The 57,671-nt window shown below is 44.0% G+C and carries 49 protein-coding genes (2 of these 49 only partly in view); 24 read left to right on the top strand and 25 right to left on the bottom strand.

The window, feature by feature from the left end; genetic code table 11:
* On the bottom strand, positions 1-1,985 hold the 5' portion of the coding sequence (gene purL, locus ACT7WV_RS12090; protein ID WP_445103132.1) for a phosphoribosylformylglycinamidine synthase subunit PurL. The gene continues 409 nt to the left of window position 1, outside the view; the window shows 1,985 of its 2,394 coding nt (coding positions 1-1,985); it begins with the start codon at positions 1,983-1,985; the stop codon falls past the left edge of the window.
* Positions 1,986-2,150: 165 nt separating this feature from the next.
* On the opposite strand from purL, the gene ACT7WV_RS12085 reads away from it, so the two are divergent.
* Both ACT7WV_RS12085 and ACT7WV_RS12080 read left to right on the top strand, forming a co-directional pair.
* Entirely contained in the window at positions 2,151-3,320 is a 1,170-nt protein-coding gene (locus tag ACT7WV_RS12085) for a hypothetical protein (protein WP_445103131.1), read from the top strand.
* Complete coding sequence (locus tag ACT7WV_RS12080) at positions 3,320-4,186, top strand: mechanosensitive ion channel family protein (RefSeq protein ID WP_445103130.1); 867 nt, start codon at positions 3,320-3,322, stop codon at positions 4,184-4,186. Before ACT7WV_RS12085 ends, ACT7WV_RS12080 begins: the two co-directional genes overlap by 1 nt.
* Before the next feature lie 229 nt (positions 4,187-4,415).
* Here the strand turns inward: ACT7WV_RS12080 and ACT7WV_RS12075 are convergent, their stop codons facing one another.
* Entirely contained in the window at positions 4,416-4,658 is a 243-nt protein-coding gene (locus ACT7WV_RS12075; protein WP_445103129.1) for a hypothetical protein, read from the bottom strand.
* A 1,618-nt stretch (positions 4,659-6,276) separates the two neighbouring features.
* Entirely contained in the window at positions 6,277-6,570 is a 294-nt protein-coding gene (locus ACT7WV_RS12070) for a hypothetical protein (RefSeq protein ID WP_445103128.1), read from the bottom strand.
* Between the two features lie 174 nt (positions 6,571-6,744).
* Between ACT7WV_RS12070 and ACT7WV_RS12065 the strand changes: the two genes are divergently transcribed.
* The 3 genes from ACT7WV_RS12065 to ACT7WV_RS12055 all read left to right on the top strand — a co-directional run bounded on the left by ACT7WV_RS12065 (position 6,745) and on the right by ACT7WV_RS12055 (position 9,686).
* Positions 6,745-7,620, top strand: coding sequence for a polysaccharide deacetylase family protein (locus tag ACT7WV_RS12065; RefSeq protein WP_445103127.1), 876 nt, complete (start codon positions 6,745-6,747; stop codon positions 7,618-7,620).
* Positions 7,614-9,041: a DUF5009 domain-containing protein gene (locus ACT7WV_RS12060; protein ID WP_445103126.1), complete on the top strand. Its 1,428-nt coding sequence runs from the start codon at positions 7,614-7,616 to the stop codon at positions 9,039-9,041. Before ACT7WV_RS12065 ends, ACT7WV_RS12060 begins: the two co-directional genes overlap by 7 nt.
* 189 nt (positions 9,042-9,230) lie before the next feature.
* Complete coding sequence (locus tag ACT7WV_RS12055; RefSeq protein WP_445103125.1) at positions 9,231-9,686, top strand: peptidase; 456 nt, start codon at positions 9,231-9,233, stop codon at positions 9,684-9,686.
* 27 nt (positions 9,687-9,713) lie between these two features.
* Here ACT7WV_RS12055 and cobS read toward each other — a convergent pair whose 3' ends face one another.
* Positions 9,714-10,505 (bottom strand): adenosylcobinamide-GDP ribazoletransferase, encoded by a 792-nt coding sequence (gene cobS, locus ACT7WV_RS12050; protein WP_445103124.1) that lies wholly within the window; start codon positions 10,503-10,505, stop codon positions 9,714-9,716.
* 318 nt (positions 10,506-10,823) lie between these two features.
* Between cobS and ACT7WV_RS12045 the strand changes: the two genes are divergently transcribed.
* The 3 genes from ACT7WV_RS12045 to ACT7WV_RS12035 all read left to right on the top strand — a co-directional run bounded on the left by ACT7WV_RS12045 (position 10,824) and on the right by ACT7WV_RS12035 (position 12,802).
* Positions 10,824-11,276 (top strand): hypothetical protein, encoded by a 453-nt coding sequence (locus tag ACT7WV_RS12045; RefSeq protein ID WP_445103123.1) that lies wholly within the window; start codon positions 10,824-10,826, stop codon positions 11,274-11,276.
* A gap of 125 nt (positions 11,277-11,401) precedes the next feature.
* Positions 11,402-12,505 carry a tRNA guanosine(34) transglycosylase Tgt gene (gene tgt / locus ACT7WV_RS12040; protein WP_445103122.1) on the top strand — a complete coding sequence of 368 codons (1,104 nt, stop codon included), beginning with the start codon at positions 11,402-11,404 and terminating at the stop codon, positions 12,503-12,505.
* Positions 12,506-12,664: 159 nt separating this feature from the next.
* Positions 12,665-12,802 (top strand): photosystem II reaction center protein K, encoded by a 138-nt coding sequence (locus tag ACT7WV_RS12035; RefSeq protein ID WP_039728401.1) that lies wholly within the window; start codon positions 12,665-12,667, stop codon positions 12,800-12,802.
* An 85-nt stretch (positions 12,803-12,887) separates the two neighbouring features.
* Here the strand turns inward: ACT7WV_RS12035 and ACT7WV_RS12030 are convergent, their stop codons facing one another.
* Entirely contained in the window at positions 12,888-13,445 is a 558-nt protein-coding gene (locus ACT7WV_RS12030) for a glutathione S-transferase family protein (RefSeq protein WP_445103121.1), read from the bottom strand.
* A 15-nt stretch (positions 13,446-13,460) separates the two neighbouring features.
* The gene (locus tag ACT7WV_RS12025) at positions 13,461-13,925 is read right to left on the bottom strand and encodes a hypothetical protein (RefSeq protein ID WP_445103120.1); all 465 of its coding nucleotides are present in this window, start codon (positions 13,923-13,925) and stop codon (positions 13,461-13,463) included.
* Positions 13,926-14,556: 631 nt separating this feature from the next.
* Between ACT7WV_RS12025 and ACT7WV_RS12020 the strand changes: the two genes are divergently transcribed.
* Entirely contained in the window at positions 14,557-15,207 is a 651-nt protein-coding gene (locus ACT7WV_RS12020) for a tetratricopeptide repeat protein (protein WP_445103119.1), read from the top strand.
* 24 nt (positions 15,208-15,231) lie between these two features.
* On the opposite strand, the gene ACT7WV_RS12015 is transcribed toward ACT7WV_RS12020, so the two are convergent.
* Entirely contained in the window at positions 15,232-15,624 is a 393-nt protein-coding gene (locus tag ACT7WV_RS12015; protein WP_445103118.1) for a slr1601 family putative cell division protein, read from the bottom strand.
* A gap of 360 nt (positions 15,625-15,984) precedes the next feature.
* Positions 15,985-16,080 (bottom strand): photosystem I reaction center subunit XII, encoded by a 96-nt coding sequence (gene psaM, locus ACT7WV_RS12010; protein WP_445103117.1) that lies wholly within the window; start codon positions 16,078-16,080, stop codon positions 15,985-15,987.
* A 259-nt stretch (positions 16,081-16,339) separates the two neighbouring features.
* On the opposite strand from psaM, the gene ACT7WV_RS12005 reads away from it, so the two are divergent.
* Positions 16,340-17,047 (top strand): TerC family protein, encoded by a 708-nt coding sequence (locus ACT7WV_RS12005; RefSeq protein ID WP_445103116.1) that lies wholly within the window; start codon positions 16,340-16,342, stop codon positions 17,045-17,047.
* Positions 17,048-17,100: 53 nt separating this feature from the next.
* Here the strand turns inward: ACT7WV_RS12005 and ndk are convergent, their stop codons facing one another.
* From ndk to ACT7WV_RS11990, 3 genes are all read right to left on the bottom strand, one after another.
* The gene (gene ndk / locus ACT7WV_RS12000) at positions 17,101-17,550 is read right to left on the bottom strand and encodes a nucleoside-diphosphate kinase (protein ID WP_445103115.1); all 450 of its coding nucleotides are present in this window, start codon (positions 17,548-17,550) and stop codon (positions 17,101-17,103) included.
* 266 nt (positions 17,551-17,816) lie between these two features.
* On the bottom strand, positions 17,817-18,866 hold the full coding sequence (locus ACT7WV_RS11995; protein ID WP_445103114.1) for a D-alanine--D-alanine ligase family protein: 1,050 nt from the start codon (positions 18,864-18,866) through the stop codon (positions 17,817-17,819).
* A 68-nt stretch (positions 18,867-18,934) separates the two neighbouring features.
* Complete coding sequence (locus ACT7WV_RS11990; protein ID WP_445103113.1) at positions 18,935-20,179, bottom strand: MFS transporter; 1,245 nt, start codon at positions 20,177-20,179, stop codon at positions 18,935-18,937.
* 446 nt (positions 20,180-20,625) lie between these two features.
* On the opposite strand from ACT7WV_RS11990, the gene ACT7WV_RS11985 reads away from it, so the two are divergent.
* The 3 genes from ACT7WV_RS11985 (at position 20,626) to ACT7WV_RS11975 (ending at position 23,187) form a co-directional block, all read left to right on the top strand.
* Positions 20,626-21,381, top strand: a complete 756-nt coding sequence (locus ACT7WV_RS11985) for a sucrose-phosphate phosphatase (protein ID WP_445103112.1) — start codon at positions 20,626-20,628, stop codon at positions 21,379-21,381.
* A gap of 169 nt (positions 21,382-21,550) precedes the next feature.
* On the top strand, positions 21,551-22,183 hold the full coding sequence (gene ruvA, locus ACT7WV_RS11980) for a Holliday junction branch migration protein RuvA (protein ID WP_445103111.1): 633 nt from the start codon (positions 21,551-21,553) through the stop codon (positions 22,181-22,183).
* Positions 22,184-22,638: 455 nt separating this feature from the next.
* Positions 22,639-23,187, top strand: a complete 549-nt coding sequence (locus ACT7WV_RS11975; RefSeq protein ID WP_445103110.1) for a hypothetical protein — start codon at positions 22,639-22,641, stop codon at positions 23,185-23,187.
* A 156-nt stretch (positions 23,188-23,343) separates the two neighbouring features.
* Here the strand turns inward: ACT7WV_RS11975 and ACT7WV_RS11970 are convergent, their stop codons facing one another.
* The 4 genes from ACT7WV_RS11970 to ACT7WV_RS11955 form a co-directional block, all read right to left on the bottom strand.
* Positions 23,344-23,904, bottom strand: coding sequence for a shikimate kinase (locus ACT7WV_RS11970; RefSeq protein WP_445103109.1), 561 nt, complete (start codon positions 23,902-23,904; stop codon positions 23,344-23,346).
* 92 nt (positions 23,905-23,996) lie between these two features.
* Complete coding sequence (locus ACT7WV_RS11965) at positions 23,997-24,710, bottom strand: hypothetical protein (protein WP_445103108.1); 714 nt, start codon at positions 24,708-24,710, stop codon at positions 23,997-23,999.
* 67 nt (positions 24,711-24,777) lie between these two features.
* Positions 24,778-25,407, bottom strand: a complete 630-nt coding sequence (locus tag ACT7WV_RS11960) for a flavin prenyltransferase UbiX (RefSeq protein ID WP_445103107.1) — start codon at positions 25,405-25,407, stop codon at positions 24,778-24,780.
* Positions 25,408-25,469: 62 nt separating this feature from the next.
* Complete coding sequence (locus ACT7WV_RS11955; RefSeq protein WP_445103106.1) at positions 25,470-27,722, bottom strand: ribonuclease R family protein; 2,253 nt, start codon at positions 27,720-27,722, stop codon at positions 25,470-25,472.
* A 745-nt stretch (positions 27,723-28,467) separates the two neighbouring features.
* Here ACT7WV_RS11955 and ACT7WV_RS11950 point away from each other — a divergent pair.
* Positions 28,468-29,277, top strand: a complete 810-nt coding sequence (locus ACT7WV_RS11950) for a hypothetical protein (RefSeq protein WP_445103105.1) — start codon at positions 28,468-28,470, stop codon at positions 29,275-29,277.
* Between the two features lie 33 nt (positions 29,278-29,310).
* Here the strand turns inward: ACT7WV_RS11950 and clpP are convergent, their stop codons facing one another.
* From clpP to ACT7WV_RS11935, 3 genes are all read right to left on the bottom strand, one after another.
* Positions 29,311-29,919, bottom strand: a complete 609-nt coding sequence (clpP, locus tag ACT7WV_RS11945; protein ID WP_445103104.1) for an ATP-dependent Clp endopeptidase proteolytic subunit ClpP — start codon at positions 29,917-29,919, stop codon at positions 29,311-29,313.
* Between the two features lie 479 nt (positions 29,920-30,398).
* Entirely contained in the window at positions 30,399-30,527 is a 129-nt protein-coding gene (locus ACT7WV_RS11940) for a hypothetical protein (RefSeq protein ID WP_445103103.1), read from the bottom strand.
* A gap of 288 nt (positions 30,528-30,815) precedes the next feature.
* On the bottom strand, positions 30,816-32,204 hold the full coding sequence (locus ACT7WV_RS11935; protein WP_445103102.1) for a tetratricopeptide repeat protein: 1,389 nt from the start codon (positions 32,202-32,204) through the stop codon (positions 30,816-30,818).
* Between the two features lie 208 nt (positions 32,205-32,412).
* Here ACT7WV_RS11935 and ACT7WV_RS11930 point away from each other — a divergent pair, with 208 nt between their 5' ends.
* Complete coding sequence (locus ACT7WV_RS11930) at positions 32,413-33,813, top strand: carotenoid oxygenase family protein (RefSeq protein WP_445103101.1); 1,401 nt, start codon at positions 32,413-32,415, stop codon at positions 33,811-33,813.
* Positions 33,814-34,438: 625 nt separating this feature from the next.
* Positions 34,439-34,930 (top strand): gluconokinase, encoded by a 492-nt coding sequence (locus ACT7WV_RS11925; RefSeq protein WP_445103100.1) that lies wholly within the window; start codon positions 34,439-34,441, stop codon positions 34,928-34,930.
* Between the two features lie 34 nt (positions 34,931-34,964).
* Here the strand turns inward: ACT7WV_RS11925 and ACT7WV_RS11920 are convergent, their stop codons facing one another.
* The 3 genes from ACT7WV_RS11920 to ltrA all read right to left on the bottom strand — a co-directional run bounded on the left by ACT7WV_RS11920 (position 34,965) and on the right by ltrA (position 39,230).
* The gene (locus ACT7WV_RS11920; protein WP_445103099.1) at positions 34,965-35,909 is read right to left on the bottom strand and encodes an NAD(P)-dependent alcohol dehydrogenase; all 945 of its coding nucleotides are present in this window, start codon (positions 35,907-35,909) and stop codon (positions 34,965-34,967) included.
* A 132-nt stretch (positions 35,910-36,041) separates the two neighbouring features.
* Positions 36,042-37,328, bottom strand: a complete 1,287-nt coding sequence (gene iscB, locus ACT7WV_RS11915; protein WP_445103098.1) for an RNA-guided endonuclease IscB — start codon at positions 37,326-37,328, stop codon at positions 36,042-36,044.
* Positions 37,329-37,424: 96 nt separating this feature from the next.
* Positions 37,425-39,230, bottom strand: a complete 1,806-nt coding sequence (gene ltrA / locus ACT7WV_RS11910) for a group II intron reverse transcriptase/maturase (protein ID WP_445105584.1) — start codon at positions 39,228-39,230, stop codon at positions 37,425-37,427.
* A 353-nt stretch (positions 39,231-39,583) separates the two neighbouring features.
* On the opposite strand from ltrA, the gene ACT7WV_RS11905 reads away from it, so the two are divergent.
* On the top strand, positions 39,584-39,901 hold the full coding sequence (locus ACT7WV_RS11905; protein WP_445103097.1) for a hypothetical protein: 318 nt from the start codon (positions 39,584-39,586) through the stop codon (positions 39,899-39,901).
* A gap of 116 nt (positions 39,902-40,017) precedes the next feature.
* Here ACT7WV_RS11905 and ACT7WV_RS11900 read toward each other — a convergent pair whose 3' ends face one another.
* Complete coding sequence (locus tag ACT7WV_RS11900; RefSeq protein ID WP_445103096.1) at positions 40,018-40,581, bottom strand: HEAT repeat domain-containing protein; 564 nt, start codon at positions 40,579-40,581, stop codon at positions 40,018-40,020.
* A 605-nt stretch (positions 40,582-41,186) separates the two neighbouring features.
* On the opposite strand from ACT7WV_RS11900, the gene ACT7WV_RS11895 reads away from it, so the two are divergent.
* Entirely contained in the window at positions 41,187-41,279 is a 93-nt protein-coding gene (locus ACT7WV_RS11895; protein WP_445103095.1) for a transposase-like zinc-binding domain-containing protein, read from the top strand.
* Between the two features lie 350 nt (positions 41,280-41,629).
* Here ACT7WV_RS11895 and miaB read toward each other — a convergent pair whose 3' ends face one another.
* Positions 41,630-42,991, bottom strand: a complete 1,362-nt coding sequence (gene miaB / locus ACT7WV_RS11890; RefSeq protein ID WP_445103094.1) for a tRNA (N6-isopentenyl adenosine(37)-C2)-methylthiotransferase MiaB — start codon at positions 42,989-42,991, stop codon at positions 41,630-41,632.
* A gap of 225 nt (positions 42,992-43,216) precedes the next feature.
* Between miaB and ACT7WV_RS11885 the strand changes: the two genes are divergently transcribed.
* Both ACT7WV_RS11885 and ACT7WV_RS11880 read left to right on the top strand, forming a co-directional pair.
* Positions 43,217-43,360 (top strand): hypothetical protein, encoded by a 144-nt coding sequence (locus ACT7WV_RS11885; RefSeq protein WP_445103093.1) that lies wholly within the window; start codon positions 43,217-43,219, stop codon positions 43,358-43,360.
* 526 nt (positions 43,361-43,886) lie between these two features.
* Positions 43,887-44,081, top strand: a complete 195-nt coding sequence (locus ACT7WV_RS11880; RefSeq protein WP_445103092.1) for a hypothetical protein — start codon at positions 43,887-43,889, stop codon at positions 44,079-44,081.
* 14 nt (positions 44,082-44,095) lie between these two features.
* Here the strand turns inward: ACT7WV_RS11880 and ACT7WV_RS11875 are convergent, their stop codons facing one another.
* Entirely contained in the window at positions 44,096-45,529 is a 1,434-nt protein-coding gene (locus tag ACT7WV_RS11875; protein ID WP_445103091.1) for a carotenoid oxygenase family protein, read from the bottom strand.
* A 248-nt stretch (positions 45,530-45,777) separates the two neighbouring features.
* Between ACT7WV_RS11875 and ACT7WV_RS11870 the strand changes: the two genes are divergently transcribed.
* Both ACT7WV_RS11870 and argB read left to right on the top strand, forming a co-directional pair.
* Positions 45,778-51,240: a CHAT domain-containing protein gene (locus ACT7WV_RS11870; protein WP_445103090.1), complete on the top strand. Its 5,463-nt coding sequence runs from the start codon at positions 45,778-45,780 to the stop codon at positions 51,238-51,240.
* A gap of 353 nt (positions 51,241-51,593) precedes the next feature.
* Entirely contained in the window at positions 51,594-52,487 is an 894-nt protein-coding gene (argB, locus tag ACT7WV_RS11865; RefSeq protein WP_445105632.1) for an acetylglutamate kinase, read from the top strand.
* Here the strand turns inward: argB and ACT7WV_RS11860 are convergent.
* Positions 52,477-54,468: a S8 family peptidase gene (locus ACT7WV_RS11860; RefSeq protein ID WP_445103089.1), complete on the bottom strand. Its 1,992-nt coding sequence runs from the start codon at positions 54,466-54,468 to the stop codon at positions 52,477-52,479. The genes argB and ACT7WV_RS11860 overlap by 11 nt on opposite strands.
* Positions 54,469-55,176: 708 nt before the next feature.
* Between ACT7WV_RS11860 and ureC the strand changes: the two genes are divergently transcribed.
* Both ureC and ACT7WV_RS11850 read left to right on the top strand, forming a co-directional pair.
* Positions 55,177-56,886 carry an urease subunit alpha gene (ureC, locus tag ACT7WV_RS11855; protein ID WP_445103088.1) on the top strand — a complete coding sequence of 570 codons (1,710 nt, stop codon included), beginning with the start codon at positions 55,177-55,179 and terminating at the stop codon, positions 56,884-56,886.
* Between the two features lie 256 nt (positions 56,887-57,142).
* On the top strand, positions 57,143-57,671 hold the 5' portion of the coding sequence (locus ACT7WV_RS11850) for a hypothetical protein (protein ID WP_445103087.1). Its footprint extends 287 nt past the window's final position; the window shows 529 of its 816 coding nt (coding positions 1-529); it begins with the start codon at positions 57,143-57,145; its stop codon lies off the right edge, out of view.

Genomic DNA, 57,671 nt, shown 5'->3' with positions numbered 1-57,671 from the left:
CCCTCACGGGTTACCTCTTGTAAGCGACGCTCTAAGTCAAAATCTACTACTGGTGGTTTACCAGCAACTAAACCGTGAATTGTCGCTAGGTATTCAGAACCGCCCAAAGAAACATGTGGTGTAACTTGAGCTAGAGGTAATCCCAGGAAATAAATTAGATCTCCTGGAGTTTGCCAACCTTGACCACAAATCTTCGTCAGATCAGGAATCAAGCCAATCATGCCAATCACTGGTGTTGGATAAATGGCTTGAGGAACTCCTTGAGCGTCGAGAGTTTCGTTATAGAGAGAGACATTACCCCCAGTTACCGGAGTTTCCAGGTGTTGACAAGCCTCTGCTATGCCCTGACAAGCCAAAGATAGTTGCCAGTAACCTACTGGTTTTTCTGGAGAACCGAAATTGAGATTATCTGTAACAGCCAAAGGTTGGGCACCCACGCAGCTCAGATTACGGGCAGCTTCTGCCACTACTGCCTTAGCTCCTTCATAGGGATCAAGATAAACATAACGAGAATTACAATCTACTGTAGCAGCAACACCTTTTTGAGGGTTATTTGGGGTTGAACGTGCCTGCTGCGCTAACAAACCTTCAACTGGGCGCAATCTAACCACCGCAGCATCAGCACCGCCAGGGAGGCTCATGGTGTTGTTCTGGACTTGATGGTCGTATTGGTGATAAACCCAGCGTTTTGAGGCAATAGTTGGGGTGTCGAGCAGTTGCAGGAGGATGTCATTCCAGGTTTTTTGGTTGCCTTGAATGGTAATCCCAGCAGATGTGCAGGGAGGGAGAGCCTTAACCGTCCATTCTCTGGCTTTAACAACATAATCTGGTGGTTCTGTCAATAATTCTCGGTGATAAATTGGCGTATTATCGGCTAAGGCAGTTGCGGGAATTTCGGCGGCTACTTCCCCTTGGAAGAGAATACGCACAATTGGTTCTTCAATGACGGTGCCTGCGACAACAGCCTGGAGTCCCCAGCGGTGGAAAATATCAATTAACTCCTGTTCTCGACCCGGATAAGCCACAAAGAGCATGCGTTCCTGGGATTCTGAGAGCAAGTATTCATAAGGCACCATGCCGACTTCTCGCACTGGAATCAGGTCTAAATCCAGCTCAATTCCAACACCACCTTTGGCTGCCATTTCTGCGGTGGAACAGGTAATACCTGCTGCACCCATGTCCTGGGCGGCCACTACAGCACCTGTTTTGAAAGCCTCTAGGCAAGCTTCAATGAGACACTTTTCTAAAAAGGGATCGCCTACTTGTACCGCAGGACGGTCATCCATCGATTTGTCTGTGAGTTCCGCACTGGCAAAACTTGCTCCCCCCATACCATCTCTACCTGTAGTAGAACCAACGTACAGCACAGGATTGCCAATGCCTGCTGCCCCAGACTTAACAATTTCTGGGGTTTCCATGATGCCAATCGCCATCACATTTACTAAAGGATTGCCAGTATAGGCGGGGTCAAAGTAGACTTCGCCGCCGACGGTGGGTACACCAACACAATTGCCGTAGTGGGAGATTCCTTCAACCACACCACTGAACAGTCGGCGGGTTTTGGCATCTTCTAGGGAACCGAAGCGCAGGGAATTCAAAACTGCGACTGGGCGAGCTCCCATAGTAAAAATATCACGCAGAATACCCCCAACACCTGTGGCGGCACCTTGAAAAGGTTCGATGGCTGAGGGGTGGTTGTGGGATTCAATTTTGAAAGCAACGTGCAGTCCGTCTCCTAAGTCTACGACTCCGGCGTTTTCTCCTGGGCCAACTAAAATGCGATCGCCTTGGGTGGGAAATTGCTTAAGCAAGGGCCGTGAGTTTTTATAACAGCAGTGTTCTGACCACATGACACCGAACATTCCCAGTTCAGCCTTGTTGGGGTGACGCCCTAGCCGTTGCACAATTTCTTCGTATTCGTCAGGTTTTAGACCTTCAGCAGCAATTTCTTCGGGTGAAAAGGAGGCAGAATAGATGCTGGACATAGGAAGTTTGCAAAGTGCTACAGAGCCATAATTTTATCGGCATTTTTGGTTTATTGACCGCTAAAAAGGGAAAATGACTTTGGAAGAGGGAAAATTGAAAAAGGAAAATAGAAAATTGGAAATTGAAAGGATAAGTCAGATTCTGGGTGGCGACAAAGCTAGCTGATGCTTAATCTCTTCAATAAATTGAAATCTGGGTATATTCAGAGTTTGCGTCTCTTCTCTAGTTGGCTTTCTATTGAACACAAGGAGGCAATACCTCAAGAAAAACCCCACGGAGAATTACCTGATGACATTGCTCAAAGGTTAAGGAATTCTCTTCAGAGTTTGCCAAGCCACTTAGCTGAAATAGAAGCAGTTCGAGAGGCAGTTAACTCAGCTTTACAGCAGTGGAGTGAACAGCCATCAGTTTATCCTAACTCTCTGGTAATTTTGAGTAGTACTACTGAGCCAGGAGCAGACTTACTCAGGGAAAGTTTAGCCACTTGGCAAGAACAAAACCAGATCCCTGTTCAGTTTTTACCGTGGGAGCAAAGACCAATTGATCCAGCAATAATTAAGACTAAATTAGTAACACAATTAGGTCGAGGAGCATTGACGGCAGAGTTAAGAAAGCCAGAAATTGTTGTGATTCCCTACTTGAGTCGGTGTTTTTTGCGGTGCGTTGAAGGTTTAGATGGCATTGAATACTTGCGGGATATGATGCTTCAAGATCCATCCCGGTTTTGGTTAGTTGGCTGTGGAAAGGTTAGCTGGGAATATCTCCATCATGTCTGTAAACTTAAGGCTTATTTTTCACAAACTCTGCCTTTGCCAAGCCTTAATGCTGAACAATTACAAGAGTGGCTATCACCAATTGTCTCAGAGTTCGGCATTGATTTTAGTCAACTTTCCTCAACATCAGAGTCTTCAGGAGAGGAAGAGAGTACTCAGGCAAAATATTTTGCACGGCTAGCTGCTGTCTCTGATGGTCTTAGCGGTGTGGCAGTAGAATTATTTTGGCGATCACTTTACTATGAAGCGCCCGAAGAAAATGATCAACACAGGCAAGGAACTATAAAAGTTGAAAAACCCCATCTGCCAGATTTGCCGTTTTTAACATCAGACGATCATTATCTTTTGTACTCTTTGCTAGTGCACTCACAGCTAAGTTTACCCCATCTTGCTGCTAGTTTGGGTGATGAAGAAAGCATCGTGCAAAATCTGCTTCAAGTTTTGCATCAGGCTGGTATTATTGAGCGACAAGCTCAATTGTTGATGGTTAGTCCTGTTCACTATCCTATACTCAAAGCAGAACTAGACGGTAATAACTTTCTGATTGTTGAGGATGAATAATGCTGAGATTGGTTTCCTCTATTTTTTTTGCTCAGTCGGCATCAGGTACTGCGGAAGAAACTGCTGATCAAGCAAAAAGACTGATAGCCGAAATTAACATTTGGAAAATTACTCAAGCACTAATTATTTTATTAGTTGCCTACTTAGCAATTCTCTTCTTAGAAAGGGTAATCAGTTGGCTATCGGAACGAGTCAACAGAGAGTGGCGCTTGGGAATCAAACAATCTTTACCATTTTTTCGCACGGTGGTGTTGACGACTTCTGGCATAACTTTGTTGAATTTGTTTGTCAACCTATCACGTAGCAATGTTTTGGCTCTTACCGGTACGGTTGCGGTTGCCTTGGGATTTGCTTTTAAAGATTATGCTAGTTCTGTGATTGCTGGACTCGTTGGTCTATTTGAAGTACCCTACCGAGTAGGCGATCGCATCCAAATTGGGGAGCATTATGGTGAGGTTACTAGTTACGGCTTAAGAGGTCTTCGCCTACAGACTCCTGATGATAATATAGTAACGATTCCCCACAACAAAATTTGGACAGAGGCTGTTTCTAATGCTAATTCGGGTGAGTTAGAAGCTCAGGTAGTAACCAATTTTTACTTAGCTCATCAAGTAGATTCCCAGTTAGTAATTAAGATTTTGTATCGGGTTGCTTTAACCAGTAAGTATACCCAACTAAAACTCCCTGTAGTTGTCTTTTTGGAAGAAAAGCCTTGGGGAACTTTGTTTCGCCTCAAAAGCTACCCGATGGATGCGCGGGACGAGTTTGATTACCAAACTGACTTAATTAAACGAGCTAAAAGAGTATTTGCTAAATATGGCATTGCCTATCCCAGAGTGAGTGTTGCACCCTCAGGGGAGGAATAGGGGACAAGGGGGGAGAAATTGCCTAAAATTCTATGTTTGCAAAGATGCGACTTCCTAGAATATCGAATCAAGAATATAAGTCAGAATAATAGGACTTACGTACTGTCGCGCCATTTAAAGGGTTTGAGATTCCAGCTTCTGTGAAGCCGCTAGGCTAACGCTATCGCTCAGAATGAATTCATCTAGTACTCAGTACCTAAGTCCTGAATAATTTAGTAGCTGTGCAACGCTAAACTAGAGTGCCGATGGTATAGGGGCAAGGCAGTTCATGATTTAATCGAGGGTAATGAGGGGGAACTACAACTGTTAGTTGAGGATTAGTTGTAGCAATTATTACCTCTGGGTCGAAGACGAATTCACCATAGTCGGCTAGATCATCGAGTCCAAGTAAGTTTAAGATGATCTCGGTTACTAACCAAGTGGTCAGCTTAAAACATACATTTTTCCATCTTGTCTTTGTATTCGTCTTCATTTGCTTTTGCCTCCTTAGCAGGGCAGGGTAGCATTAGGTAGTGTTTGCCAATTGTGAAATCTCTACTTCAGAGGTGTTTGTTATATACTTTTCTGGGTTAAACCCTATATTTTATGCCTGGCTTTCGTCTTTTGTAACAAATTTTAACAAAGTTAGATCAGCACAAAAAAACCAGCCATTATTGTTAAACAAAGCCTTCGGTGCTTTCGCTTTGAGCCGTCCCCTTGCTTTGTCAGTCAAAATTCTTATTTATTACTTCAGTGCTTTAGGTCGAGATTCTGGAAGGGTTTAAAAATTTTTTTTCTTCAAAGTAATAACGCTCCTCCTTGTTAAAATCAACCTTAGTCTAACTAATAATCGGTAAAGAACTTGGTATTAGATGCCACCATTAGTATGAAGTTTTTATGAAGCTCATTACTTCGCTTTAAAACACCTCCATACCGAAGCTACACTGCAAAAGTGAAATTCTCGATAAGGAAGGGGTGATTAATCGGGTAGAGCCTTCATTTGCTAGTGATCCCCATCTTTGAAAGTTGAGCAAATTCCCTGGTAGTGCTGTTTTGGAGTTTAACAGTTTGCCTTAATTTCCATAGAGTCAAACTCTGTCTAGTTAGTATTGAGTCTCTTTCTAATGACAGTAGTGACTAGCCAGATATTTAGATCACAATTAGGGGCATGAGTGAGCTAGAGTCCCAGTTTTCCGGGACACTGTCTAACTATCTTGCTTAATAGATAGTCATCTATGTACTCATTTTGGCAACTATCAGAAGGGATGGCATTACCCTTTGAGGGTACTTATATTTCTTACCTAGGACTGTTGCGGAAATTTTTTTTTGCTATCTAGAAGACATTAGGAGTAAATGAAGAGTATCTGAGGAATTCTGAAGAGGTATTGCAAGTTACAGATATAGCTAGATAAACACAGATCAGGATTTTCGCTGGTTAATAAAAAGTTTTTCTGTATTGTATAAGACAGGATTATTTGATCTATTTTTAATTGAGTTATCCTACTACCAAATCCCAGAGGGCATTAATGGCACTGCCGAGGTATTCTGTATCTTGGTGCTGTTCTGTTCTATCCATTGGATGAGCGTGGGGAGGAAGTTAGGGGATTTTTTGCCTAAAATAGATAATAATTGTTTAACTTTCAATCGTAAGAAGTCTCCCACCTACCCATAAGGGAGGTGGCGTTAGCGTAGCGGGGCGTTAGCCCGATGAATTGCGAACCAGTTTTGTGGTAAATTCTTTATGTCGGTGTAATTCAATTAAACGCAGAAGTGCAGCCTACAAAATAAAGACAGCCTTTGCTATGAATCAAAGACCGTGGGATGCACGGCTTAAAAGCTCAGTCAATGTCTTCAAAGAAGAGTCGCTCAGAAGCCTATACTTATTCGCAGAGAGCAGTGTAGGTACGTCACTAGACACCAGTTCTTAGTATCCAGAGGATGCCATTGACAACCGGGCAGTGGTCATGATTCTGCTTACCCGTTTTCTGCTTCTGAGGTGTAAGTAGCGCTTAAAACCGCTCCCACTGTTGGCTACTTAAGTCTCCTCTATTCATCAATACACCTATTGGCGATCAGATTTTTACTAGGATATACGAGTTTGAAAACACGCCCTAACCCAGTGGTGGTTGTTGGCCTGGCGGTTGTTCAGAGCTGATAGACTCTGATGTGTAGTAGTACACATGAGGTTGATAGGTATACCAGGTGCTGAAGTTTTTGATGGGTTGAACTAAATCAATTTTGTAGTGTTCGTCGTAGGCTTCTTCTGGAGCACGAAGCAGCTCAACTATTGTCCCTGTTTTTTGATAAGCTCTCTCTGGTTCGGGAAGCTCTGTTGCTTGTTTATCGGGGGTTTGCTTAAAATAGGATCCTTCCCTGTAGGTTACCTGTATAAAATGTCTTGGCATGGGTAAAATTAACGATTTTATTATTCGACTTCTTAATTTTAACCAAAAGCGGGCAAGCTAAACTGAGCGGTGGCATATTTGAAGACTAAATTTACGTTTAGTGGGGAATTCTCACTAGCTCCCTCTATTCTTATTAATCTTACTAAAAAATTGTTAGTACTTTTTCATCGTTCTATGGTTGTCCCCAAAAAAGGTATTATTAGCTTATTTATCGTTGCACTTTTTACTGTCTCCATCAATAACCTTTTTGTTGCTACCAATGATTTTTTCTTAGAGGCTGTTACTCACGAATTTGCTATTTTTGGCTTCCATGATATTATCGACAGTGAAAATTCCAACGAAAACCCTCCAAAGCGCAGTGAAGTTAGTGGAGACTACACCAAACAAGACTTAGAAAAAATTTTAGATTACTTAATAACTCAAGAATATTGGTTCTTATCTGCCCAAGAACTTTATGATTATTTTTTAGCTAAAAACCAACCAATACCCTTTGAGCATTGGGGACAGAATAAGGTAATAATTACTGTGGATGATGGTTATAAAAGCGCTCACAATAATTTAATTTCTATTTTAGAGAAACTAGAAAAAAAGCATAATAAAAAAGTCAAAGTAGTTTTGTTTGTCAATTCTTCCTTTTTGGGAATTAACGGCACTTCTTTAAAACATGCTAGTTGCGAGAACTTAAGAGAAGGCTTCCAAAAAGGTTATTATGACATTCAATCTCATGGAGCAACTCACAAAAATCTAACAAAACTTAAGGATAGTGATTTAGAGTTGGAACTCTCAGAGTCTCAAAAGATTTTAAGAAAATGTATGCAAGATTTAGACCCAAATCAAACAGTTGCTTCTCATATAGCTTATCCCTTTGGTGCTGTGAATGAGCAAGTTGAAGAGTATGCTCAGCGCTACTATCTATCAGGCTACGTATACAATAATGAGATTGCCAAGCTAGGAAGAAAAACTAATAAATATCGCATTTCACGCTTTCCTGTTAATAAAGAAACTTCCGTTAAACAAATGATTAAACTAGCCTCATCTGGCTGGTGGTAAAATCAACCACCGCTCCCCCAAGACGCGCTGATGCCTTGGATGCACTGCGTGGGTTTGCTGTTTTGGCTATGGTGTTATCGGGTGTTATACCCCGTCAAGTATTGCCTGCTTGGATGTACCATGCCCAGGTGCCACCACCTATCCACACATTCAATCCTGATTTGCCCGGATTAACTTGGGTTGATTTAGTTTTTCCTTTATTCTTATTTTCAATGGGAGCCGCTATCCCACTGGCACTGTCTCGTCGTCTGGCAAAAGGATGGGGCAAAATAAAAATTATTTTATCTATTTTGAAAAGAGGATTTCTGTTAGGAGTCTTTGCTATATTCCTACAGCATATTAGACCGTTTTCTTTAAGTCAAAAACCAACACCGCAGACTTGGACAGTTGCTTTGTTGGGATTCTTTATTCTATTTTTGATGTTCGTACGTTGGTCTAAATCTTGGGTTCCTTGGCTACGCAGAGTAATGACTCTTGGTGGCTGGGTGGTAGGCGTTATTTTTCTGTGGCAATTGTCAAATAGTGATGTAATTGAGTTTTCTTGGGAACGCAGTGACATTATTTTAATTGTTCTGACTAATATTGCTGTTTTCAGCTCAATAATTTGGTTGTTTTCTCAGTCAAACTGGTGGTTACGTCTGGGATTACTAGGTTGTTTATTAGCTTTGAGGTTATCTTCTAATAGTGAGGGATGGATTGCACAACTTTGGTCAACCTCTCCCGTCCCCTGGATTTTTAGATTTGATTATTTAAAGTATTTGTTTATTGCTATTCCTGGAACTATTGCCGGTGATTTAATTAATTCCTGGCTAAAATCAATTTACTTGGAGGAAATTGAGAAAAATTCTTGGAAAAACTATCGTTTTTTCAGCATTTTTATTTTGACAATAACCATTTTGCTCACATTGCTGACTGGATTGCAAGCCAGATGGATTTGGGAAACTACATTGATCAGCTTAGCCCTTTGTTTGGGAGGTTTGTTTTTACTTAAAAATCCCTCAAGTGCCACAGAAAAATTAATACATTATCTTTACAAGTTTGGTATTTACTGGATAATTATCGGTTTATTATTTGAGCCTTATGAAGGAGGTATAAAAAAAGACCCTTCTACTGTTAGTTACTATTTTATCTCCACTGGATTGGCTATTTTATTATTAATAAATTTTACGATAATTATCAATGTTTTTCAAAAAAAATCTTGGCTACAGTTATTAATCGACAATGGGATGAACCCGATGATTGCCTACACTGGATTCGCCAATTTAGTTTGGCCAATTCTAGCTTTAAGCAATTTAGATCAGGTAATTGAAGAGATGACCTCAACTCCCATTAAGGGATTTTTTAGAGGGTTAGCATACACCTTGGTTGTGGCATTTATTGTAAGTTTTTTAACAAAGAAAAAGATTTTTTGGAGAACTTAAAGCCGTGCATCTCACTACCATAGCAATCCGAAATGAGATGCAAACACCTCCCTCCTGTCGCCCTTGTCTCGCTCGTCTAAAAATCAAAGAGGATTGCTATAGTGGCAACCTAGTCTAAAGCACTCTTCAAGCACTTTCAGACCTAGGGGTGTCATAATTGAGCCGTTCTAGCTTGAATGAGAGTTTTATATGACTAACGCTTTTGCCGTTCGGTTTAGCTTTGCTCTGCTTGTCCCTGCAACTTTGTTAGCAGTAAGCTTAACGGCGGCAGCGGCAAGAGGGGAAAACTTACTGTATAGTCCCATCCCTGTTCCTGAGAGTAACGAAATCTCTGACAGACTCACAGAAAATGATATTCCCACAGGAGAAGGCGGCTTTGCCCGCGATTATGTAGTCAACTTCAATGACGGTGATCAAGTTGCCATTGATTTAGTATCGGAAAACTTTGATACCATTATCACTCTGATGGCAGCCGATGGTTCCACCATAGCAGAAAATGATGATGGTCCTGATGGCAGCACCAACTCTCTTTTATTCGCCCGAATTACTGAAACCAGTAAATATATTGTTCGAGTCCGGGCTTTTGGAGAAACCGGCGGTGGTGAATTTAGACTTAAGGTAACGCGGCTGCGACCAGTTGATTGAATATCAGTGGTATTGAAAAATAACTAATTAACCCCAGATGGTGGTGAGGAAGCAGAGAAACAAAGCTTCTGTCCATTCCACCACGGCTCCGTAAGTGTCGCCAGTGTGTCCACCTAGCTGTCGGTGAAACCAGGCACCGACAGCAATCGCCAAACTACATCCCACGACTACCATTGCCAAAGATGACCACCAGTCTCCATCCAGCCACCAAGGTAATCCGCCTAGACCCAATAACAGGATAAACCCCCCTAAAATGTCCTGGGGCAGCTGAATCGCTTCTTTGTGAAACGCTCCCTTACCAGTAGGCTTGAGATAAGGATAGAAGCCGATTGCCACCACTTGCCCCCAACGTCCCCAGGCGGCTGCTGTAATCAAAGCTAGCCAGCGGTAAGTCTCTATATCTGTCAGAGCAGTAGTTTTTAAGAGTAATAACGCTGTAGCTGCCATTGCCCCAAAGGCACCTGTAGCACTATCTGTCATTACCTCTAAACGTCGGTGTTCGTCTTGGACTGCTAAACCATCTGCTGTATCCATTACCCCATCTAGGTGTAACCCTCCAGTCACAGCAACCCAGCTAACCACAACCAGAGCAGTGCAAGTTAGTATCGGCATCCCTAATTGTTGCAGAGCAGCGTCTACAACAGCAAGTATTCCTCCAATTAGCAGTCCAACGGTTGGTGCCCAACGAGCAATCCCCCGAAAATTGAGAGGCCAACTCACTGGTATCGGTATGCAAGTATAAAACGTCACAGCGCCTAGAAAGGAAAACCAGCATTTACCTCCCCGTTGTGCCAATCTTAGTAATAGCAATCGCTTCATGGAAACTCTCAAGAATTGAGTGGATTGACCGATGAGCAGGGGAGAAATCTTGGGATAATATTGTCTGATACCCTACTTTAATACTTTGATGCTAGGTGAGTTAGCTGTACAACCCAGGTATTCAGGCGAGAAACCCGCTCTCCTTGAGCTGTGCATCCATCTGGATTGTTCCCTGTTATACAGTTAATAGCCTCCATTGACCTTTACAAAAGCTATAACTAAACAATTAGTTTCCCCCGTAGGGTTCGTTGAACCAAATAGTTAAATAATCTGTTGACCAGGCAAAACCAGCCACTATTGGATAATAAACTTTTACTTATGAGCCATAATCAACCTCCGCCCCAGCTCCCCGCTCCCTGTATAGTTGACACTGGAATCATTGTCAATAAACAAGATATGGGGCGCTTACTTAGTGCTTTGGGTCGTGTTCGCTACATCCATACTCTCGATAGCAAGCTGCAAAACGAGGGTGAAGGGTGTGTGATGGAAGTTTTTGCTGACTCCAGCTGCGCTACCTTGATTGCCAACTATGCACTGTATCTTAATGTGCAGAGTTTTGATTATTTGCAGTTGAATCAATCCCCAGAAAAAGAAGCTTGCTTTGACTTAATCCAAGATCACCGTCAGTTAAGGCTTATTCCACTATCTAACCCTTTGCAGGAGCAGTCTGCTCAGCAACTCAATGCTGAAGCTCTCGAAGCAATGGTTACCCAAGTTCTCAGTGCTAAGTGGGATGTACAAATTGAAGATGATGGTGAGTGTCCTTTTTAAAGGTTGCAAGTTGTTCGTGGAGTGTTCCCCGGAGGGATAGGTTAAAAGGTTGAAAATTTGTCAGGCTGAACCGACGCGCCGAGAATTTCCCTGCCTTGAAACAGCGATAGTAGAGTAGGGAGTATATGCAGTTTTCCTTTCAATGTCAGGCTTCTTGTAGCCAGACTAAGGCGCGTGCTGGTGTTTTTGTAACGCCCCATGGTGTGGTGGAAACACCTCGGTTTATGCCAGTAGGCACCCTAGCCACAGTCAAAACTCTAACACCAGCACAGTTAGAAGCAGCCGGGGCGCAAATGGTATTGGCCAATACCTATCACCTTCATCTGCAACCAGGGGAAGGAATTGTCGAGCAAGCTGGGGGACTGCACCAATTTATGGGCTGGCACGGTCCTATTCTGACAGATTCTGGTGGTTTCCAGGTTTTTAGTTTGAGCAAACTGCGCACCATTACCGAAGAAGGAGTAACTTTTCGCTCCCCTCGTGATGGCAGGCTAATCAATCTCACACCAGAGCGCTCAATTGAGATTCAGAATGCCTTGGGGGCTGACGTAATTATGGCATTTGATGAGTGTCCCCCTTACCCAGCTGAACGCCAAGAAGTTGAGGCAGCGACAGAACGTACTTATAGATGGCTCAAACGTTGTCTAGACGCCCACCAACGCCGTAGTGATCAAGCACTGTTTGGTATCATTCAGGGTGGTGTTTACCTAGACTTGCGTGGCGCAGCAGCCAAGTCTCTGGTGTCTTTAGATTTGCCCGGTTATGCCATTGGCGGTGTCAGTGTCGGCGAACCAATTGAATTAGTTCACAAAATTGTCGAAGCTACGACTCCTTACTTGCCTAAAGATAAGCCTCGTTATTTAATGGGAGTTGGTACTTATCGGGAACTTGCCAGAGCGATCGCAGCTGGGATAGATTTGTTTGATTGCGTAATTCCTACACGCTTGGGACGTCACGGTGCTGCCTTAGTACAAGGAGAACGCTGGAACCTCAGAAATGCTCAATTTAGGGAAGATTTCAGCTCTCTAGATGCTAGTTGTCCTTGCTATTGTTGTCAGAACTTTAGCCGTGCTTACCTGAATCATTTAGTGCGCTGTAAGGAAGCTCTTGGCTATATGTTACTCTCTCTGCACAACGTCACAGAACTGATTCGTTTCACCCAAGGAATTCGTCAGGCAATTTTTAGCGATCGCTTCACCTCTGAATTTGAGCGCTGGTTAGACGGATAATCCTGGCAAACTTGAGAGGGTCGTGTTGAAAACACCGAGATTGTGTAACGCTAATCAAGAGACCGTGTTCAATAGCCAAACAACCCCTCAGGTGTGAGTCGGTTTATGTTAAAATCCTTGTCAATTCTAAAAATTTTGTTGTCAAGGTAGACTTTTAAAATGGAAGCTGCATTGCTGTTGGCAAAACTGCCTGAAGCTTACTCTCTTTTTGATCCTCTGGTAGACGTTCTACCTGTTATTCCTGTGTTTTTCTTGCTGCTAGCCTTCGTCTGGCAGGCTGCTGTGGGTTTTAGGTAAATCACGGCTTCCTTATTTCAGTAAGGTTAGAAAGCTAGAGGGTTGAGAGTTTCAACTTTCTATACTTTCTAACCTGAAACTCCTATCAACCGCGCCCACCCATCGCTTTTTGAAAAGCTGGTCGCTCCGCAAGGCGCTTGATGTAATCTAGAACAGCGGGATATTCACTCAGCTCAAGCTTTAGCATCATCGGGATATAAGCCAAGATTGAACCAACTGCCACATCCGCTACACTGAACTCTTCTCCCAGCAAGAACTTATGCTGCCCTAGGATTTGATTGAGTGGAGACATCAGCTTGGGCGTTTCCTTCTCCCGACTCGCCTCTACAAAAATTCCTGGCCCCAAAGTAGCATTACCAAACAGAATCCATTGATAAATTTCCGCCTGTTTTTCTAAAGATTCCGGCGTCTTAGCGTATTTTTGAGCCAGGTAAAACAAAATCGCACCCGACTCCCACAACTTGAAGTCGCCGTCTACTATCACTGGGACTTTCCCCATAGGGTTAATTGCCAGGAAGTCTGGTTGCCGATGTTCCCCGGCTTGCATGTCCAGAAGTACAAATTCGTAAGGTACTTCTAGTTCTTCCAAATACCATTGGACAATCGATGCCCGACTCCGGGCACCGCCAAAAAGTTTCAACATAGCAGCAGTGGAAAATTAGAGAAGTTTGTGAGTATATTCGTGTTGTTTAACGTCATCCTCCCTGCGGATGACTCGCGTTTGGTTTAGTACCCGCTTGCGTTCTGTAGAATAGTTGAAATCATCACGCTTGGTGCCTAAAGGTATATGAGACTCAGCCTCCTGGCGAGTATGGTAGCTACGAGCAGCTGCTACCGTTCTTTCTAGAAAATCATCGCAAAATTGAGCCTCGGCTGGAAAACCAGCTGGTTTTTGAAAATTTTCACCCGATAATAAATCACCGACAGTTGTTCCATAAGCCATGGAATAGGATGTCGGTATTCCTTTGAGTATAGCTTCTAGGGCTGCTGAGGGAATCGGCTCAATAACCTTGACTTCATGAATCTCCGCATCTTCTTTCAGGAAGCAGGTGGCTAGGCCAACAACCAGATAGCTATTAGTGAAGAGATCAGCGGCACCAGGAATGGTCGTAGCATTTGCCATAAAAATATTCCAGTTAACAACTTAAAACCAAGGCAAATCAATTGCTTCGGTCGTATTTTACCAGTATCTACCTAGTAGCAGGAGGCATTTTTGCTAAAAGCAAAGATCCTGCTTGGGGTGGATGATTTTCTCTAACAGCGAGCAGGATAATTTAATAGTCTGCGCAAATGCTTACTAGTAAACAAAACTAGTGAGTATACGGGTGCACAGGAGAATCTTCAGGGGATTGTACTGATTCATCGCTCTGCCCAAACCTTCCCCTTCAGGTAAACGATTAAGAGGCTTGAGATTCAAATGCTTGTGCCAATTTCTGAAGAATCACACAATACTAAAAGTCTGCAGCCACCACTCAAAAGGATAATTCCTGGCATCTTGAGGAAGATTTCAGGAAAATATCAGCTTTCTACTGTAGTCTCTTGATGACAGAAATAAAACTCAAGAAGCGGTCGGGGTAGTTGTTTTTTGTCGAAGCTCAAGACAACTGACGAAGTGACACACCAAGACCAACCAGTAGGGTGCTGCTAGCCGTAATGTTGATTCAAGATAGGTCGCAGGTACTTTCGAGGAAGATATGAACGCTAAGACTTTTGTAAAAGTAAGCCGGAAAGACCAAAACAGACAGTGGTCACCTATGCCCCGTGGACCTCAAAAGCGTTCAGTGGTCGTCAAGCCGGCAATTAACAAAAATTTACAACTCTCAGAGCAAGCTCTACGCGCTGCAGCAAACCGTAAAGCAAAACGGGGTGATTACAGTGGAGCAATCCAGTTATTCACTCAGTTGATTAGCTACAATCGCACCCGCGCAGTGGATTACAACAATCGGGGATTGATGTACTTCCGAAACGGTCAAAGAGAAAGAGCCTTGGCTGATTACAACCGAGCACTACAACTAAATCCTAAGTTGGACAGTGCTTATAACAACCGCGCTAATTACTACGTATCTGTAGGACAAGTTGCAGAGGCATTGGCTGATTACGAGGAAGCACTTGATCTCAATCCCGCTAATACCCGTACTTGGATTAACCAAGCTATTACTTTTAGAGAATTAGGGCTTTACGACTTAGCACTAGAAAATCTTGACTTGGCTCTAGTTCTAGGCTGCCTTGAAGCTCATATTTATGCTGAACGAGGTCGAACCTATCATCTGCGGGGTGACTGGAACTGTGCCATTTCAGAATATCAACAAGCCCTTGCCGCACTAGCCCTTGCGGGTGATTCTAGTCGTCTGCGCTATAAAGTGGAAACTTGGATGAGTCTGCTTCTCAAGCCAGTGAGCGCTTAAACAACAGAACTCGTTATTGGAGAACTAATTATCGGCTGTGCTATCCGACTCTTGCCAGACTACCTGACGTTGATTTGGGTCCACTCGGTAGCTCTGCTCTTGCATTACACTCTTGGCTTGCCTGGGATCAAAGGAGCGGCTGAAGTCACTACGCAAATTATTGACCCGTCTCTCGGTGCGCTTTACTTCTCGTTTGACTTCCCGTAACTTGCCCTGTTGCGAAAGCTGATAAGGCAATAGTTGCGACAACCCGTAAAATGCACCTGCACAAAGTACCAGATTGGCAACCAACTTCAGCATTGTTTCGCCAGCAACTGCTCCGGAAGAATTCGCCTGTGGCAGGTTCTGAGTCTTAGGAACCTTACGGCGCGGTTTTAAAGTTTGCCGAGTTGGCCTAGAAGGTTGAATTGAAGTCATGTTGTCAGAATACAGGAATGTATGGCAGCACGAATAGGTTCTAAACAAAGTATTGTTATTGTCTAGTACATGCACTCCTGATTTGATTTTGCTCCTATGTCCAGTAGCAAAACCTGTAACTAAATGGACATAGAGCCGCTCAAATGCAGTGTTAGGTCGCTGGCATCAGATAATTTACAGCCCCTTGGAGCAACTATCAGGACAACTTAAGCGACCCATTGGAAGCAAGAGGCGTTGATCTTACTGAGGTATTAAGTTTCGCTCAGTGAGTAGTAAGAGTGGCTTCAATCTTATCACTCTCAATCGCCCCTTGCTTGCTTTTGAACAGCTCTATATTGTTTTAGATCTGATGATTTAACCCTATTTGTATAATTCCGTTGCTAGCCGGAAAGCCAAAACACCGGGAATCAAAGCGGCAAACAGAGCTACGAAAACTTGAGTATCTGATATAGACATGCTTAACATCTCCTCCAATTCAGAGTAATCACCCTCTAATTTGCGTCAATTTGACTCTCGGCAAAATATTTTGTTACAAGATGCAACATAATTTTCTGGGGTGTGGTCTCACTTGATTTATCGTTGCAGCTTAATTATCGACATAAATCTTTGAGTAGATGTTAACCTAATTTAAGGTACTTACACCCCAATTTTGCGCATTTTAGTGGCTTGCGCAGATTTCAAATTGAGCTGCTGTTGAGTCTCCCAATTATTTTTAATGCTAGATCAAGTTATTAACTACCCTTTAGATATAGGGCTTGAAGTTCCTTTGGTACTGCTAATGTTAGTCGCCCTAGAAGCAGTACTCTCAGCAGATAATGCGATCGCTCTAGCGGCAATCGCGCGAGGTCTAGAAGACAAAAAAATGCAGCGTAGCGCCCTCAACTTCGGCCTAATAGCTGCCTACTTTCTACGAATCACCCTGATACTTACCGCGACTTGGGTAGTGCGTTTCTGGCAGTTTGAACTCCTGGGAGCTGCTTACTTACTCTGGTTGGTTTTTGATTACTTCAGTTCCGACGAGGATGAAGAACATCACCACCATGGTCGCAAGTATAATTCTCTGTGGCAAGCAATTCCGATCATTGCCGTCACAGACTTAGCTTTTTCCTTGGATAGCGTCACAACTGCAATCGCTATTTCTGACGAAACTTGGCTAGTTATTACTGGTGGCACCATTGGTGTGCTTACCCTACGTTTCCTGGCAGGTTTGTTTATTCGCTTGCTCAAAGAGTACGTCCATCTTGAAGATGCTGGTTATGTCACTGTCGGCTTTGTGGGGTTGCGACTCTTACTCAGAGCGATTAAACCAGAATTAGTACCCCCCGACCTTTTGATGGTCGCTGCGATTGCCTTAATATTTATTTGGGGCTTCTCTAAGCGCACTGAGGACGAGTCATTGGTGCAGAGTGAGACAAAGGATTGAGGCAATGCCATGCCGTCCTCTCACTCTGCTCTCAAAGACCTTTTTAAATCTGCTTACTCATAAAGCCAAGTCGTCAAGGCTGGTTGCCAGCTTACCAATTCTTCTGGCTTAAACCAAAGGCTAATCTCATTCTGGGCAGTTTCAGGGGCGTCTGAGCCGTGGATCAGGTTACGACCAACCGTTACCCCATAATCACCACGAATCGTCCCTGGTTCAGCGCTCAGTGGGTTAGTGGCACCAATAATTTTTCTGGCTGAAGCAATAACGCCTTCTCCCTCCCAAACCATTGCTACGACTGGACCAGAGGTAATGAACTGAATTAAACCAGGAAAGAAAGGTCTTTCTTTGTGAACATCGTAGTGTGCTTCGGCAAGTTCCTTGCTGACACCGAGCATTTTTAATCCAACTAAGGTAAAGCCTTTTGACTCAAGACGCCGGATTACTTCACCCACGAGGCAACGCTGTACACCATCCGGCTTAACCATGAGAAATGTCCGTTCCAAAGCTGATCTCCTCAAATTTTTTTACGGATACCAAACACAGATTAGACCAGAAAGGTTCTATCTGCCCAATGATTGAGGTTTATCTGTAGACTTTCCACTTCAGGGTAAAGGGTAAGGGGATTATTGAAGCGGAAATTAGTCGTTTGTCGTGAAAAACCAAGATTGGGGGGGGTTCCCCCCAATCCCCCTGCACAAGGATTGATCGGTTGAGATGAATTTTCTTAAGTCAGTGACATTCGATTACATTTGACTCTATGGCCAGCTACTCAACCTTGCCGCTCTAGTGCTAATTTAATTAACTGGTCAACTAATTCTGGGAAAGTAACACCAGTTGCTGCCCACAGTTGAGGGTACATACTAGTGGCGGTAAAACCTGGTAGGGTATTAATTTCGTTGATCAAGACTTCTCCGGTAGCCTCGACATAGAAGAAGTCCACCCGTGCCAAACCAGCAGCATCTACAGCAATAAAGGCTTGAAGTGCCATTTCCTGTATTTGGGCAGTCAGATTAGCTGCTAGGGGTGCTGGGATTAACAAATCGGCTCGACCCTCAGTATATTTGGTTTCATAGTCATAGAAATCGCTGTCGTAAGTAATCTCACCCACTACAGACGCCTTGGGTTGATCGTTGCCGAGAACAGCACACTCTACTTCCCTTACTACTAAACCTTCTTCCACTACCATTCGTCTGTCGTAGCTAGCGGCACTATCCAAAGCCGCCTCTAATTCAGAACGCGATCGCACTTTGGCAATTCCCACCGAGGAACCCAAGTTTGCTGGTTTGACAAAACAGGGATAGGTTAAAGTTGCTTCAATCTGGTCACATAGTTGAGGAAATACACAGGGACTAGACCAAACCTGAGAGCGATTTACCGCCACATATTTAACTTGGGGTAACCCAGCTTGAGCAAAAGCCATTTTCATGGCAATTTTATCCATACTCAGTGCTGAACCTAAAACACCAGAGCCAACAAAGGGAACTTGCATTAATTTCAGCAAGCCTTGAATTGTGCCATCTTCGCCATTTGGCCCGTGGAGTATGGGAAACCAGACATCTATGTCGTTTAGTTGGGGAGGAAATTGCCAGAGGCTATTATTAGTTTCACAAGAAAAGGGCTTACCAGAAACTAGAACTCTTTGAGCGACTTCTCCGCTTTGCCAGATACCGTTTTTTTGAATGTAAATAGGCAGTAATTCGTAATTGGCAGCATTTTGGTCTGCGTTTAAGGCATTAGCGATCGCTCTTGCTGAATTAATTGATACTTCATGTTCGCCGGAGAAGCCACCAAATAGCAAACCCACCCGCAGTTTTGTCATGTTTCTCCCTTCTGGCACTAGTTGTAGCAGATAGGGTATCACAAGAAGAGTTGACCAGAGCTAAATGTCTACTTACTGGATAAAATGCGGTCGAGGTAGTGCAAAATTAGAATGCCGAGACTAACACTAACGGCAGCAGCTAACCAAAAACTGTGGGCAATTACTCTTGATTGGTCTAATACCCAGCCTCCTAAGGTAGGGCCAATAAAGTAACCAACGGCCCAACATTGGGAGTTAATGGAAAGGTAAACGCCCCGTAGCGATTCTGGGGCTAAATCGGCAACTAGTGCAGAAGCCGAGGGAGTGTAAGAAACCATGGCGATCGCTAATACTCCCAAAGCTAAAGTTGCCCAAATAACATTACCTGAAGAGGCAACTCCCGTCATCCAAATTAGAACAAATCCTCCTCCCCAAAGTAACAGCGACACCCTTAAGGCATGGGAACGACTGAATAGATTGAGAAAACGAGCTACTGGCAGTTGACATAAAGCAGCAAAGGCAATGTGCCAGCTAAAAAGAGCACTGATAGTTGTTGGTGAGAAGCCAGTTTTTGAAGCTCCTGTCGAGACAAAGTTACTAAAATACAAAGGCATTGTACTTTGTACCTGAGCAAGATAAATAGTAAAAAGAATATTCACTAGGACAAAAACCATCAAACGGCGATCGCTCAATGCTTTAATCCAACTTTGATGCAATTTTTGTTGCTTTTCTTGGAATTGATAAGTTTCTGCGATCGCTAAATAGATCACGGCAAAGAAAACAATAAAAGAAATGCCATCAATGAGAAATAAGCTGCGATAATTCCCCGCAGTAGCAATTAACGCCCCACCTAACGCTACACCAATACCCAAGCCGAGACTGTCGGAGAGTCTGGTAATCGCAAAGGCTTCATTGCGCTGTTCATTGGTGCTTAGATCCGCTACCGCTGCCTCGGTAGCTGGCCAATACAGACCAATTCCCAAACCCATCAACAAATTACCAATAACTAAAGTAAAGAAGTCGTGGGTTAGCGCCAATGCCAGATCAGCAATGGCAGAAACCACAGCCGAGAGTAACAAAGTTCGCCTACGCCCCCAAAACGGCGAGTCGGCAAAAGAACCCCCAAGAAAACGACCAAAAACCCCAGAAATTGAAGCACTGCCTAATGCAATTCCTACTTGTGTAGCTGATAGACCAACCTGATTCACAAAGAAGATCGGGGCATAAAATAAGGTAAAACCTGAGCCAATTTGGGATAGCAATCGACCAGCAGCGAGAATCCAGACTTCGCGCCTCAAGTGGGGCAACAAAGATTGCAGCTTTTGCTTAAGCATAGAGAAAAGGCACAAGAAGTCATATTCCTCTTAGGATAGGGAATTTAGCTCACCTTTGTCCCTCTTGTCTTCGTGATCCTCAGGGTCATATTGTGAGGTACCTACGCTTCTCTAACGAGTAAGTGTAGGTTTCTCCGCGACTCTTCTTTGAAGACATTAACTGAGGTTTTAAGCCGTGCGTCCCACGGACTTTGAGAGATATATTTGTTGTGTTTGTAGGCTGCATCTCTGTATTTATTTTGATTACACCTACATCTCCTACTCTTCCGCACATCCTGTTGGCAATTCATCCCACACCTACCTGCAAGGAGGTGCGGGACTTCTTACGATTGAAAGTTAAATAAACGGCAAAGACCAGAATTTAGCATTCTCTGCTGCCTTGTGAAAGTGCCACTGTATAGGAAAATAAGGCAGTAGCCAGACTCTCAGTACTTTTCGAGGTTGCCGTGACATCGTTCTTATTCGTAACGGATTTAGACAATACTCTAGTAGGCGATGACGCTGCTCTAGAACAACTTAATCAAAAACTAGCTCAGCATCGCCAGGAAAATGGGACAAAAATCGTTTATGCCACCGGGCGATCGCCTGTACTTTATCGGCAACTGACAACTGAAAAGCAATTATTGCCTCCAGATGCCCTTGTCACCTCAGTGGGGACAGAAATTTACTTCAACCCAGATACAGAAACCTTTGACCCTGAATGGGCACAAATACAATCCCAAGGATGGAACCGTGAACAAATAGTAGCGACTGCAGCTCATTATTCTGATCTGGCTGTGCAACCTGGCTCAGAACAACGTCCTTTCAAAGTCAGCTATTACCTTACTGAACAAGCTGCTACAGAACTGCTACCTTGTCTAGAATCAGCTTTAAAAGAACAGGGTTTAGATGTCAAGCTAGTTTACAGTGGCGGTAAAGACCTCGACATTCTCCCAATTAAAGGCGATAAAGGTTTAGCAGTACAATTCTTGCGGCAAAAGTGGGGAATCGATGCCCAACAGACAGTAGTATGCGGTGATTCAGGCAATGATATTGCCCTATTTAGTGTGGGAGAAGAACGGGGCATTATTGTCGGTAACGCCCGCCCAGAATTGCGTCAGTGGTACATTAACAATCCCGCAGACTACAGATACTTGGCTCAAGCCCACTGTGCAGGTGGTATTCTGGAAGGCTTGCATCACTTTGGTTTCCTGAGCAGTTAATTGTGCTCCTCAAAAAACTTGCTGCATAAGTTGGGGAAAGGGTGAGGGCAACTTCGAGTTAGCAAAAGGGTTAAAGGCTTTGCTTCTTCCTTTCGGCTTCCCCTTTAACCTTTACCCCTATGCCCTGCGGCCATGCTCCGCAAACTCCAGCCCCCGTTACCTTTCCACAATGATCAGTTATCTCAAGGGTACAGTAGCAAACCTATCTAAAGGCACTGGCAATCGTGTAACTCTGGTGTTAGAAGTAAACCAAATCGGTTACGAAATACAAATTCCTCACCGTCTTTCACAACAATTCATTAAAGACTCCCAAGAGTTAGTGCAAGTCTTCACTCATTTACAAATTCGGGAAGACCAACAGATACTATACGGCTTTTCTTCTGCAGCTGAGCGAGATTTGTTTCGTCAATTAGTAAGTGTCAGTGGCATTGGTTCTCAATTAGCGATCGCTTTGATAGATACTCTAGGATTACCCAATTTAGTACAAGCGATCGTTACAGGGAATATCCGCGCCTTGTCCAAAACTCCTGGCGTTGGCAGCAAAACCGCTGAACGCATTGCCTTAGAACTGAAAACCAAATTAGCTCAATGGCGGCAAGTAGCTGGAGTAGAAAAACCCACTTCGGCAACAGGGCCAGCACCGCAGATTATAGAAGATGTGGAAATGACGTTACTTGCCTTGGGTTATGAAAGCCAAGAGATTGGTAGATCACTCGATGCTATCAGCCAGGATGCACAGATTGCCAAAAGCAAGAATGCGGAAGATTGGATTAGGCAAGCGATTAGCTGGCTAAGTCAGTAGCCAGCGCTAATTAATTTCTCCGCGTCTCCGTTTCTATTTTCAAGTCAGGTTATCTATACATTACATTGATAGTTCCCTAGGGAACCTTACAAATTAACCCATATCCCCAAACCCATCGACACTTACGACCACTAGATGCTTCATACCGACTTAAAGTGAAGTTGCATAGAATGAAGGAAGCGATTAGCCCAAGTTATTGCTCGAATTACGCCAGAGCAAATTATTTCCCTATCATCCTATGACTTGATTCTCAAAGGTCTATTCTATGCAGCTTCAAATTAAATTGGCATAAGACATTTTCTTAAGTAATCTTAAAGATATAATTCTGACGAATTGCAGCAGTTAACTACCTTTAATACATGTTAAAAATAATCATTAAACAGTTGAGAACAGATCGTTATATTTTTTTACTTAATGTTTTGATTATACTGCTATTTTTGGCTTTAAGTATTTATGTGAAAATCTGGGATAGAGGTGACATAGTAGTAAGCTTGTTCAGCGATCCTTTCCTAGATGAACGCCCTTACATCGGCACTTTATCCAAACTGTCTGAGTTCCTCTGGTGTGTGGCAGGAACAACTTGTGTGTGTAGCTTTAGTTTGCTTAACACAACTCAGCCCGGTAAAAAAATTAACTTATTCCTGCTTTACTCTGCAATCGGTATTGCAGTTTTGTTCCTTGACGATGTTTTGCGGATTCATTTAATACTTAAATCTATTGGTATTCCCCGGTTATTAGTTTATTTATCATATGGCACAGCGGCAATATTCTATGGATGGAGCTTTCGACGCATAATTAGCTATACGCCTTACTTTCTTTTGTTTCTAGCGATTGTCTTATTTATCATTTCTGGTTTAGTAGACTCCTTGCCTATACCAGGTAAAGGTTCTAGAGCAATGTTAGAGGATGGCACAAGATTATTGGGAGTAATTAACCTCGTTCTTTACTTCAAACAGGTATGTTGGCAGGCAACGCTGCACTCTCTAGATAAATGGAAGTCTTAACTAAACTCAGTGAAATAATTAATCAATAATGCTGAATAAAATTGTTAAATAGTTAAGGAAAAATTGAGGACATCATACAAATTCTAGTTTTGACAGCTCAATTTTCTATTTTCCATTTACTGTCACCAATTTTCCCTTTCCCATTTTCAGTTTTGACTAATTACGAGTTGCAGAATCAATCGACGCTGATTTGAGTACTGTCGGAATCTTACTAATGATTTGTGAGAGGATCTCTTGTGGAGCGTCATCTGCTTTTACCCGAATATGGAGATCAGCTTCAGCATAGAGACTGCGCCGCTCATCGAGAAGTCTTTGTAGCTCTTGTGCTGGATTAGGCTGTTGTAGTAGAGGACGAGTGGTATCATTCTTCAGGCGTTTGATTAATACTTCTACTGGGGCATCCAGCCAGACAATCAAGCCATGGTGCAGATAACTCCAGTTAAGATGCTGCTTAACTACACCGCCACCAGTGGCAATTGTCAATCTTTTATAAGCAGATACTTCTGAGAGTACTTGAGATTCTAACTGCCTGAAGTTTTCTTCACCACTCTCAGCAAAAATCTGATTAATCGTTTTGCCAGCAACTTGCTCAATCAGAATATCTGTATCTAGAAAACGGTAACCTAGCTCAGTCGCCAGTAGACTCCCTACCGTTGTCTTCCCGACACCCATCATGCCAATCAGAAAAACATTAACTCCCTTTAACAATTCACTCACCAGAGCAAGCACCTCGTTAGCTATCAGCTCTGTGATATTACCTCTCTATTGTTGAGATTGGAGACTTTTCAGTAATCTTTTTTACTAATCTACTACTGCCTTTTCTCCTTCTCTACTTCCTCGTGGAAATCTTCTTCATCCTCAAACCCCCAATCTTCTTCGTCTTCTTCTACTTCCGGCTTCTCTGGCGGTTGATAAGGTGGTGTAATCACCCGATAGTTAGCATCGTAAACCGTCTCAGTTTTACCAACGCCTGAGTCACTAGGCTTGCGGTAACTGTAGGAATAGACAGAACCCTCTTGAGAGCCCCCTTTCGGTTTTTGCTGCACTTCAAAGCTTTTAGGTTCAGTCACTCTGTTGCTAGTTGGACTTTCCTTCTCGAAATCCTCAGGTTTTGAGGTTGCGACTTCCTCCTCAAATTCCCAGCTTTCGCTGACACTCTCCTCCCAATCAGACTCTGCACGGTTGGAGGGCGCTTTCGGAGGCGGTGGAGTGTAACTAGTATCTTCCTCAAAAGTATCAGCCGGGGGACTCTTACGATGAAAACGGCTCGACTGGGGCGGTACTTCGTAAAAATCTTCAGGAACCTGAGGGGAGTCATTTCTAGGTAGATAGCTTAGGAGTTGCAAGAAGAGGCTGGTGAGTGCTCCAGCAGTGATTGCTCCTCCAATCCATACTGCCACTGGCAGGGTGGGTGTTTTCATGCCCAAAAATACTAGCGGCAGGACTGGCGACCAGTTATAAAGGGCAAACAGGGCTAATCCGCCCACTACCAGCACTAGCAGTAAAATCCGAGTAAGAGGCATAGCGGTATTTCAACCTGAAGCTATTTCTATTTTAGTATTCATGTTCGTTGGGCTAACGCCCTCAATCTTAATACCCCTGCCATCGATTGATCGGAATGCAGTCAATGCTCAGTTGATCTAAAGTGCGCGCCACCACAAAATCTACCAAATCTTCAATGGTTTGAGGGTTATGATACCAAGCGGGATTGGCTGGAACAATTCTGACACCGACTTCAGCTAAGGTAGTGAGGTTACGCAGATGAATCAAGCTAAAAGGTGTCTCGCGAGGCACAATAACTAGGGGCCGCCCTTCTTTAAGCTGAACGTCAGCTGCACGCTCTATTAAGTCAGAACTTAAGCCTGTAGCAATTTTGGCCACAGTACTCATACTACAGGGCATAATTACCATTCCTAAGGTCCGGAAAGAGCCACTGGCAATAGTTGCTCCGATATCTCCCCAGCGATGACAAGTCAGTTTGCCGCCGTGAGAAACTCCCGCTTGTTGACGCCAAAATTCTTCCTGTTGGTCTGGTTCAGGGGGCATACGTATCTTTTGCTCTGCCTGCCAGACCATATAAGTTGATTTTGAAGCAACTAGCTCAATTGTATAGTCAGCCTCTAGTAGAAACTTCAGGGCACGGACAGCATAAATCAAGCCGGAGGCACCAGTTATACCGAGAATTAGGGGAGTTGTTGTCTGTTGTTTTTCTTGGCTCATTTGTTCTCTTTCACGGGTTATTGGTCATTAGCAACGGAACTAATGACCAATAACCAAGGAATTTACTCCTCTAAATCTTCGTTAAGGGCAATGCTACCGCCGCTGACAGTTACAAGGTCAATTTGCTGGCGGTAATAATCAACACTCTTGACTTGGACTTGCACGCGATCGCCTAATTTATAGGCAGTGCGATTTTTGCGACCAACCAGGCAAGCATGCCGAGAGCGATACTCATACCAGTCATCTTTGAGGGAGCTAACATGAACTAGACCTTCTACCAGTAAGTCTTCAATTTCCACAAAGAAGCCGTAGGACTGAACGCCAGTAATTAGTCCACTGAAGACCTCACCAGTGCGTTCTTTCATCTGTTCAGCTTTCTTTAATCCTTGCAAATCTACCTCAGCATCCTGGGCTAATTTCTCACGGTCATTGAGATGGGGAATTAAGGAGGCTAAGTGACTCTCGAACTCCTGCTGCATATCCGGTGGCAAAACGTTCCAGTTGATCTTGCCATGGCAGCTACTATGGCGGAGATTGACACGCTCTTTGGAACGAGTCGAACGGCGATCGCGTCCTTGCTCAAATACCGCTACCAACAATCTTTGTACAAATAAATCTGCGTAGCGCCATAAAGGTGATACACAGTGAGTATAGCCACTATCGCTATCCGACGCTAAACCAAAGTGGTCTCCTGGTTTAGAGCTATACCCGGCAGGCTTGAGGGTTGAGAGCAGCAAATGATTGAGGACTTTGGCTGCGCTCGATTTGGCAAATAGCTGGGTAAAGTTTTGGTAGTCTTGGGAACTGACTTCTTCCTCATCCTCTAGTTGCAAGTCTAGCTCTAGATTATTACCTAACTTGAGCAAGTCCTGAAGTTCTTCAATATCAGGTGATCCCTGTATGCAGTAAATTCCTGGCAAGGTTAGAGCATACAAATGAGATGCCACAGCCTGATTTGCTAAAATCACCAATTCTGTTAATAAAGAGCGCATTGGCAAAGAAGAGGAAACTACCAATGCACCGATACGTCCTTCATCTTTATAAGGATACTGATTTGGCCAAAGATGCAGTTCAAAAGCTCCCCTTTGCTGCCTTAGAGCCCTTACGGCAGGAGACAAGGTAAAGAATAGGTCTGTTAACATCTCTACCACTGACTCCAAGTCAGAGTCAACTGACTGATGATCTCCCAGCATTGACTGTGCTTGCTCGTAGCTTAGCTGGTGGTCTACTTTGATTACTGATGGTTGAATTTCAAACTCCAGCAACTGACCGGCGCTATTGAGAGTGAGTAATACTGAGATGGTCAAGCGGTCTTTATCGGGCACTAGAGAGCAAATTTCTGCAACAACATCAGGCAGTAGAGGTAGTACCGTATCTCCGAGATAGACCGTTGTACCGCGTGACCTTGCTTCATCATCTAACTCTGAATCCGGGGCAATCAGACGAGCCACATCAGTAATGTGAACACCTAGCTGCCAATCTCCTTCTTCGGTTTTTTGTAGGGTGAAGGCATTTTCTACTACCGTTGTTTGGTCACTCTCTGAATCACTTTCAATGGTGATAGTGAGCAGTTCTCTGAGATCGAGACGCTGCTTGAGTTCTGTTTTAGCGATTTTCTGGGGAAGGTCTTCTGCTGCTTTGAGGACTTCTTCCGGAAAATGACGGCGTAAATCATGCTTGCAACAGACGATATCTGTGTCTGCGGCGTCTTCAGCATCACTGCCTAAGATACGTGCCACTTTGCCAATGGGAGGGTTTTCTCCTAAGGGGTAGCGTAGGACTTCGACATGAACTAGATGATCAACTGCCTGGTCTAGGCTATGGTTTTCTTGCAAATCTAACTCAAATAGAAGTCGGTCATCTAAGGGAACGGCTTGATAATGGCTGTTACTAAGCTTGACTCGTGCTAGGACTGAAGGATTAGCCCGGTCGAGAATTAAGCGCACTTTTCCTTCGGGACTACGGCGTCGGCTACCTTCTTTGGTGATTTCTACCAAAACGCGATCGCCATTCCAAGCAGTACTCAGATGGCTTTTCTGGATATAAATATCGTCCGCTCCCTCTACGTCTTGGATCGCAAAGCAAAATCCCTTACTCGAGCATCGCAGCTTAGCTTCAACAACGTCTCCTGGAACGCGTCGGTATCTACCGCGATCCTTAACTAAAATCTCCATTTTCTCTAGTAAATCTAGAGCAATCTGGAGTTTTTCGAGACTGGCTTGATCGCGGCAACCGAGTTTCTTTTCCAAAACTTTGGGAGCCACTAACTTTTCATCTGTGAAATTGGAGAGCAATGTAGCGATTGAAAATTCCATCCAACAATCCTTTTTATCTGAGCGTGGTTTTTTTGCTCTTGCCCTGTTGGTAATGCGCTCACATAATTTGACAGTACCCACTAATATCAAGGGTTAAAAGTTTGTCAGGGCTAGGGCACTCGTGACGCCGCCTCTGGCTCTAGGTCCTGAGCAAGTTTCCACAAGTGTTTCGCCCGTACAAGGAAGGTTGAAGGTCAAACTCGAATTCAACCTGCTTTCCTTATCACCCTGGGGGTCAAGGACGTCCACTGGTGACGACGTGTTCATTACTTCAACCGCTTGCCGAGTGTATCTGCTGTTTATACAGAAGCGATGCTTAGCCTCGAATCACTCTTTCAGGGGTGATTGGCAATGATACTTGTTCGGTGCCTTAGGAATTGCTGATTTGTACCAGTGTTTTCCTAGGCAATTGCATGTCCAATAAGCAATTTCCCTTCCAAGGAAAATTGCTTCTCAAGAACACTGCTGTAATCAAACGAGCGCTGAGGAAGCAGTTGCATGTGAGCGGCAATAGAAGCTAGGTCAAGAGTGCATATGCAACCCAGTTTTTTGCCAACGGACATGTACTTTGAGCACTGCCTTCTACAGATTGTTGCCGCTCTTCGTTCTGAGTCGCTTCGCGGCAAAGGCAATCGGTTACAGTGACAATGGACAATCCTTTATCATTGTAAGTTCTAGGCGTCCTTTTACAAAATATGTTCTGGAAAGGAACGTATTTACTTGATGGCAAAGTGGTAAGAAGTTTATGTTTACTCAATTCCGGACTCGTTATCCCAAAGGTAGTCTAGTCACCGAACTATTAACAATTGACCACGGTAAGTACATCGTGCGTTGCTGGATTCAAGTTGAGGGAATCACTCTAGCGACAGGTCTGGCGGCAGCTCAAACCGTTGAGCTGGCAGAAGACGAAGCTAGGAGCAGGGCAATGGCTGTCTTGGGAATTGATGGGATTAAGAATGCAACTCACCAGGAAACACATCTCTCGACTAGTGAGATAGCAGTGCCACCCCAGCCAGCGCCACCCACTCCAGGGGAGTTTTCTCCAAAGAGTCCCAGAAAGACTAAAAAAACCAAGTCGTCTGAAGCGACAAAGACAAGTACTACTAACGGTGTGTCTCCCTCTAATTCTGGTCTAGAAGATGCCAGCTATCAGGATGTTACAGCGCCAGTAACTTCCGAGGAGAAGAGTTTCAGAGACGAAGAGTATTCCTCGACGGAGGTTGAAGTATCTCAGAAGTTGGAAACCTCGTTCCCCACCCCAGAACAAATTATCCCCAGCCAACTCGAAGAGACACAGACCGATTCTTACTCCCACGATGCTGTTGAGGCAGAAAACCCAGGAGAAGATACGACTAGTAGTACTCCTATTGACTTTTCTGACATTATTGCCAGGACTAATGTAGAACTGAGGCGTTTGGGCTGGACTAATCAGCAAGGGCGCGATTATCTCCTTCAAACTTACGGTAAACGCTCGCGCCAACTGCTAACGGATGAAGAATTACTCGACTTTCTGCACAATCTAGAATCTTTAGAGCCAGAACTGACACCAGATTAGAGGTTAACAGGTTTTAACCTGCTAACCTTTCCCTTACCCAATAGCAACAGGGGTGCGCGTACTCGAAGGACGACGCTCAATTACCTGATCGATTAAGCCATATTCCTTGGCTTCCATAGCTGACATGAAAAAGTCACGCTCTGTATCTTCAGCTATTTTCTCAAGTGGCTGACCAGTATGTTGTGCCAAAAACTCATTGAGCCTTTGCTTGTGATAAAGAATCTCTTTGGCTTGAATTTCGATATCGGTTGCCTGTCCTTGAGCACCGCCGAGTGGCTGGTGAATCATTAGTCTTGAATGAGGCAAGCTCATTCGCTTACCTTTAGCACCAGCACTTAGCAAAAAAGCACCCATACTGGCAGCTAGACCAACGCAAATTGTACAGACATCTGGGCGGACTTGATTCATGGTATCAAAAATACCCATGCCAGCCGTCACTGAACCGCCAGGAGAGTTGATGTAAAGATAAATGTCTTTCTCGGCGTCTTCAGCTTCCAAAAACAGCAGTTGGGCAACTATTAAGTTTGCCAGATCAGAATCAACCTGTTGTCCCAAGAAGACGATGCGTTCTCGCAGAAGACGAGAGTAAATGTCAAAGGCGCGTTCACCGCGACCGGATTGTTCTATGACTGTGGGAATCATTCAGTACAGCTACGCTAGCGTTTCCTTAAATTGTAGCGATTAGCACGCACGGCTGCTGGTTTGTTCAATCTTGAGAGTTATTCTCTGTAAAGTCTAAACACTCTAAGAAAAGAACAAGATGCCTCAAATTATGATCAGTTCCCTTGGTTGTGCCAGTTGAAAAGCCGGAACGTAGGCTAGTGATAATTAGTCGAGTCTTAGGTAAAATTCTCCCATGGTTCATCTATCTGGGTGAACCTGTTAGATGAAGTCATTTCCGCTAAATCCAGTTAGCTCTAGTATAGTTAGCTTTTGCGAAAAATTTAGCCTGGTGCATGGGAGCTTCAGTATTGTTAGAGTCTTCTCCTGTGACTGATCAGGGGTCACAGATGGTTCAAGATGCCTAAGAAAAGCTTGATATTAGCTAATTGCTTCATAATTAAGCCTTTCTTAAAAGTTTTACGGCAAATAGGCAATTAAGTCGAAACCGTTCGCCACGGCTAGTCGTCATCTGAGGAATGAATATCGAGATATTGAGGAGTGTTCGTTATGCTCAAAAGACTAATCCAAGCCGCTACTATCACCTTCTTGCTTAACCTAGTGGCGTACATAGGTTCGCCAAATTCCATTCAGCAAGCTCCTGTATTCTCTTCCCAAGAGGTTTCAAAGCTAGTAGTAAATTGGCGCTAATCTATTTTTAATAGTTGCATTGATCAATTCATTCCTCCCTATCTCTAGTTCACTCTAACGGATCTTAGACATGAGGATGCCTTTAAAGAGAATATTAATAGCAATCTCCTGGAAAAGTCTTAAGGAAACAAGAGGGAGGAATGTCGCCAGAAATTTTGGGTATGGAGTGGTAGAAAGCGATCGTCGCTACAGCGCCAGTAACAGAAAGTTGCACCTCACCTCAACAATTAGCGTTGGGATTTTTTGAGTTCCCGCAGTAATGATTCAGCTTCCTTAAGCCCTTGTTTATCATCCTGAAGTTGATAGAGGTTAAGGGCTTTTTCAACAGAAGCGATCGCTTCATTAATACGCTCTCGTCCTTGTAAAGCCATCCCTAACTTGTAGTATCCCCTTGGGTCTTGAGGAGCCAACTCAACCCAGCGTCGATAGGCAACGATCGCTTGTACGTATTCCGATTGTGCCAGCAAAATATCCCCCAGAGAAGCATGCGCCTCTACAGAATTAGGTTGTGCAGAAGCCGCTTCTTGAAAAGCCCGCAGTGCTCCGGGCAAATCCTCTTGTTCTTGCAGTACTTTGCCAATTTCGATATGAATTTTAGGATTGCGGGGATCTAAACGCACTGCCTCTTCAAGAGCAGTCCTACCTGCTTGCAGGTTACCCTGACTCAACCAAGCCTTGCCCAGCATGAGCTGCACGCGACCTTGACGAGGATCCAGCTTTGCTGCCTCCTGAAGTGCTTTGATCGCGGCTTCAGAGCGCTCCTGTTGTAGGTAAGCAGAACCAATTAGTTCATAAGCTTGGGCATTTCCTGGTTCTAAGTCAATAATTTTTTGATAAGTCTCTATAGCCCCGTCATAGTCTTCTTCCCTGAGTAACACTACCGCCAGACCCCAATAAGTCATGACATTATTGTCGTTGAGTTTAATCGCACGACGATAGGCATCAGCAGCATCAGTATTTTCTCCAGCATTAGCCAGAGAGTAGCCTAGGGCATAATAAAACTCAGCATTGTTAGAGTCAAGTCTGATGGCTTGTTGATAAGCTCTGGCAGCTTCTCGGTAATTGCCCTGACGTGCCTGTAAGTAGCCAATACCGGAAAAAATCTTCGGGTTTTGACCATCTAGAGAGGCAGCTTGTTCGTAAACATCAACTGCCCGAGCATAGTCACCAGCATCCGCCAAATCTCTTCCCTGCCGGAGGAGTTCTTTAAGTTGCTTGTTATCTGATTGCTGGCTGGGTGCCGCAGCTTGAAGCGCCTGAGCCACTGGCGGCAGGCTAGTTGTTAGTCCTGTCCACAACAGGCTACTAACTAGAAACAGAGTCAGTTTGTACACGGTCAATTTACTTCCTGGGATTCGGTGCAATTTCTTAATTTTTCGCTCACTAAAGCCTTTTGTCAGGAACGGCTCGTCTGGGAAAACAGCATTGCTTAATGCCAGTTCTCTCGTCCGAAATATATTGAACAGTATTTTCAAAAATGACTCCACTTCTGTCTTAGGACTTGAGTAAGTTGGTTCAACTTTAACCAGAGTTTTACACCGAGCAGGATTCATCTGGCTAGGTGGCTTAGTTATGTTGTTGAAGCTGATGTACTCCATATTCACTACACTTGGCACAGTCTGCTAGCAATCGTACACTCCATCACCACATCAATCCAGAGATAATTTAGATGCAATTATCTGTTACTTTTGGCGCAAAAACCAAGTATCTTACTACCCAAAAATTTTTATGTAAAGGTTTTGACGATTGCTGGGAGCGGCTAATTTCTGAATTTTTTTATAGGCTCTGATTAGGTACATTAAGTTAAGTAACAAAAAAAACATCATGGTTTCAACAGCGGTCAATCCTTTTCTAGATGGCAACTTTGCGCCGGTTCATGAAGAAATCACAGCCGATGAACTCACGGTGATTGGTCAGCTACCCGAAGAGCTCCGAGGTATGTTTGTGCGTAATGGCCCTAATCCCCAATTCTCTCCTATCGGTCAGTATCACTGGTTTGATGGAGATGGCATGTTGCACGGAGTACTCCTGAGTCAGGGAAAAGCCTCCTATCGCAACCGCTATGTACGTACCAAAGGATATAAGATTGAGCACGATGCGGGTCATGCCGTCTGGAGTGGACTATTGGAACCTCCCCAGATGGATAATCCCCACGGCCCAGGTAAAAATACTGCTAATACTGCCTTGACTTGGCATGCAGGTCAACTGTTGGCACTTTGGGAGGGAGGTGAGCCCCACGGGATTAAGGCACCTAGTTTAGAGACAGTCGGTGCTTACACCTACAATGGCAAATTAGTTTCTCCTTTCACCGCCCATCCCAAAGTAGACCCAGTTACTGGGGAGATGATCTTTTTTGGCTATTCTATGGTCGAGCCGCCTTATCTGCAATACAGCTTGGTTGCAGCCAATGGTGAGCTGTTGTGGACGGTGCCAATAGACCTACCAATAGGGGTGATGATGCACGATTTTGCCATCACCGAAAACTATACAATCTTTATGGATTTGCCCCTGACTTTTAGTCGGGAACGGATGCAACGGGGAGAGCCAGCTTTGATGTTTGAGCATGACTCACCAAGCCGCTTTGGTATTGTTCCTCGACATGGTGACAATAGCAGCATTCGTTGGTTTGAGAGTCCTGCCTGCTATGTCTTCCACACCCTCAATGCCTACGAAGAGGGAGATGAAGTAGTGCTTATTGCTTGCCGCATGAGTTCTACCAATGTCTTAATTGCTCATGAAAGCCTCCGTGATCCTGATGGTGATATCCCTCGCCTACACCAGTGGCGGTTTAATCTCAGCACTGGCGAGGTGCGAGAAGAGAGGTTAGATGATGTGCCTTCAGAATTCCCCCGTGTGAACGAACAGTTTTTGGGGCGCAAGACTCAATATGGCTATACCGCCAAGATGGCACCTACTCCAGTGCCCCTGATGGATGGTTTGATTAAATATGACTTCGCTAGTGGCAACTCTCAGATTCATGAATTTGGGAAAGGACGCTATGGAGGTGAGGCGGTATTTGTCCCTCGTACTGGTGCAACTATCGAGGATGATGGTTGGCTGGTGACATTTGTCTACGATACTAAGGAAGAGACGTCTGAACTGGTGGTAGTTAATGCTCAGGAAATGACGGCTCAACCTGTGGCGCGTGTGATCCTGCCTCAGCGGGTGCCTTACGGTTTCCATGGTGCATGGGTTTCTCAAGAACAGTTGAATAGTTCTAGATAAGAAACCACAGAGAAACAAAGATATTTATACTATTTTCCTTAAATAGTGCTACAAATAGTTCGGCTTGAAGTAATCAGTAGCTTTTAGTGACCCTATCGTTAGTCTTTCTTTTCGGTTTCCTCCCTGATTACTCTTGGCTAATCTCCAGAGCCTGCTTATCACTGTTTACTTAGAAAAACTTTTGTAGCCAATATCTAGGAAATTAGTCTTATCTGTAGGAAATGATTTAGCAGTGCGATAAGGAAGCGCTGTTGCTTTCAGCAGATTGCATTATTTTTCTCTCCTTGGCTATCTCTTACCCACTAATCTCCCTTGATCAAGATTGGAACTAAATTGAAATTCCTCTTGATCATAGGGAGATTAAGGGAGTATTAAATAGGCTTTGCTTAGAAACAACAATGTGTTTGCACATGGTAGCCTTATTAAGGGAAAAGTAAGATAACAGTATCAGGTATTAAACGGCAGTAGATGTTGAGTTTGCTGATGTCATCAGTGCGGCATATTCTATCATCAAGCCCCGGAAAAACCTGTACATTCTCGGTTTGTGTAGGTGGCAGCTATACAATGGGGGCAGGACTTAAAAGTCTTCTCATTAAGTTGAGCTAATTAATTAAGTGTATTATTAATGATTATAATTTTGATGGGAGTTTCTGGCTCTGGCAAGTCTACTGTTGGTCAAGCCTTAGCAACAGTATTAGGCTGGAATTTTTGTGACGCTGATCAGTTCCATTCAGCAGCGGCAAAGGAAAAAATGAGCCAAGGTATACCTCTTAATGATCAAGATAGGAGTCCTTGGCTAGAAAGTCTGCAATCTGCTATTGACGAGTGGCTAAGGGAAGAAAAAAATCGAGTTCTAGCTTGTTCGGCACTAAAGTCTAGTTATCGGCAAACTCTCCGTTGTGATGATGCACGAGTTAAGTTAATTTATCTTCAAGGTAGCTTTGAAACAATATCTGAAAGACTCAAAAATCGTAAGAATCACTTCATGAAAGAAGACCTTTTGCAAAACCAATTTGACACCCTAGAAGAGCCAAATGAAGAAGCAGCAATTAACGTAGACGTTTCTCAATCACCAGCAGCAATAGTTCAAGAGATTAAAAAGCGTCTTGAACTATGAAATAAAGAACAGAGATTGCAGCTAAGAGTAATCACTAAGACATCATAATTACTAATTTGCCAACCACATGTCCCTGCTGACTGACAGCATGAGCAACAGCAACTTCTGATAGGGGATAAGTCTGCTCAATAACTGACCGCATCTTACCTGTTTCAATCAATTCTTTAAGATATGCCAAATCTTGACCACTAGATTGAGCAAGGATAATTTTTGCTTTTGTACCAGGTAAAAACAAAGAAAGGACACTCTGGGCCAAAGTATCGGGAGTAGGTAATGTGGTGATGTAAACACCGTTAGATCTTAAAATCTTTTGACAATTAGAAAAATTTAGCTTGTCAACTGTATCGAAGATGATGTCGTATTTGAGTGGCTCTAGGGTAGGGTCAGAAACGGTGTAATCGATAACGCGGTCAGCTCCTAAAGAGGTTACCAACTCAATATTTTTACCGCTGCAAACCCCGGTAACTTCCGCATGCCAAGCTTTAGCAATTTGTACGGCAAAACTACCTACTCCCCCCGAAGCACCGTTAATTAACACTTTGTGGCCCGGTAGAATTTGACCTTTGTCTCGTAAGGCTTGTAAAGCTGTAGTTGCTGCTAAGGGCACAGCACCAGCCTCTTGATAAGACATGTTGCTGGGTTTGAGACAAGCTACCCGTTCTGAGACAACGGCATACTCGGCGTAAGCGCCTCCAGGCATAGAATCTGAGTAGGCGTAAATCTGATCTCCTGGTTGGAAGCGCGTCACTGAGTTACCAACGGCAATGACTTCTCCAGCAATATCAAATCCCAGAGTAAGTGGGAAATCATAACCCGTTAGCAGTTGCAACATGCCACTGCGAATTTTCCAATCAATGGGATTAATACTGGAGGCATAAACCTTGACCAATAACTGGTCAGATTCAGACTGAGGCATCTCTATGTCTGTGTACTGTAAGACATCGGCAGAGCCATACTGATTAATAACGACGGCTTTCATCTTTTTTCCTCGTGGAGACCCCCGATAGAAACGAGGCGGATATATCGAAGCAAAGCGAGTGCCGCCAAAGTTTTAGCGGCGGGAGGAAACGAGGGATATTTTACGGGGTTCAATACCCCTAAAATATCCAAATCACTGTGCATATGAATAACCGTCCTTTTTGTGAATGTGTTTGCAGTATTTGTGACTAATTCCTTGAACCAGTCCTTCTTTTGCCGAGATATTGAAGCTACCTGTGGCGCGAGTGGCTACACGCCCAACGTAAGTTCCAATCTTTTTGCCAGAAGTGACGACAGCTTTAACGATGTCACCAGTCTGAAAGCCTTTGTGAAATTTTGTTCTGGAGCAATAACGACTAGGAAACCCAAACTTGTCAGTACGGCACTGTTGGCGGGTTCCATGACCTTTGGCAGCAATCAATAGAGGTTTAACGCCTGATGTGATTAACTGCTCTGGGGTTGAAGCTCCAACACAGGCAGCATCCCAGTAATGAGTTTTGTCTAAACATCGGATAGTGCGGTTGTACTTGGTGCGACCACCCGTGCTAACTTCCACAGGCAAACCTGTTTTTTTGAGGTTCTCGTACAGGTTCCATCGGGTTGCATTGACGGCGGCTGCATCAGCCAAAGGTCTTTTGGTTTGTGCCAAGATCCGTTTGAGCAGATCAGGTTTACCTTTGAGAAAATCCTCAATGTCTTGATTCCCCTTTTTCTGATTACAGGGAACACAGGCTAAACAAAGGTTGCTGACACGGTTAGAACCCCCTTTTGAGCGAGGTTTAATATGCTCAATCTCAAGTTTGCTGTTTTTTGCCCCACAGTAGGCACAGGTTCTCTTCCACTTTTCGAGCAAAAACTCACGGATTTCGTAACCCGCCAAAGTTCCCTGCTGATAGCCGACTCCGCTAATTTCTGAGTCTTCTATTTGCTGAGTGTCAAATCTAACCAACTCTTGAGAAATGGCAGTAACTTGGCACAAGTCCGACAACCGCCTAACCCAAGTCAGAATGTTGGCAACTCTGCTATTTAGAGATGGTGGTAGCCATCCTTTGGGGCGAGTCCGATTCAAGAACCTCGGCTTGCGGTAACGAGTTTTGCGATTACGGCGTGAGCCTCTTAACTGACGACGGGATGTTAAAGCATCTCTAATTTGAAACCCACGATGCTGTAATTCTGCTACCCAAACAACCTCACCAGTACTGTCGTTGACTATTGCAAGTCCAGTGCTTTTCGCCCCTGGGTCAATCTTGACTCGAAGTGGATCAATTTTTGGGGTTAACACCTCCTTTTTTAGTATCAGAGTGAAGGGATACTGCCGGAAAATTGCAGCTTTGCCTTGAGATAACAGCATTCTTGCTCTACCTGGATGGATAGGATTAAGAGGCTGCTTGTTAGTGCCTAAAACAAAAACTTTACTCACGAATGAGTCTCCTTGCGGGTAATGTTAGCCTTGACAATGTTTTAGAAGTTTGTGGCGTCAACGACACTGGCTTCGACCCGATATGCCTGTGTTAACCTAAGCCGCCCCGTCACCAGGGCGACTCGGCTTCAGAACCGGACGTGAAAATTTCTTTTCATCCGGCTCCTCAGTGGTATGGTGCTTATCCAATTGCAGACCTACAGCTTTATCATCCTTAGCTGTTTTCAAATCGTGGCAGTGTCGATGGAGCATTTGTAGATTTTTGTATTCATCCTTTCCACCTTTCGATTTGGGGATTTTATGGTCTATTTCTAATACGTCTCCATCTTTGAAATACATTCCACAGTAGGTACATTTCCCTTTTTGCTTCTTCAGGAGTGTTGCCACTCTAGTTGTTGCTTCAGGGTGGTTACCCATTCTTGTACTCCAGTAAATTAGGTTGCCATCGTATGGGCTGGCATCGCCTTTAACCTTGTTGTGCCGGACTATAGGAGTTGCAGCATATTTTAGTAACCGCTTCGGGTTTTTACCCTCTTGCTTGGTTGCGAATACCCAATTGTCACCGCCAATAGTTTGCCAGTATTTTTTGGCTATCCATTCCCCCGACTTGTTAGGGTGGCGGCGTTTTGCCCAGGCTCGGAGTTTTTGGTACACATGGTTATCTAATTGTGTGTAAGTTTCTTTGCTACACACGCTTGAGTAGTAGTTTGCCCATCCTCTTATGATTGAATTTAGATTTGCAATTAACGCCGTTTGTGGCGCTGACTTATGGGCGTTGATGACACTACATACTCGGTTGTAATGTACCTTTTGTTTCTCTTTGCTTGGGGTAATGATTGGCTTGAATCCTAGCAGTTCACCCTTTGTGTCTTTTCCCGAATGATGTTTAGACACTCGGTACTGTCTGATATTGAACCCAAGGAAATCGAATCCTGGGTTTTTGCCTTCATACTCGTTTAGAGTATGAAGCATCTGGGTTTTACTAGGCTTCAATTCCAAACCCATGCCTTTTAACCATTCGGAGATTATCTCCTTGCATCTTTGGACAACAGATTCTTCTTTGTGGAGAATCACAAAGTCGTCGGCGTAACGGATAAGCTGAGGGGAGGAAAAGTAAACCCCTTTTACTGACTTCTCAGGAAAAGTCTGTTTTATCCGATTTTCCATACCGTGGAGGGCAATATTTGCTAGTAGCGGAGAGATGACCCCTCCCTGTGGTGTACCCTCAGATGTTGGAAATAGCTGCTTATCATCCATTACTCCCGCTTTAAACCATGCTCGAACTTGTCGGCGTATGGTGGGGAATGTATTTAATTTTATGAGCAGCGCTTTATGGTCAATGCAATCGAAGCACTTGGCAATATCGGCATCCAGCACATATTTGGCTTTGGCGTTGATTGCTTTAAAAATTGCTTCTATTGCATCTTGGCATGAGCGTCCTGGTCGGAACCCGTATGAATTAGGTTCAAATTTAGCCTCCCATTCTGGCTCAAGAGCCAGTTTGACTAAGGCTTGCAAAGCGCGGTCATTCATTGTCGGGATGCCCAACGGTCGCTTCTCATCCTTTCCAGGTTTTGGTATCCATACACGCCTGGTAGGAGCGACTTTTGAGCCTAATTTTAATTCGGCAACCAGAGTGAGACGTTGCTTTGGAGTTAGGGATTTGACCCCATCTACACCCGCCGTCTTCTTCCCCATGTTGTCTTGTGTAACCCGTCTAACCGCTAAACACTTTGCTGACCAAGACTTCATTAGCATCTTCTGGAGTCTGCGTACTGCTTTGACATCACCACGACTAGAGGCTTTGTAGATTCTTTTTTGCAACTTATAGACTTTTCGCTCAAGCTTTTGCCAAGGGATAGTCTTCCATTCCACCGTAGTTTTTACACTCGTTTTAGACATATTCATTGCTACTGGGACTCCACATTCCCTATCACCGTGAGTCTGTTAGCATATCCTCGCCATTACAGTGAGGCGTTCGCTTCTGACTCAATCCCGCCTACTCGCAGCATCCGGTTAGCACCTGCTCAGAGAATCGACCACCCTGAGAGCATACGAGAGGTTACTTCGTTCCTGATAGCCATTATTTGGAACCTTTAGAGCGATGCTATCCACCGGGTTTATATTGGGAGTGTTATTGGTCGAGATTAAAATCGCCAACCCCTTATCCTTTGCCTTTTGGCTCCAGCGTAAAAAGCCTTATTTCGCTGGTTGGTCATTACGATGGTTCTGATACATCTTCACTTTCGTTACTCATGGATTCTTGCTCGTCGGGAACCAACTTAGGCTGTCAGTCTACCCGTCTTTTCATCCCGCTTCAGGCTTTGATGGCTAGTCGCAAACCTGGGGATGATGCTTTTACCCCTACACCTGGGGGAGCAGGACTTGAGTTTTCTAGGGTACTTGCTCTCACCTGCATGGCTATCAAGTTGTCAAGGTTCTGTTTGGGTTGCCCCTTTCTTTTCCTTGCCTCTCATCTCTCCATTGCTGGATTTCGAGAGAACGAATCGCACTTAATCGTTGACCACAGAGCTACAGACTGGCTACGTATCCGTAGGTGTGATGGCTTCTAAAACGGAGTACACAAGGTACTTAGTCGGGTAAACTTTAGGCTTTTCTTCAAAGCCCCCGCTAGATTCGGTACTCCGAATTAGCGGCGGGTAGTTTACTGTCTCTTGTTCTCTATAAGTTACTCCTTTAATTTTGCCAATTTATGCTTAGCAAACTCACGTACTTTTTCATCGAGGTCATTTTCTGCTAAATCCTGCAATAGTCCCAACGTCTGACGGCAGTTAGGATATTGCTCGGCAATTGCCTCAAGTGCTTGTTGCCTAGGGTTGTCTTCCCCCTCTTGCTTACGTACAAAGGAGTCACCAATGGCACATTTGCACAAAATCTCAAATACATTGACTTCATCCCTCCAGTTTCTAGCTAGGGCTTGCGCTGCTGCTCCTCGCACGACTGGATTTTGGCTGTATTGAGAGTAAGTTTTGAACCAGTTTAGATTGGCTATATCATCTTTCCAAGCGGCTGCCATTATTTGTACCGCTGCATAGATTACAGTAGCATTTTCTTCTAACTGTAGGCGGGTTTTGAGCCAGGGTAAGGTGTTGGGGTCATTTTTGCCAATTTCGACTACCTGTTGAATAGCAAATTTGCGCACTTCCTCATCTGGGTCATTTTCCGCGCGATCGCGTAATTTTGCTAAAGCTTGAAGATGGTCGTGATCTTGCTTAATAATTGTTGCCTCCAATGCTGGTTACAGCTTTTAGATCTTGGAATTCAAGGGTAGCCTGCCACTCATCCATCTGATTCTTGGATAATCGCTTTCATCTTTATATTAGATAATCTTTTCCAGTTAAAGTTATTTGGTGGAGAAAACCAATTAAGCTCAAACTAAGTACCAGATAATCCCTTAATATTTATAGATTTTTTATATTTAAAAGCATTTCTCAGCCTCTTTTTAAGAATTTTTATTAATTAACTGCTTTAAAGGCTTGGTTTCTTGCGGCAATTGTGGGCTAGAAAAGTCAGTACCCTGTTAGCCACCATCCGACTAAGGAGAAAATTACTCTAAAGCTTTACTAACTACCATTTAAATATATCTTGTTCAAAGAGTTTGGCAAAGTTTTTAATAGAATCTTTAAAAAACTCTTTCATTAAGGAAAGCAGGGATTTTTGAAATACAAGATTATGATTATTTATTCTATGAATCACTCAAACAATCGACTTATTCAGTATATTTTGATAATACAGGCTGTAGATATAACTATGTCGGTCTTCAATTATTAGTGAAAAAATTTAGCTAGCAGTGCATAGTGATCATGGACTCAGTCGGTGTTACTTAATACTGAAACTATGCCTTGCCCTAAATGCCAATCCCATAGCATAGTTAAAAAGGGAAATGCTTACTACGGTAAACAACGATTCAAATGTCAAAATTGTGGATAATAATTTGTCAAAAGTCCAACCAGACAAGCAATTACCTACTGGAAACGAAACTTAATCGACAATCTTTTCTCCAAGGTTTATCCAAACCAGTGATTCCTCCTGTTACTGGAGAATCAACACATTAGTTGCAGTGCTACGTCCATCAGCAATATTACCAAATTTCCCAGCATATAGAAGTAATAAGAAACAGTTCGGCTGGTTCTCTAGATTGATTATATGTGAATCCAGAGGATTCTGAAAGCGAAGAAGTTAGATGGATAAAAATGTAGCAATCTTTATTGAAATTGCTACAACTAAAAACCTAACAAGGATAATCCCTTGAATATTCCAGGAGATAAAAGATGATAACATCAAGCACTTGGTATAAGGTTCTTCACTCTTTCACCCGTTAAACTAAAAGCACGCACCTCTGTAATTTTCACCTGCACTAACTGACCTTTTAATTCCTCAATGTTCCCGGTAAAAAAGGTCAAACGATTACCTCTTGTTCGCCCCATTACTTGAGTAGTATCTTTAGAGTTTTGCTCTTCGACTAACACTTCTTCAACACGTCCTAAATAACGCTGTGATGCCTGAGTTGCTGTCACCGAAACTAGACGATTGAGGCGCTGGAGGCGATCGCTTTTGACCTCTTCACTGAGCTGATTATCCCAGATTGCTGCTGGTGTGCCAGGACGCGGTGAATAAGCAGCAGTATTAATCAAATCAAAACCAATGTCTTCTACTAATTTCAGCGTATTTTCCAACTGTTCCTCTGTCTCACCAGGGAAACCGACAATGGCATCAGCACTAATCGCAGCATCCGGCATATACTCGCGAATGGTCTTAATGATGCGGCGATATTTCTCGTGAGTATAGCCCCGCGACATCGCCTTGAGCATCTCGTTATCCCCAGATTGGAAAGGAATATGGAAGTGTTGACACACCCTGGGTAACTCCTTGCAGGCGCGGATTAGCCTTTCGGTAAAGTAGCGGGGGTGACTGGTAGCGAAGCGGATGCGCTCAATTCCTGGCACATCATGAACATAATATAGTAAATCTGTCAAGGTGTGCTGATGACGCCCCGACTCAGTAACCCCTGGTAAGTCACGCCCATAGGCATCAATATTTTGCCCTAGTAAGGTTATTTCTTTGTAACCCTGACGCCCCAATTCCTCCATTTGGGCCCGAATTACTTCCGGGGTGCGAGACTGCTCTATACCTCGCACATTGGGAACCACACAGTAAGTACAGCGCTCATTGCAACCATAAATCACATTCACCCAGGCAGTGACAGTGCTATCACGGCGGGGTTTGGTGATATCTTCGACAATATTAATCGATTCTGTGGCGACTACCTGATTGCCATCAAATACTTGCTCTAGTAAATCACCTAAACGATTGGCATGTTGGGGCCCCATCACCAAGTCTAATTCTGGCACTCGGCGCAATAGTACTTCTCCCTCTTGCTGGGCGACACATCCAGCCACCACGAGAGTTAAGCCAGGTTCTTCTTGCTTGCGCTTTGCTTGTCTCCCTAAGTAGGAATAAACCTTTTGCTCCGCGCTATCTCGAATGCTGCAGGTATTGTAGAGGATCAAGCTGGCTGCATTAGGGTCTTCTGACCACTCAAAGCCCATATCTTCAAGGATACCAGCCATGCGCTCTGAGTCGGCTTTGTTCATTTGACAGCCGAAAGTAGTGATGTGATAGAGGCGCTTAGAAGTGGTCATTATCAATTACAGCCGAGCGTGTTCAAAGGTTCTCAGCCTTCCATTATAGAAACTGCTGCAAAACTTAGCTGCTTTGAAACAAATATCCTAAGACGATCATTGACCAAAGTTGAGGTGTTGACAGCAGAAGTCTTAGTAGTCTTCACAGCTATTTTTTGATTTTATCCGGATTGAACGCTGCCAGTTCGTATAAACAAAATGGCGACCCTGAACATGAGGTTCACGATGGCGAACTACATTAGTGCTTTTTCACTGCAACATTGCTCAGTATCTGGAGATCAAAACGTGGCTTTTCTCTCTACTTCGCTAATTAACTTTCTCTCTGTTGCTTTAGCTAGCCTGGATGATGGCCGTGGAAGTGGTCGTTAAGTCAATCACCTAATCAGGTTATCACGAGGAGTGCTAAAAGTCTGCTTTGTTTTAGAGAAATTGAGCAATTTACCGAAAACCTGGCTGCTCAAGCCAGGTTTAAGAAGTCGGATAATTATTTCCACTTCCTATCTTTGATTCGCTAGCTCCTGTCTGTCTTACTGTTTTCTTGTATAAAGTATTTTTAATTTTTTAGTAGAAAATAAAAAATACTTGTAGAAAAATATTGACCTATTTTTCTCTCATTAAAGAAAGGAAAGAGTGTTGGCAATTATTAGCTACAAAGCCAGTAACAGAGAGTTTACTAACTATCTACACATCGTTACACGGCGACAATTGTTTACTCTAATGTTGTAAATCATGTCTGGAAAACATGTTATTTACATCACAAACTCATGAGAATAAAACACTACCTGTAGACCTAAAAGTTAATTAAAAGTTAATTATTAAACCTACTTGTAGAGTGCTGTAATTAAGGGTGCATCTAAGGCAATGAAGATGAAAAAATTTAACAAGGATATTTCCCATGGACTTTCACCAGTCCCTGTTATTAGCCAGCCTATTGATAGTTGGTTTAGGGGTCAATTTTCCAGTAGTTAATGATACTGTAGGAAAACTCAATCTATCTGAAACAGTTGAACCAAAATTATTGGTTATCAACTCACAGGAAAGTAGTTGCCCTCGCGGTAGCACACGTAGGGATGATGGTAGCTGTGCTTGAAAACCACTTCATGCTCAAGCCGGTTTCCAGGTGCCATGAAAACTAAAGGGAATGACACTTGGTAACGACAGCCGACATACTGGTTCCTGTTCAAGGGCATTACAATCAAACACCACTACTTGACTAGTGTCGGAATTGCCATCATAGACGACTGTTAGCACCCAACCCTGCTCAGAATTTTGAGTATCCTGGACGTAGATCGGTTCTGTGGGATAGCAATTTTCCCCTAGATCAGCGATTGACAAATTACCACTCTTATTATCAATTCTGGCGATCGCGCCCAACAGCTCCTGACTAATATCTACTCCGTCACGGTGTATAGATAGATAAGTATGGGGTGCAGCTTGCCCTACTTGCTGTTGTGGCACCACGGGGAACTCACAGGCTTTGTCTAACAATTCTTGTAACTGGATCACTTTGCCAGTCTGAGGATTCAGACGTGTTCGCCAGAGAGTTCCTTTAGCTGTTGTCTGAGTTTGACCCGTTGCCACTTCTTGCAAGTACTGATTTGTCTGAAAGTCTCGGTAACGCACAAAATCAACTACGATTGAGCCGTCTGTATCTAGGTAGCCATTGCCGAAGTGCCACTGGAACCAAGGTTCAGTTTCAGAGCGACTTACTAAAGAAAGGGTTTCACGGTCGAAAATTATAACTTGAGTTGCCTGATTTGGCCGCCACTCCAGGGCATCGCTAAAACTACTCAAGCCTACCGCCACAGGAAGCAAATTTAGCCGTACTGGGGGAACAAAAAACACTAGATACGGTCCTGCCATAACAAAATCATGTACTAGAGGCAAACCGTCTAACTCCAATGACCCTTTTTGGATAACTTTGCCAGTTTTATCGCTTTTATAGAGATTGAGTCTTGCTTTGAGTCCAATCGCGACACCAAAGTTAAAAATTTCACCTGTTTTTGGATCCCGCTTGGGATGAGCAGAAAAGGACGCTCCCTCCTGTAGCTGACCCAAATTATCTATGCCCTTAGTCTCCAACATCTGGAGGTCAAGAGCATAGGGATTACCCCCTTCCCAGAGTGCTAAAAGCCGATCAGGTAATGCGAGTACTGAGGTATTGGCTGCATTCTTCACCAATTTACCCCAGCGCTCCCAAATTTGACCTAGTGCCGTCATTCCGTAATTGGTGTAGAGAAATTGACCAGCTTCTGATTCAGCTAAGTAACCAGAAGTTTGTACGTAACGATAGACAGCAGTGGCTCCCGCATCAGTAAAATGCACAGCCAAAATTGCCCCATCCCCATCAAACCAGTGTCCAACTCGCACTCCACCGCGTTCTAGGCATCCGGGGCCATTGCGATAGAGTGAACCCCTTAATCCTTGAGGAATCTTGCCAGAGAGTACAGACAAGGGGGTCAGAGGAAATTCTCTGGCTGGTTTAGCGATCGCCTTTGCCCACGCTTGCTGCGTTGATGGTTGATTGGTTGTTTTCATGGGTTTGCTAGCGGCAATCAGTATCTTACACTACTTTTTTCTCTCACTAGGCAACAGGTACTGCCTGGAATTATTTTACTTAACCAGGAAATAGCAGAAATTTTTTTAATTTGTACTAATCTCTCTGTATAAAGTATAAAAATAGTCTGCTTACCTCGTGTCATACCAAATTCCTCGCTAAAATTCAGCTTGGCAAAGAGGGATCAAGGGGTAAGGCGGCAAATTTAGCCTTACAATCCAGAGATTGGATGAAATCATCTTTGAGGATTTTCAGCAAGTGGTTAACAATTCTGCCAGTGGTGCAAATCATCACCGTTGGATCAGCCCAAGCACAACCGATTAAACCTGCTAATGACGGTACTGGCAGCATTGTCATTCCCCAGGGAAATCAAATAGACATTTCCGGCGGTACTTTGTCTGATAATGGCAGCAATCTATTCCATAGTCTTGAGCAATTCGGGCTGAATGCAGGTCAAATTGTCAACTTTATTTCTTCTCCTCAAATTCAGAATATTTTCAGTCGTGTTGTTGGTGGCAATCCCTCTTTGATTGATGGCTTAATTCAGGTCATTGGAGGAAACTCCAACTTATTTTTAATGAATCCAGCAGGCATTGTCTTTGGTAGAAATGCTCAGCTTAATGTTCCAGGTGCCTTTACTGCGACTACCGCCACAGGAATTGGTTTTGGGGAAGATAATTGGTTTCAGGCTTTTGGCCCAAACGACTACCAGAAACTAATAGGAACTCCCAGTAATTTTGCCTTTGATATTGCCGAACCTGGAAGCATTATTAATGCGGGTGTTTTAACCGTGCCAGAAGGACAAAATCTATCTTTTGTGGGGGGGAGTTTTGTTAACACCGGACAACTCAGAGCAGCAGGAGGTAATATTGTCGTTGCTGCGGTGCCCGGTGAAAATTTAGTACGGATTAGTCAACCTGGACATCTACTGAGTTTGGAGATTGAATCCGGAACAGTAGAGGAACAACTTTTACCCCTTAGTCCCCTAGATTTACCAACTCTGCTCACTGGCACTGCCGGAAAGTTGGAGACAGGGTTAACTTTTGCCCAAGATGGTACTGTGAACCTGACAAATTCTGCTACAAGAGTCTCTACGGCAGCGCAGACGACCATTATTTCCGGAATTGTCGATGTTTCCTCAATTACCTCAGGAGAGACAGGTGGTAGTGTCAATATTCTAGGCAACACCGTCGGGTTACTCGATGCCTATATCAACGCTTCTGGCATAAATGGTGGTGGAACTGTGTTGATTGATGGCAATGGAACTCTACCACAGTCAGGGTGGACATTTATTAGCAGTGGGTCTGTCATTAATGCTGACGCCCTAATCAGTGGTGATGGCGGACAAATCAGTATTTTGGCTAACGAGATAGTAGGATTCTACGGCAACATCAGTGCTCGTAGTCAACTTCCAGAGAAAAATTCTTCCTTATCTTCCCCAGCCGTGGCACAGGAACTAAGTGAGGATAGCAACAGTAGTTCCGTTGAAGTATCTGGCAAGGAAAACCTCATTTTCCAAGGTACTGTTGACCTGAGTGCTGCTGACAGCAGTGCTGGTACTTTACACCTTGCTTCAGATAATATCACCATTACCAACAGCAGTACTGCCACCGACACCCCCGAAGCAACTTTCTATAAGCAAATTTTGGCTGGTGATTCTGATGCAACAACCACTGTTTCTGAAACTACCCTCGAAGGCCTCAGTAAAAACGCTAATCTTCTGTTTGAGGCAACTAATGATATTAAGATTGATAGTCTAGCCAACTCTGTATTAACCTTTGCCACGGGGCCCGGTGGGGTGATTGAGTTTGCCGCAGATGCTGATGGGGACGGCTTTGGTTCTTTTTCCATGAAGACGGCAGACACGATCAGCGCCCAGCAAAGAGATATCATTATTTCCGGTGCTAGTGTAACGGCGGGTTCCATTGATACTAATACTAGTAGCAACAGCATCCCAGGTAACGGTGGTGCAATCAGTTTGGAAGCAACCAACGGCAATATCAGCGCCTACAATTTAAGTTCTGCTGCTTCCTTAAGTGCTGGCAATAGTGGCACTGGGGGAGAAGTTACCCTCAAAGCAGACCAAAATATTAACGTGACAGGTTTAATTACTACCTCTTCTGTTACCAACTATGGTGATGCTAGCGATGGGGGAATAATTAACGTCACGGCTAATGATGGTGATATCTATCTCCATGCTTTAGAGTCTAGTTCTACTGTAGGTTTTGGTGATGCTGCTGATGCGGCACCAATTGAGGTGAATGCGCCTCAGGGGAGTATCAATATTGGCACCATCCAAGCCGAATCTCGCGCGGAAACTTTGGGTAGTGCTGGAAATGGGGGGGGAATTACTCTCAAAGCTAATGATCAGATTACTCTCACTAACCAAATAGATTCCTCGACAATATCTAGCGGCGACGGCACAACGGGCAATGGTGGAGAGATTATTATTGACGCTGGTAGTGGTAATGTCAGTATTGCTGAAGTAACCTCAAGCAGTGGCACGCAAAGCGCGGGAGATATTAATCTAACTGGCAGTGTCACCCTAACTCAACCCAACACTACGCTGACAACAACGGCAGGTAGTGTTGCTGGTAACATCACCTTCAATGACCCGATAAACGGGACTAATAATGGTGATCAGGAGTTAACCTTAAACTCAGGTGCGGGTAAGATTACCTTCAATGGACTCGGCAACAGCGTCCCCCTAGATAACTTAACTATTAATGGTCAGGGTCAGATACAGCTAGCAGGCGACTATACCTTTAAAGACAGCTACACCTTCGACAACCCAGTCAATCTAATTGGTGATGCAACGGTTAACTCTGTTAATCTCCTCGCGTTTAACAGCACACTAGAGGCAGGCTCTCATAATCTTACTCTGACGGCAAATGAAATTAACTTTGCTGATGTGGTATCTAGTAGCAAAAATCTGCATTTGCAGCCATTTACTGCTGATAGCGCGATCGCTATTGGTGGGAGTGAGGGTAGCAATGTCGGCACGTTGGATTTAACAAGTACAGAAGTTGCCTTGCTCAACAATGGCTTAAGCAATCTTACTATTGGCAGAACTGACGGTGGTGGTGCTATTACCCTAGCTGGGGACACTATTTTTCAAGATGCAGTAACACTGCAATCGCCCAAAGGTTTAGGTTCTATTAGCACTCAAGGTTTTACCCTGACGGGCAAATCTGATACTACGATTAATCTGCTAGCTAACCAAGCTATTAGCACTGGCAATATTTTCAATCCTGGTAGAACAATTAATTTAACTAGCAACAGTGGCACTATTGATACTAGTGCAGGAATAATTTTTAGTGGAGGTCTAGCAGCTAATTGTCCTCCTGCTTGTGACGGGGGAAATATTAACCTGAGTGCTGCTGGCAACATTACGACAGGAGATATCAATACTAGTGCCGTTGGTAGCGGTCAAGCTGGGATACTTACTATTAGCAGTGAGGGCGCAATTGATACTACCGCAGGACAGCTTAACTCTAGTGCCAATGGTGGTGATGGAGGGGTGATCAAGCTGAGCACGACTAATCAAATTTCTACTAATCAAATTAACTCTAGTTCTAACGCTGGTAAAGGTGGTGATATCTCCTTAGAAAGCAATAGTTTAGGAGTTACTACTGCTAATCTCAATTCCTCTGGAGGCAATAGTGGTGGAGATATTCAAGTTGAGGGGAATGGTTCATTGAGAGTCCAAAACATTAATGCCAGTGGTGGTTTAGGTAAAGGTGGTAATGTCAGCTTAGTTTCCTCTGGCGACATTGAATTTAACTGGCTTAATGCGGAAGGCGGAGTTACTGGTGGTACTGTTGACATCAATACCGATGGCTTTGTCCAGTCTACCAGTACCTTCGCTGCTACTAATGGTCTAGAAGCAGGTATTTCTTCCTTCGGACTTAATGGTGGAGGCTTGATTACTATCAAGTATGGAGGCAACGGAATTGAGCCTTTTAAAATCGGTAATGCTAGTAAAAATGGTACGGAAGGTGCTATTACTAATGGTGAATCTACGCTAGAGCCTTTTGTATCCTTTTTCTTTAACCACACAGAGGGTAAAATTCGTCTCATGAACGGCGTTGAGTCAACTTTGCCTCCTCTACTAATCACGGAACTGCCGAGTGAGTTATCGATAGAAAGACTAACAGAAGCACCGACTCAATTATTAACGGAATCACTAACAGAAGCACCGACTCAATTATTAACAGAATCACTAACAGAAGCACCGACTCAACTATTAACGGAATCGTTTCCTCAACCTTCAACAGAACCAGTAACTGAGCCTTCGACTAAACTCCTAACGGAAACAGTAACTGAGCAACCTCTTCGCTTGAATGATTTAGCCAACCGACAAAACCAGTCTGGCTCACTATCTGCTCAGGAGGATAACTTTGAGATTGTTAAGAGTGCCGACGAGTTATTCAGCCGTGATTTTCAACAATATTTTGGATTGAGGGAATCTTCCGGTACAACTCTGACAGAGGCTAGAAACCTCCTAAGTCGGATAGAGGACTTTACCCAGATCAAACCAGCGATCATCTATGCTCTCTTTGTCCCAGAAACTATCACCCCCGCCCCACTTTCTAACCATAGCTTAGAGGAAAAAACTTCAGCAGTAACTCAACTTTCACTCTTGCGTTCCCTAACTCCTCAGCCGAGCGATCGCTTAGAGTTGATTATTGTAACAGCCCAGGGAAAACTAATTCGGCGATCGCTCGAAGCTACTAGAGCCGAAGTTCTATCAATGGCGAATCAATTACGCGAAACTGTCACTAATGTTCGCAACCCCACCGGCTATTTAGTCCCAGCTCAAAAGATGTATCAATGGCTGGTAACTCCTTTAGAAGAAGAATTACAACTGTTAGGGATTAAGAATTTAGTTTACATCATGGATGCTGGATTGCGCAGTATTCCTTTAGCAGCACTGCACGATGGTCATCAGTTTATTGTAGAAAAATATAGTGTGGGTTTGATGCCAAGTTTGGGTCTTACAAATACTCGCTACACAAATATCCGTGAGCAACAAGTTTTGGCAATGGGGGCGAGTTATTTTAGCAACAAAATTTCCTTGCCAGCAGTGCCCATGGAGTTGGCTAATATTACCAAAATTTGGTCAGGTAAATCTTTTCTTGACCAAGATTTCACCCTAGAAAACCTCAAGTTACAACGGGCGCAAACCCCTTTTGGTATTATCCACTTAGCAACTCATGCTGAGTTTCAACCAGGTAAACCAAATCAATCTTATATTCAGCTAGCAGATGGTCTGTTGCACCCAGATCAACTAAAGTTTCTGGGGTGGACTAAGCCGCCAGTAGAGTTATTAGTGCTTTCTGCCTGCCGTACTGCTGTCGGAGATACTGAGGCGGAGTTGGGTTTTGCCGGACTAGCCGTTCACGCAGGAGTTAAATCAGCCTTAGCCAGTCTTTGGTACGTCAATGACAAAGGAACGCTAGGACTGATGAGCGAGTTTTACCAGCAGTTGCACAGAACTCCGATTAAAGCCGAAGCTTTGCGAAGAACTCAGGTAGCAATGCTCAAGGGGAAGGTACGTATTGAAGAGGGAGAGTTGGTTACAAGTAAAGCTAAGTTTCCTTTGCCAACAAAGTTACCTGGCCAAGAGGATAGAGATTTTTCTCATCCCTATTACTGGTCTGCTTTTACTATAGTGGGTAATCCTTGGTAGGGTTGTGCTAAATAACAAAATTAATGGCTCTCTAATTCGTAGATAAAATAGGCAGGCGGTTCTCACAATTCGTCAAATCTGGATGCTTAGCAAATGGTTAATTAAAAGTAGAGCTAGCGCTGAAAATTGCTAATAGAAAACGATTAATTGAAACTTGACCTCTCTGAACTTCCCATTGTCAATTTTCTATTTGCCAGATTCCATTTTCCTTCATCAGTAGAAAAAAGTGTTCACGGAAGTCTCCTTCACTCTCCCAAAAAAAGAAGGGAAGCTTCAGTTGGTAAATACTCCCCACTTCCTGCCCCAATGATTTAAACTGCTCTCAACACTTCGTTTAGGCTAAGTTTGTGCCCATGGTAAAAGAGAGCGATTTGTTGAGGGAAGCCGAAGCTACCCGTGTACGAGTACTGAGTGAAGCACTACCCTACATCCAAGACTTTGCTGGTCGGACGGTAGTTGTTAAGTACGGTGGTGCTGCGATGAAAGACAGCACACTCAAAGACAAGGTGATCCGTGACGTGGTTTTCTTGGCCTGCGTCGGTGTGCGACCAGTAGTTGTCCACGGTGGCGGCCCAGAAATTAACAGCTGGCTGGGAAAACTGGGCATTGAGCCACAATTTAAAGATGGTTTGCGGGTAACTGATGCCGCCACAATGGACGTTGTGGAGATGGTATTAGTCGGCCGAGTGAATAAGGAATTGGTTTCCTTGATTAACCGTGCTGGCGGCAGGGCCGTGGGACTTTGCGGCAAAGATGGTGATTTAATCAAAGCTCGTCCTGAGGGTCGAGAAGGGATTGGCTTTGTCGGGGAAGTCAGTAATGTAGATATCAAGCTGATAGAATCCCTGGTTAGTAGTGGCTACATTCCAGTAGTGTCTAGTGTGGCGGCAGACGATACTGGTCAAGCTTACAATATCAATGCTGACACTGTTGCCGGTGAAATTGCTGCTGCTTTGGGGGCAGAAAAGTTGATTTTGCTCACCGACACTGCCGGGATTTTGCAAGATTACCGAGACCCCTCTACCCTAATTGCCAGACTTGATATTCAAAAAGCACGAGAACTGATTGTCAGTGGCGTAGTTGGTGGTGGCATGATTCCTAAGGTAAATTGTTGTGTGCGATCGCTTGCCCAAGGCGTTAAAGCCGCACACATTATTGATGGTCGCATCCCCCACGCACTGCTCTTGGAAATTTTCACCAATAAGGGGATAGGCTCGATGATTTTAGCCTCGGAATTTACGAGTTAAGTTGAGAGTCGTGCTTTTGTTTGAAGCGTAAACCGGCACCCAAAAAACCAACTGCTAATAAGCCCAGTGCAGAAGCAGGTTCAGGTACAGTCTCCGGTTCCACTAAGGCTCCTACTGCCCGATCAGCCTGGATCAGACCGTAGCCACTATCGAAGTCGAAACCAGGACTGTTCATCTCGATAGCAGTGTCCTGGAGGGTTGTGTAAATAGCTTCAGGACGAGTTCCCGGTGCAGCCTCTAGCATTAAGGCTGCTACCCCAGCCGCATGGGCAACAGAAGCCGATGTGCCGAAAAAGTTCGGCAAGCCATCTCCTTCGATATCTGGCCCAGAAACAAAGAAGGTGGTATTCGTGCCATCTGGGGCGACAAAATCTGGCTTGAGGCGGATTTCCGGTTCTGCCAAGCGATTGCCCGCCGTGTCGAACAGGATGGGGGTGGGCCCTGCTGAAGAGAAAAACTCTAGCAGTGGTGGATTTTGACCAAATTCAGGCGTTTCTTGGTAAAAGGCAGCCCCGACTACTCCAGCCTTAGCCGCATTCTTATGCCCGAATACTGTGCCACTGTTAGTTTCGTACTCGTTAATTGCACTTTGGAAGCCAAAAATCATGTACTTCATCAATTCTGGAGCAGAACCAGCAGATTTAGAAATTGCTAGGTTGAACTCGTCTGTACCGAATGACCCATCATTGAAAAAGACGAATTGCTCCAGTGGATCTTGACCGATGTTACTAAAAGTGCTGCTAGCCAAGATGGTGCTGCCAGTACTATCCAACAAGAAAATATCCAGATCGTTAGAGGAACCAGCGCCGCCACTGACAGAGAAGAAAGGCTCGTCCCACTGAAAGGAAATGCCAGAAACCGTATTGCTGGGGAGTGTAATACTTTGCAAAATATCCACCCCTTCTCCTGGATCAAAATCATGGAACTCACCGAATTGAGAGCTGGATATGGCACTGCTATTAAAACCTTTTTCGTAGGAGGTACGCCCCCTGTTACCGGCTGAGGTAAAGTAAGCAGCCCCATTATCTACTACTTGGTCAACTGCCTGAGCGATAATCCCATCTTGAAACATCGGCTCAGCTAGGTTGAATATATCGTCTACAATCACATTGGCTCCTGCGTCGGCTAGTGCCATAATGCCGTTAGCAAACCTTGCTTGACTAGCAAAGTTAAACTCAACAGGAAACACCGTTTGGAAAGCTAAGTCAGCACCAGGAGCAATGTCATGAATTAGTTGCGCCAACGCACGACCCTCATCAATGCCGCCGCTAGGCAAGTCTTCTAGCACCTCAACACCTTCTGAGGGTAGGTCACCGTTAGCTATATCGGCTGCGGCACCGCCTAGATTATTAAAGCTGTCTGAGAGTATACCTACCTTGACGCCAGTTCCATCTACACCAAACTGCGAACGGGCAACATCGGCACGCATTGCCACATCACCTTGACTAGTAACTAACCCCAGATCAGTAAATGCATAAGCCGCTGGTCTAGCGAATTTAAGGCTTTTCAAGTTTGCCATTTCGCCGATAGACTCAATAGGAAGCAAACCAGAAACATAGCGACCGAAAGTCGAGCCATCTTGCAACCCCAACTTTTGTAAATCATTCAGTAGAGCATTGGTATGCTCAGAAGCAACGGCGTCAATAAGTACTTTGCCGTTATGTACTGGCAGTAAAGATTCAGATGATCGAAAGCTCGCATTTGTGGCATTTAATAAATCTGTTTGAGGGTTACTGGAAAAGAGCCAAGCTAAGTCGTAGCCTACTTTAGTCATTACTCCTTCTTTCCCAGTAGGGTTAGGAGTGCCAGCAAATGTAATTGCATCAATATTGTCCGTCCAGCTTGCTATGGAGCGAAAATTAGCAGCATTTGCTTGGGGTTCGGCAATCAAAGAGGTGAGCAATCCCACAGTAGAGGCAATAGCAAAAGACCGGATAGATTGGGAGTAACCCTTGTTTTTGCAGAGATAATTAGTGGTCATTGATACTTTTATGTGGTGAAAGAATGTTGATTTTCAAGGTAGACACACCCAATCACCGGCAACCATTAATTAGGTGAAAATAGTTGCCAATTAAATATATGTATTCGATATAAAAGCAATCATTTTGCTAGGGATAGCACTCTGTTGACCGTGTAGTGAAATTAGAAAATTAATTGCCTGAAGAGTATCAGAATTTTAGCTAGAATCACCTAATTTCATGGGATTCGTTTTATTTACTTAGCAAGTAGCATCGGGCTATTTTTGTTTGGTAATCAGATATTTTTTGTTAATTAATCTATCTAATTGTTTATATTTAGTCGTTTGTTTAAGTCAAGAAAATACAGTAATACTCAAACATCAAAGCCTCAATAAATTATTGAAGTTACATTGAATTAATCAGCGCATTGCTTAACTGATTTAGTAAGTTCAAGTAATTGATATTATTCTGACATATTAATATTAAGTTAGTCAGCAAACATGACGTTCTTTACAGAAAAAATAAAATTGTTTTGTCAGTAAAGAGAATAGTGAAATTAGCTAGATCACTGATTGGCTAAAACTTAGGAAAGAAGGTAATTTATAAAAAGCGATGAGGATTACGTGAAGTTAGTATGAAAATTTTCTCAGAACCTTACCAAGCTTCTTACGGTAGCTCACCAATGCTAAAATAATCCCTTCAGAGGGTGCAAAAGAGGGAATTAATCCAGCATGAGCTACCGTATGGATCGTCGCGCCTATGCCGAAACCTATGGGCCAACTGTAGGCGATCGCGTCCGTCTCGCAGATACAGAACTATTTATCGAAGTTGAACGAGATTACACTACCTACGGCGATGAGGTGAAGTTTGGTGGCGGCAAGGTGATTCGAGATGGTATGGGACAATCCCCCATCGCCAACGCTGATGGTGCCGTGGATTTAGTAATTACCAATGCCCTAATTCTTGATTGGTGGGGCATCGTTAAGGCGGACATCGGTATTAAAGACGGTCGAATTTTCAAGATTGGTAAAGCTGGAAATCCCTACATCCAAGACAACGTAGATATAATCATTGGCCCTGGCACAGAGGCGGTAGCTGGAGAAGGGATGATTCTCACCGCTGGTGGTATTGACGCCCACATCCACTTTATCTGTCCTCAACAAATTGAAACAGCGATCGCTTCTGGTATCACCACTATGTTAGGCGGTGGTACGGGGCCAGCCACAGGCACCAATGCGACTACCTGCACCCCTGGCCCCTGGAATATGCACCGCATGCTGCAAGCTGCCGATGCCTTTCCTGTGAATTTGGGATTTTTGGGCAAAGGCAATAGTAGTCAACCCCAAGGGCTAGTAGAACAAGTTTTAGCTGGGGCGATGGGCCTCAAGTTGCACGAAGATTGGGGAACAACACCCGCAACCATTGATACCTGTTTGCAGGTTGCTGATCAGTATGACATTCAGGTGGCGATTCATACCGACACCCTCAACGAGGCCGGGTTTGTGGAAAATACAATCGCTGCCTTTAAGAACCGCGTGATTCATACTTACCACACAGAAGGAGCTGGTGGGGGACATGCACCCGATATTATCAAGGTTTGTGGTGAAGCTAATGTTTTGCCCTCTTCCACCAACCCGACGCGCCCTTATACACTCAATACCTTAGAAGAACACCTAGATATGTTGATGGTCTGCCATCACTTGGATCGTGGCATACCTGAGGATGTAGCCTTTGCCGAGTCACGGATTCGCAGAGAAACGATCGCAGCGGAAGATATTCTGCACGATTTGGGAGCATTTAGCATGATTGCCTCCGATTCTCAGGCAATGGGACGAGTCGGCGAGGTGATTATTCGTACTTGGCAAACAGCCCATAAAATGAAAGTGCAGCGAGGGCCTCTGGATACGGATTCAGAGAACCACGATAATTTTCGGGCAAAGCGATATATCGCCAAGTATACGATTAACCCAGCGATTACCCACGGCATTGCTGAGCACGTCGGTTCTGTAGAAGAAGGGAAACTAGCGGATTTGTGCCTCTGGCGTCCGGCGTTTTTTGGCGTTAAGCCAGAAATTGTGATCAAAGGCGGTGCAATCGCTTGGGCACAAATGGGTGATGCTAATGCCAGCATCCCTACACCTCAGCCAGTTCACATGCGTCCCATGTTCGGCAGTTTTGGGGGTGCGATCGCGGCAACATCCCTGACCTTTGTTTCCAAAGTAGCTTTAGAACAAGAAATTCCTGCCCAAATCGGTTTACAAAAACCAGCAGTTGCTGTCTCGAATACACGGCGGTTAAGTAAGCGAGACCTCAAACTCAATGACGCTTTGCCCAAAATAGAAGTTGACCCAGAAACCTATGAAGTTAGGGCGGATGGGCAATTACTCACCTGTGAACCGGCAACAGTTTTGCCCATGGCGCAGCGTTATTTTTTGTTTTAGGCTACTGGAGAGTGAACTACAACTTGAATTATTTGTAATATTACTGAGGATCTTCTTGATAAGAGAAGATCCTCCATTAGTAATAAGAGTAATACCACAACAGAGGGAGGCGATAGCTTCCTTATTATTATAAGCTTCTATGGTAAGCCCAGATAATCAACATCGGTTCCCTACAAAGTGGGTGAGCCTGCTTTCAGCATGGCGACTTACGCTCGATCTGCAATTAAAGAATTAATATAAAATCAAGGTGATTTCAATGTTTAATAAACGCTGTTGTAATTTATCTAATGGTAGTAAAAGTTTTGCTAAAGGAACAGCTGCCGCTGCTCTGATCGCCCTACTTCTTTATGGCTGTACTACCAAATTTGTTGACAGATATTCGGGTGAAGAAGAGAACGTTAGTGCAGAAGAAGTTGCAGAGGAGAGCAACAAACTAATTGGTCAAATAGTAACTGTAAGAAGTGAAGTTATCAACAAAGTAAGTAACAGTGCTTTTACAATTGGTGATCAGGATTTGTTCAATACTGAAGAAGTTTTAGTTCTCAATGGCACGGGTAAGACTTTTACTTTACCCACCGATAAAGATATAGAAATTCAAGTAACGGGCGAGGTTCAGAAGGTAGTTATCTCTGAGATCAGAAGAGATTTCAATTTAGAGTTAGATCCCCAAACGTATCAAGAATACAAAAACAAGCCAGCAATTATTGCCCAATCCTTTGCTATAGCGCCTAAACCGGGCGAGATTACCGCTGAACCCAGCAGATTTTATAATCAGCCTCTTGCTG

This window comes from Symploca atlantica LB2515 (assembly GCF_052546295.1).
This window is presented reverse-complemented; position numbering and strand designations above follow the sequence as displayed.

Excerpts from the sequence above, each read along its gene's own strand:
- ACT7WV_RS12085 (WP_445103131.1), top strand. The coding sequence starts at position 2,151 with ATGCTTAATCTCTTCAATAAATTGAAATCTGGGTATATTCAGAGTTTG.
- ACT7WV_RS12080 (WP_445103130.1), top strand. The coding sequence starts at position 3,320 with ATGCTGAGATTGGTTTCCTCTATTTTTTTTGCTCAGTCGGCATCAGGT.
- ACT7WV_RS12075 (WP_445103129.1), bottom strand. The coding sequence starts at position 4,658 with ATGAAGACGAATACAAAGACAAGATGGAAAAATGTATGTTTTAAGCTG.
- ACT7WV_RS12070 (WP_445103128.1), bottom strand. The coding sequence starts at position 6,570 with ATGCCAAGACATTTTATACAGGTAACCTACAGGGAAGGATCCTATTTT.
- ACT7WV_RS12065 (WP_445103127.1), top strand. The coding sequence starts at position 6,745 with ATGGTTGTCCCCAAAAAAGGTATTATTAGCTTATTTATCGTTGCACTT.
- ACT7WV_RS12055 (WP_445103125.1), top strand. The coding sequence starts at position 9,231 with ATGACTAACGCTTTTGCCGTTCGGTTTAGCTTTGCTCTGCTTGTCCCT.
- cobS (WP_445103124.1), bottom strand. The coding sequence starts at position 10,505 with ATGAAGCGATTGCTATTACTAAGATTGGCACAACGGGGAGGTAAATGC.
- ACT7WV_RS12045 (WP_445103123.1), top strand. The coding sequence starts at position 10,824 with ATGAGCCATAATCAACCTCCGCCCCAGCTCCCCGCTCCCTGTATAGTT.
- tgt (WP_445103122.1), top strand. The coding sequence starts at position 11,402 with ATGCAGTTTTCCTTTCAATGTCAGGCTTCTTGTAGCCAGACTAAGGCG.
- ACT7WV_RS12035 (WP_039728401.1), top strand. The coding sequence starts at position 12,665 with ATGGAAGCTGCATTGCTGTTGGCAAAACTGCCTGAAGCTTACTCTCTT.
- ACT7WV_RS12030 (WP_445103121.1), bottom strand. The coding sequence starts at position 13,445 with ATGTTGAAACTTTTTGGCGGTGCCCGGAGTCGGGCATCGATTGTCCAA.
- ACT7WV_RS12025 (WP_445103120.1), bottom strand. The coding sequence starts at position 13,925 with ATGGCAAATGCTACGACCATTCCTGGTGCCGCTGATCTCTTCACTAAT.
- ACT7WV_RS12020 (WP_445103119.1), top strand. The coding sequence starts at position 14,557 with ATGCCCCGTGGACCTCAAAAGCGTTCAGTGGTCGTCAAGCCGGCAATT.
- ACT7WV_RS12015 (WP_445103118.1), bottom strand. The coding sequence starts at position 15,624 with ATGACTTCAATTCAACCTTCTAGGCCAACTCGGCAAACTTTAAAACCG.
- psaM (WP_445103117.1), bottom strand. The coding sequence starts at position 16,080 with ATGTCTATATCAGATACTCAAGTTTTCGTAGCTCTGTTTGCCGCTTTG.
- ACT7WV_RS12005 (WP_445103116.1), top strand. The coding sequence starts at position 16,340 with ATGCTAGATCAAGTTATTAACTACCCTTTAGATATAGGGCTTGAAGTT.
- ACT7WV_RS11995 (WP_445103114.1), bottom strand. The coding sequence starts at position 18,866 with ATGACAAAACTGCGGGTGGGTTTGCTATTTGGTGGCTTCTCCGGCGAA.
- ACT7WV_RS11990 (WP_445103113.1), bottom strand. The coding sequence starts at position 20,179 with ATGCTTAAGCAAAAGCTGCAATCTTTGTTGCCCCACTTGAGGCGCGAA.
- ruvA (WP_445103111.1), top strand. The coding sequence starts at position 21,551 with ATGATCAGTTATCTCAAGGGTACAGTAGCAAACCTATCTAAAGGCACT.
- ACT7WV_RS11965 (WP_445103108.1), bottom strand. The coding sequence starts at position 24,710 with ATGCCTCTTACTCGGATTTTACTGCTAGTGCTGGTAGTGGGCGGATTA.
- ACT7WV_RS11960 (WP_445103107.1), bottom strand. The coding sequence starts at position 25,407 with ATGAGCCAAGAAAAACAACAGACAACAACTCCCCTAATTCTCGGTATA.
- ACT7WV_RS11955 (WP_445103106.1), bottom strand. The coding sequence starts at position 27,722 with ATGGAATTTTCAATCGCTACATTGCTCTCCAATTTCACAGATGAAAAG.
- ACT7WV_RS11950 (WP_445103105.1), top strand. The coding sequence starts at position 28,468 with ATGTTTACTCAATTCCGGACTCGTTATCCCAAAGGTAGTCTAGTCACC.
- clpP (WP_445103104.1), bottom strand. The coding sequence starts at position 29,919 with ATGATTCCCACAGTCATAGAACAATCCGGTCGCGGTGAACGCGCCTTT.
- ACT7WV_RS11940 (WP_445103103.1), bottom strand. The coding sequence starts at position 30,527 with ATGGAATTTGGCGAACCTATGTACGCCACTAGGTTAAGCAAGAAGGTG.
- ACT7WV_RS11930 (WP_445103101.1), top strand. The coding sequence starts at position 32,413 with ATGGTTTCAACAGCGGTCAATCCTTTTCTAGATGGCAACTTTGCGCCG.
- ACT7WV_RS11925 (WP_445103100.1), top strand. The coding sequence starts at position 34,439 with ATGATTATAATTTTGATGGGAGTTTCTGGCTCTGGCAAGTCTACTGTT.
- ACT7WV_RS11920 (WP_445103099.1), bottom strand. The coding sequence starts at position 35,909 with ATGAAAGCCGTCGTTATTAATCAGTATGGCTCTGCCGATGTCTTACAG.
- ltrA (WP_445105584.1), bottom strand. The coding sequence starts at position 39,230 with ATGTCTAAAACGAGTGTAAAAACTACGGTGGAATGGAAGACTATCCCT.
- ACT7WV_RS11905 (WP_445103097.1), top strand. The coding sequence starts at position 39,584 with ATGGATTCTTGCTCGTCGGGAACCAACTTAGGCTGTCAGTCTACCCGT.
- ACT7WV_RS11895 (WP_445103095.1), top strand. The coding sequence starts at position 41,187 with ATGCCTTGCCCTAAATGCCAATCCCATAGCATAGTTAAAAAGGGAAAT.
- miaB (WP_445103094.1), bottom strand. The coding sequence starts at position 42,991 with ATGACCACTTCTAAGCGCCTCTATCACATCACTACTTTCGGCTGTCAA.
- ACT7WV_RS11885 (WP_445103093.1), top strand. The coding sequence starts at position 43,217 with ATGGCGAACTACATTAGTGCTTTTTCACTGCAACATTGCTCAGTATCT.
- ACT7WV_RS11880 (WP_445103092.1), top strand. The coding sequence starts at position 43,887 with ATGGACTTTCACCAGTCCCTGTTATTAGCCAGCCTATTGATAGTTGGT.
- ACT7WV_RS11875 (WP_445103091.1), bottom strand. The coding sequence starts at position 45,529 with ATGAAAACAACCAATCAACCATCAACGCAGCAAGCGTGGGCAAAGGCG.
- ACT7WV_RS11870 (WP_445103090.1), top strand. The coding sequence starts at position 45,778 with ATGAAATCATCTTTGAGGATTTTCAGCAAGTGGTTAACAATTCTGCCA.
- argB (WP_445105632.1), top strand. The coding sequence starts at position 51,594 with ATGGTAAAAGAGAGCGATTTGTTGAGGGAAGCCGAAGCTACCCGTGTA.
- ACT7WV_RS11860 (WP_445103089.1), bottom strand. The coding sequence starts at position 54,468 with ATGACCACTAATTATCTCTGCAAAAACAAGGGTTACTCCCAATCTATC.
- ureC (WP_445103088.1), top strand. The coding sequence starts at position 55,177 with ATGAGCTACCGTATGGATCGTCGCGCCTATGCCGAAACCTATGGGCCA.